This is a genomic window from Stenotrophomonas sp. 93052_Sma (genome assembly GCF_056481145.1).
This window is the reverse complement of the sequence record NZ_CM151134.1, coordinates 1,602,690-1,656,919: the sequence shown is the minus strand read 5'-3', so window position 1 is coordinate 1,656,919 and position 54,230 is coordinate 1,602,690. Positions and strand designations below refer to the sequence as shown.

Genomic DNA, 54,230 nt, shown 5'->3' with positions numbered 1-54,230 from the left:
CCGACCAGCCCGGCCAGATGCGGGCGCCGCTCGGTGCAGTCCAGGCATCCTCGGCAGTAGCGCGCAGGCTTGACCGTCACGGGAAGCCGCAGCAGCTCAGCCAGCGGCTGGCCGAGCTCCTGCAGGAACGCTGCGCCCTCCACACTCACCTGCCAATGCGCCTGGTGCGGGACCAGGTGCCCTGCCTGCAACAAGCGGTCGGTGATCGCCACCGCATGCACACCGGCCAGATGCCGGTAGCAGGAACGCGCCTGGCGCAACGCCGGCATGCTGCGTGATGCCTCAGCGGTGCAGGACGGCGTGCGGTCCGCAACGCGCAGGATGCCCTCCAGCATGTCGGCGACTTCGTCCGAGGCCAGCCGGTGATAGCGATGGCGCCCCTGCGCGACAGCGACCAGCAGGTCGCCCTCGACCAGCCTGCGCAGATGCGTGCTCGCCGTCTGCGGTGTTACCCCAGCCACGCGTGCCAGCTCCGTCGCGGTATACGCACGCCCATCCATCAACTGCAGCAGCATGGATGCGCGCGCCTGGTCGCCAACCAGGGCACCGACGCTGACAAGGGAACCGGAGGTGTGGACCATGCCCGCATTGTGGCACGCCGTTGCAGGCCGACAGTTCGATGCAGGCCGAAGCGTCGGCACCCGCTGCCACGGCACAGTGGCCACCCCGATAGTGCTAGGCCTGCCATGAATTCCGCTCCGATTCCCCGCCGCTGCATCACCCCTTCGGTCCTGTACCCGGGCACGCCTGTGTTGCTGATGACCACGCTGAACGACGACGGCAGCAGCAACATCAGTCCGTTGTCTTCGTTCTGGGCCCTGGGCAACCGGGTAGTGCTGGGCCTCGGCGTGCAGGGTCAGGGCTATCGCAACCTGCAGCTGCGCAGCGAGTGCGTACTGAACTTCCCATCCTCCGCGCAGGCCGCACAGGTCGAGGCCATCGCGCGCGCGACAGGCTGCGATCCGGTGCCCACTGCCAAACAGGCGATGGGCTACGTGCACGTCCGCGACAAGTTCGCGCTGGGGGGCTTCAGTGCGGTCGCCTCGACACACGTCGCACCAGAGGCGATTGCCGAGTGCCCGCTGCAGGTGGAAGTCAGCGTGATGGCGATGCACCCGCCCGCCGAAGATGACGGCCAGGGCTTCGTGATCGTCGAAGGACGGATCCGTTGCGTGCATGCGCACGAAGCGATCACCGTGGCTGGCACCCAGCACATCGATGTCGCCCACTGGAAACCGTTGATCTATCTGTTCCGCCACTACCTGAGCGTGGGTGAACCGGTTGGGCGCAACTTCCGCGCGCAGACGCCGGTCCACGATCCGGCGTAGAGCGGGTGATTCAAGGTGCCGGCGATGGTGGGTGGCTGGTCACTGAAATCCAGTACGACACCATGTCCACATAGCGGCCGTCGCGCTTCACCGCGCGCGGCTCGACGCCGGATTCGGTGAAACCCAGCGATTCATACAGCGCGCGCGCGGCGGCGTTGTCCGCCAGCACCGTGAGAGTGAGCGATTCAATGCCTTCCGCGCGCAGCCGCGAACGCGGCAAGAAGAAGTTGACGGGCGATACCCTGGCCACGATGGCCAGCACCCACATGGACACTGTGCACTTCCGCCGTATGCCGTCGCGCCAACCGCACCGGGCGTACGTAACGCAGGAAGCCCACCAGCATGCCGTCGACGAATGTGCCGAAGTAGCGCGTACCAGGATCGGCAAGCTGGGCGCGCATCACATCCGCCGAGTCATTCTGTGCCTCGGCCAGCGTGGACAGGAACGCAGCGGGCGACTCACGAAGCGCCTGCAACCGTGCCTGCCAGAGAATGTCGGCGTCGTCAGCACCGAGTTGCCGGATAAGCATGCGACACACCTGTGAGCTTGTTGATGCACAGGTGCCCAGCCTAGCGCGGGTCCACCTGATGCGGTGTGCATGCAAGAATGAAGTCAGCTCCTTCTTCATTCTCCGCCATGACTGAACTGCAGATTCCCCGCGTTGGATGCGGCGCCGTCGTCCGTGATGCCGACGGCCGCATCCTGCTGATCCAGCGCGGACGCGATCCGGAGCGCGGGCACTGGGGCCTGCCCGGCGGCAAAGTCGACTGGATGGAAACGGTGGAGGCTGCCGTGGTCCGCGAAACTCGCGAGGAGACGGCATTGGAAGTGACGCTGCTGCGCCTGCTGTGCGTGGCCGATCATTTCGAGCCGACACTTGCGCAGCACTGGGTCGCGCCGATCTTCGAGGCTCGGGCACCTGCCGGTGCCGAGGCCTCCATCCAGGAGCCGGGTGTGCAGACAGGGCTGGGCTGGTTCGCGCTGGATGCGCTGCCCCAGCCACTGACCCAGGCCACGGTGCAGGCGCTGGCCAGGCTGTAGCGGATATCGATCCGGACGCAGGTTAGCTGGCATCCAGACAAACAAAAAAGCCCTGACCGGAGTCAGGGCTTTTCAATTGGAGGCCTCAAGCGGAATCGAACCGCTGTAAACGGATTTGCAATCCGGTGCATAGCCACTCTGCCATGAGGCCAACGTACTGCACGCCAGGAACGGAGCCCTGACAAGACAAAACCCCATGATGGGGCCTGTCGGAACATGGAGCGGGAAACGAGACTCGAACTCGCGACCTCAACCTTGGCAAGGTTGCGCTCTACCAACTGAGCTATTCCCGCGTAAGCCGCCATGGTACCGGAAATCCGGAACACACACCAGCGATTTCACCTTTCTGACTGCGCGTAAAGCCTTGCGGCCCAACGTGCCCCGCCTTGCCGTGGCGGGAGAAAAACAAGGCCCCTACCGGGGCCCTGTAGAATCTGGAGCGGGAAACGAGACTCGAACTCGCGACCTCAACCTTGGCAAGGTTGCGCTCTACCAACTGAGCTATTCCCGCAGATTCCGTTCGACCTGCGTCGAAGGAGCGCTATTGTGTCCAAATTCCTTCACGCCGTCAACAGTCTTCACACGATGCGGTCATGGGCGTCCGCACTGGGGTACGCTGCCCCGCCCAGCCCCGTGCGCCCATGTTCCTTCGCGGCAAGCCCCTGTTGATCGCCCTGCTGCTGCATCTGCTGGTGGCCCTGCTGTACTGGGCACTGATTCCGCTGGGAATGAACTGGTATCGCGACCATTTCGGCTTCACCTCGCATCGCGACATCAGCTTGGGCATCGCGCAGTTCTACCTGTTCTGGATGTTCCTTGGCGCCCAGCCACTGATTGCGGTGCTGCGGCCGCTGTTCGCCAAGCTGTTGGTGCTGGCGGTTCCGCTGACGTTCGCGACCTGGACGCTGATGCACAACCACCCGCTGCGCCTGCTGTACTTCACTGTCGGACCTGGCCTGCTGGCGCTGGCCGCGATCGCCACATCGGTGTGCTATGCATCACGCAGCCGCCTGCCCGCTACCATGGACACCGCCGATGCCTAGACGTTACATCCGCCTGTTCTGGTTGCTGGTCGCGCTGACCTGGCTGGCGCTGATCGCCGCACTGGTCAATGCCGGCTTCACCCCGGACTACTGGTTGCTGCACCGCCTGGAAGGCGCCGAACTGCCCTACCCGACCAGCACTGTCATCGTGTTCGCGTTGCTGGGCACGGTAGAACTGGTCGTGGCCGCCTTGATCGTGCGGCCATGGAAACTGAAGCGACTGTGGCTGCGCCTGTTGATTGCCTTCGTTCTGCTGCTGGCGTGGTCGGTACCGTGGATGCTGTCGGCCATGCATCAGCCACCGGTGCACGGCATGCACCTGCTGTGGTTGCTGCTGCTGGACGTGGGACTGCTGCTGACGCTGTGCGTGGTGTCGCTGGTCAGCGTCCTGGGACGCATTTCCGGCAGGAAGAAGACCCCGACTGCGGTTCCTTAAGGCGCTGGATCCGAGGGCTTCACCGCTTCATTTTCGGATCTCTTGCATGGATTGCGGCAGGTCGATGCAGGAAGTTTAGGATCCGCCAGCGACGAACGCCTGCATCGTGCCCCTGCCCATCGCATTCCGTGCTCCCCCTTCCTTCTGGCTGCTGGCATCACTCATCTGGCTACTGCTAGTTGCCGCGCTCATCCATGCCGGCTTCAAGCCAGACTACTGGCAACTGCGTCACACCGAGTCCGGGACACTGCCCTATCCCATCGGCTCGGTGATCACGTTCGCGCTGATCGTCCTCGTGGAAATGACAGCGCTGGGCCTGGCTGTGCAGCCATGGCGGTTCCGCCGCCTGTGGCTGCGGATCCTGATCAGCCTCATTCCATGGCTGGGGTGGAACGTCCTATGGGGCTTGGCTGCCATGCATCAATCCCCCGTGCGCGACGTCCACTCGAACTGGCTGCTCGGCATGAGCGCCCTCCTGCTGCTTGCACTGCTCGTGGTTGTGCCGGCCTCGCTTTGGCCTAGCCTGCGACGTTGGCTCGGGAACTGAGGCCCGCGCCCTACTTCCGGAACTCCACCCGCACATGCTGGCCGAACCGCGCCTTGGCCGCGCCGTCGAACTCCAGCACGCACTCCACCACCTTGGCCACGCCACGCCCGGCGTCTTCAGGCAGGCGCGCCTGCGCGAACACCGGACTGATGCGCACCACGCGCGCGGGTGGCAGCGTGCCGGTGTTTTCGGCGCCATCGCTGTCCGGCACGACGGTGGCCTTCATGCCCACCTGCACGGCATCGGCATAGGCGGCGCTCAGTTCTGCACGCACCTGCAGCGGACGCGCCGGCAGCAGCGAGATCGCCGGCTTGCCAGCCTGCACGAAGGCGCCGAGGCCCGGCACCTGGCCGACCACGGTGCCGGCTTCCGGCGCGCTCAGCGACATCTGCTGCAATTTCAGTCTGGCGTGCTCCAGCTTGTGCTGGGCCATGTCGACCTGCGCACCGGCCACATCGACATCGGCGCGCACACCTGCCAGCTGCTGCTTGGCCGCATCGGCCTGCTGGTTGGACGACACGCCTTCGCTGGCGCCGGTGGACAGACGGGTGGCGTTGCGCTCCAGTTCGCGCAACTGCGCCTGGCTGCCCTTCAGGCGGTCGTTGGCCAGGGCCAGATCGGCGGTGGCCATCGCCACTTCCTGCTGCAGCAGGGCGCCATCCAGCGACAGCAGCAACTGTCCCTTCTTCACCGTGGCACCCTCCTTCACCGGCGCGGCGGTGATCGAGCCATCCACTGGCGGCGCCAGCGCGATCAGGCCACCCTCGACGTCGATGATGCCGCGCGCCACCGCGACCTTGCCGGCGGTGGCAGTGCCGGCTTTATCTGCAGGTGCTTGGGCAGGCGCGTCCTTGGAACAGGCGCCGAGCAGCAGCGCCGCGGACAGTACCAGGCTGAAGGGAAGCAGGTGCAACGTCTTGGTCATGGGGCGGACTCTACAGTTTCGTTCTGGCGGCGGTCATCACGGACCATGCCGTCTTCCATGGCGATCACCCGATCAGCATGCCGGATCAGGCGCGGATCGTGGCTCACGCACAACACGGTGGCGCCGTGCGCACGTGCGTAGCGATGCAGGATGTCGATCACGCGCTGGCCGTTCTCGGCGTCCAGCGCGCTGGTGGGTTCGTCGGCGAAGATCAGCGTCGGCGACTTGGCGGCAACTTGGCGAAGGCGCGCAACGGCCACGCGCTGCTTCTCACCTCCGGACAGCTGCGCCGGACGCATGTGGCTGCGGTGGCTGAGGCCCACCTCGTCCAATGCCTTGCGGGCCAGCGGTTCGCTTTCGCGATTGCTCATGCCGCGATAGCCCAGCGGCAGCTGCACCTGTTCCAGTGCGGTCAGTGCGGGGAACAGATTGAAACCCTGAAACACGAAGCCGACATGGTGCAGGCGGAAGCGCTCCACCTCGCTGCGCGTCATGTGGCCCACATCCTGCCCGAGCGCGTGCACGCGGCCGCCATCGGGCGCAGACAACCCAGACAGCAACGACAGCAGCGTGCTCTTGCCGCAACCGGATGGGCCCGATACCAGGGTCAGTTCACCGGGGTAGATGTCCAGCGACAGGCCGCGCAGCACCTGCACCTGCACATCGCCGGACATGAAACCCTTTTCCAGTGCGTCGGCCTGCAGGGTCGGGGCGACGGCGCGTATGGAAGTCATCGGCTGGTCCTCAACGCAGCAGCAACGATGGATCGGAGCGGACGACACTGCGTACCGCCATGATGCTCGACAGCATGGCCATCACCGCGACCAGCGCCACGCAACCGATGATCACCATCGGTGTCAGCTGTACCGGCACGCGCTGGGTCTGTGCGATCAACAACACCACGGTGCTGAACGCCGCCGCCAGCAACATGCCCACGCCGCCGATCAGCAGCGCCTGCTCGAACACCACCCGCGCCAGCGCATAGCGACCGGCACCGAGTGCGTTGAGCGTGGCGTACTCGCGCACCGAACCGGCCACCACCGAAGCAAACGACTGGTTGGTGATCACCGCGCCGACGAAGCAGACGATGACGGCCATGAACAGCACTGCGATGCCGGCACCGGTATCGAACAGCCAGTATTGCTGCGAGCGGCTGGCGAACTCCGGTGCCGTCCAGAACTCGACCGGCGTGGCCTGCCCCATCGACGTGGCCAGGCGGTCGCGCACACGGTCGGCCAGGTCCGGCGAACGCAGGCCCGCCACGAAATAGGTACTGCCCTCGTGCGGATCGGTACCCGCGATGGCGCGCGGTATCCAGCGACGCCAGCACGTTGACGCCACCAAGGCCACGCAGGCCCGGTTGTGCCGCGACCACGCGCACTGCCTTGCCATTGATCCACGCACGGTTGTTCTGCAGGTCCACGCCCAGCGTATCCAGATCGGCGCTATCGACGATCACCGCACCGGGTTCGCGCAGCTGCGCGGCGCAGGTCGGCGGGCAGGATGCGCGCGAACATCATCGCGTCGCCTTGGGTGGAGATGCCGGACAGATACACAGACACGTTACCGGTACCCTGCGCGCTGGAGCGCCATTCGCCATCGACCCACTCGTAGGGTTCGACGCGGGTGACATCCGGATCCATGCGCAGGTGGCTTTCCACATCCGCACTGATTGCATGGCCGTAGTTCACGCTCTGGGTGCCAGGGAAACCGGCCCAGATATCGGCGGAGGATGCCTTCACGTAGATCGCGGCGGTACCGAAGATACCCAGCACCAGCGCCGCCTGCACGATCAGCAGCACGCCAGCGAAGCACATCGCCAGCACTACCGGCAGAAACCGGCGCCACTCATAGGCCAGGGTCTTGCGGGCCAGCGCGATCATTGCTGTTCGCCCTCACCCTCAGCCGGCAGCGGTGCACCGCCAAGCGCGCGGTACAGCGAAGCAAACGCGAGCACGCGTGCGCCCTGCGCACCGATCAGATCAGCCTGCGAGGCGAGCGCGGCACGCTGCGTATCCAGGCCATCAAACTCACTGGACAGCCCCAGCTGCACCTGACGTGCCTGTCGCTTGACCTGCTGGCCGGCAACATCATTGGCCGCACGCAGCGACTGGATGCTGCTGTCCTGGCGCGCCAGGCTGCCCAGCGCGCCCTCCACTTCGCTCACGCCTTCCAGTACCGCCTTGCGGTAACCGAGCAGTGCAGCATCCAGCTGCTTTTCATCGGCATTGAAGCGCGCACGACGCTGGCCCCAATCCCACAGCGGGATATCGACGTACGGGCCGATCGAGGGACTGGAATCGGAGTTGGAGCGGGCGTTCTGGGTGAGGTTGTAGGCGTACAGGATCGAGCCACCAAGACTGACCCGCGGATACATCGCTGCACGTGCGGAGCCCTTGCTCGCCGCGGCCTGCATCACTTCAGATTCGGCCAGCAGAATCTGCGGGCGGTGGCGCAGCAGATCGGCCGGTACCTGCTGCAGCGAGAACGTGCCCAGCTTCGGCGGCGAGCGATAGGCGCGCCAAGCCGGATCCGGGCCATCACGGCCCAGCAACAATGCCAGCGCACGGGCGGCGTTGTCGGCGTTTTCCCGGGCTTGTGCGATGGCGGCGTGGGTGGCGGCCTGGCGTGCACGCAGGCGATCAAGTTCGCCAGGCTCATCCAGGCGCAGGCGCTGGCGGACCAGGGCCAGGTGCTCGCCGCGGTCATCCACCGATTGCTGGCGGCCCAGCAGGTCCTGCTGGGCCTGTGCAACGGTCAGGTCCAGATAGCTGCGCACCAAGTCGGCAATCACCGCCACCTGCGCGGCATTGCGCAGCGCCTCGGCATTGCCGGCCGAAGCCTGCGCGCTCAACTGCGCGCTCTCGGCGGCACCGAACAGGCCCAGGTCCCAGATCGCTTCGATGCCGGCATGGAAGTAGGTATCGACGGCGGCGGCGTCCTGCACCTGCTTGGCGCTGGCCGAGATTTCCGGCAGGAAACGCGAGTCGGAAGTGCCGGCGACGATCCGAACGGCCTGCAGGCGCAGCGTAGCCTGCTGCAGGTCCAGATTGCCGGCGATGGCCTGGTCGACCAGGCCATCCAGTGCCGGGTCGGACAGCACTTTCCACCACTGTCTGGCATCCACTGCCACGCCCTGGCCCTGCGGCACCTGGGTCCAGGTGCTGGGCGTGCGGTCAGGCAGGTCCGGAACAGGCACCGACATGCAACCGGCCAGGGCCAGGCTTGCCAACAACGCACCAGGGCGCAGCACTGCATGCAGGGAGAGTCGGTGCCCGGCCTTGGGCACTGCCACTGAAGTGATACGCCTGACCACCAGCCCGCCAACGTGTAGAAGGAGCATGAAGGCTACCGTGCGATTGTGGAGCGAACATGGAGAATTGGTCCGAAAAAGGTCACAGCACGCGTGCGGTTCAGGCAACGCCGACCCAGTCTTTCACTACGCTTTCAATGCGTTCCCGGCACGGAACACTGGACGACTTTCACAGCGCATTGCACATTGCGGCATTGTCTTGCTTCGATGCTGCCCGACCGTGAAACGCCCCCGCCGCTGGCTGCTGATTGGCTCGATCACGACAGCGACTGTCGGTGTGATCGTGCTCGTCCTGACCACCCCACTGGTCTCGAACGCCACGCTGCTACTGATGGAGCGCAGCAACTTCATTCCCGCCGAATCCTCGATCTTCACGTTCGAGCCGTATGCCATCAACCAGGGCTCGTCGAACTACTGGTTGTACGGGAAGGACCGGACCTACTACTACCACTTCACCTACGAAGATGACGCTCCCTACGTCTACATCCCGCAGGACAACCGCTGCCCCGGTTTCCACCGGCAGGATGCCCGGACCTGGTGCAGCGCCCTGCCCGGCAAGGCACGCTAGCGCGGCGGTGGTGCAACCGGTGTGACAAACGAAAAACGCCCCCTTGCGGGAGCGTTCTTCTTGAATCTGGAGCGGGAAACGAGACTCGAACTCGCGACCTCAACCTTGGCAAGGTTGCGCTCTACCAACTGAGCTATTCCCGCAGATTCCGTTCGACCTGCGTCGAAGGAGCGCTATTGTGTCGATATTGCTGCACGGCGTCAACAGGAATTTTCGCGTGCATTGTGGGGCGGCGTTCAGGCCCCCAGGACCGATACCTCAGGTTCGCAGGCCACGGCGATGGAAGTAGACCTGCTCGGCGATGCGCCGCGTGGTCGCCGTGTGCAGCAGTGCGTTGAGCGGCCAGTCGGCCTGCAGATGATCCATCGCCCAGCGCAGCAGGCGCTTGCCATGGAATGCCGGCGCCACCTGCCGCGCCACCCGTTCCGCTTCCGGCCCCTGGCCACGCAGATGACGGGCAATCGCCTCGCCGACCGCCCAGCCGTGCCGCCACGAGGAGTGGATGCCCCCGGCGGAGAGCGGCGAGACGATGCCCGCCGCGTCGCCGGTCAGGATCACGCGTTGGCCGGTGAACGGCCCATCCGGCCGGCCGCAGGGCACCAGCCCTGCGCGGGTGGCCGAGGGACGCGCCGAAGGCGGAATGCCGACCACATCGCGCACGTGCTCAAGAAAGCCATCGATATCAGGCGGCCGCACCTGGTTCGGGTCATGGCGCAGCGCCAATCCCACCTGCAGGCCGGTTGGATTCTGCGCGACCCAGCCGATGTAGCCCGGTGCAAAGCGCTTGCTGACGAAGCAATGGAGTGCGTCGCCCTGCGGCAACTGCAGACCGGCGAACTCACGTTCGACGCCGTAGAGGTTGTCAGGCACCTGGCCGAGCCCGGTGCGCTGGGCAACGCGTGAGCGTGCACCATCGGCACCGACCAGGTAGGCGCACCGCCCTGCCCCTTCCACCTGCCAGCCGTCACCACTGCGATGGGCGTCGGTGAAGGACTGCTGCAGGCGAAGGTCGACACCGTTCGCGCGCAGCTCGCTGGCTAGCCAGCGCATCAGGTTCGGCGTATCGGTAGTGAGGAAGTAATAGCCCGGCGCGGCCAACAACAGGCTGCGCAGGTTCGGCGCATACAGGCGCACATTGGCAACGCGTTGCACCAGGTGTTCGGGCATGCGCCCCAGCCAGGTCTGCTCCATCGCTTCCTTCACCACGATGCCGGTGGTGTGCAGGCGCTCGCCGGGATCTGCCTTGCGTTCGAGTACGCACACGCGCAGTCCATATTGGACAGCAGCCAACGCACAGGCGGCACCGGCGAAACTGGCGCCGACGATGACCACGTCGTGGTCGTAGGCGGAGGATTGATGAGGCATCGCGGCGTCACCCTTGGAACGAAGGATGCAGCATCCAACCTTCATGTGGTGGGGCGATGGGGCGACGGTGAAGTGGCAATGAAGCGCGTTGGACGCAAACGAAAAACGCCCCCTTGCGGGAGCGTTTTTCTTGAATCTGGAGCGGGAAACGAGACTCGAACTCGCGACCTCAACCTTGGCAAGGTTGCGCTCTACCAACTGAGCTATTCCCGCTTGGGAGGCGAAATTTTACCTATTCCAAGAATGGCGTCAAGCGCTTTTTCTCAGGGTCTGCGTGGCACCTTGCATTGCGTATCCACGCATGGCATGGATCTACTATGGCATCCCCGCAAACCGATGGATCCGCATCATCTGTGGATGCGGCATTTACAGTTGATCCACGCCATGCGTGGATAAACGCACCGATGGGGTCAGAGCCCATTCCTGAGGAAAGGGATCCGCCCCCAGGGCTCAGTTGCCCAGCTTCTTCTGCCGCGCACGCTCGCGCGCAGCGCGCTCGTCATCGCGCAGGCTCGGCCAGGCGGCGTGCAGGTATTGCAGGCCCGACCACAGGGTCAGCACGGCAGCAATGGCCAGGGTCCAGTCACCGATGTGGAACACCGGCCAGCCCATCCAGATGTCTTCCACCGGCACGTTCGGTGCCACCGAATACAGCAGGCAGAGCAGCGCGACCATCTGCGCCGTGGTCTTGACCTTGCCGATCATCGCCACGCGCACCTTGGCGCGCTGACCCAGCTCGGCCATCCATTCGCGCAGCGCCGACACCGCGATCTCACGACCAACGATCACCGCCGCCCAGAACGCCATCCACGGCGTCGGGTGACCCTGCACGATCAGGAACAGCGCCACCGCCACCATCAGCTTGTCCGCGACCGGGTCAAGGAAGGCGCCGAAGGCCGATTCCAGCTGGTAACGGCGTGCGATCCAGCCATCGAGCCAGTCGGTGATCGCGGCCAGGCCGAAGATCGCCGCCGAAGCGAAGTTGGTCCAGGTGTAGGGCAGGTAGAACACCAGCACCAGCACCGGGATCATCACGATCCGCAACAAGGTCAGCCAGGTGGGCAGGGTCAACTTCATGCTTGCGTGCTTCTCTCTCTACTCGGCCGGATCAGGCGTGGCCAACCCGTGCAGGTTAGCGTAGATACGTGCCGCGAGGGCGTCATTGATGCCTTCCACCTTGGCGATTTCCGCTTCACCAGCGGCTTTCAGGCCGACCAGGCCGCCGAAATGCTTGAGCAGGCTGGCGCGGCGGCGCGGCCCGATACCAGGGATGTCCTCCAGCTTGCTGGTCATCCGCGCCTTCTGGCGGCGGCCGCGGTGGCCGGTGATGGCGAAGCGGTGCGCCTCATCGCGCACCTGCTGGATGAACTGCAGCGCCGGATTGGCCGCGCCCGGGCGCAGCTCGCGGCCATCGGGCATCACCAGCGCTTCGTGGCCGGCGCGGCGTTCCACGCCCTTGGCCACGCCCACCAGCAACACGCCTTCCACGCCCAGGTCGGCCAGCGCGGCCTGGGCCTGGGCCAACTGGCCGGCGCCGCCGTCGATCAGCAGCACGTCCGGCAGCACGCCCTGCTCTTCCACCGCACGGCGGAAACGGCGGTCGATGGCCTGGCGCATGGCGGCATAGTCGTCGCCCGGCTCGATACCGCTGATGTTGAAGCGGCGGTACTGTGCGCGCACCGGACCGGCGGCGTCGAACACCACGCATGAGGCCACGGTGGCCTCACCCATGGTGTGGCTGATATCGAAACACTCAACACGCTTGACCGGCTCGGCCAGGCCCAGCATGTCGCGCAGTGCATCGCTGCGCGCGTGCTGCGCGTTGCGGCTGTTGAGTTCGGTCGCCAGGGTCAGCTGCGCGTTGCGGCTGGCCAGCTCCACGTAGCCGGCACGCTCGCCGCGCACGTTCCACTTCAGCTGTACCTTGCGCTCGGCCGAGGCCGACAGCGCGGCGACCAGCAGGTCGGCATCGGGAATCTCGCGGTCCAACAGGATCTCGCGCGGCGGCTCGAATTCGATGTAGTACTGCGAGACGAACGCGGCCAGCACTTCCTCCGGGCTCTCCTCGCCATTGGTACGCGGGAAGAACGGGCGGGTACCGAGGTTGCGGCCATCGCGGAAGGCCAGCAGCAGCACGCAGGCCTGCGAACCCTGCATGGCCACCGCCAGCACGTCCAGATCCGCAGCGCGCCCATCCACGTACTGGCGGGTCTGCATGCTGCGCAGTGAAGAAATCAGGTCGCGCAGGCGCGCGGCCTGCTCGAACTCCAGCGCCTCGCTGGCCGCCTGCATCTGCTCGCCCAGCTCGCGGGTCAGCTCGTCGCTCTTGCCTTCCAGGAACAATGCGGCGCGACGCACCGATTCGGCGTAGTCCGGCGCCGGCACCAGCTCCACACAGGGCGCGCTGCAGCGACCGATCTGGTACTGCAGGCACGGCCGCGAGCGGTTGCGGAACACGCTGTCCTCGCAGCTGCGCAGCTTGAACAGCTTGTGCATCAGGTTCAGCGTTTCGCGCACTGCGGTGACGCCGGGATACGGCCCGAAGTAGCGGCCGGGAATGGCGCGCGGGCCGCGATGCAGCGCGATGCGCGGCCAGTCCTCTCGGGTCAGCAGCACGTGCGGATAGGTCTTGTCGTCGCGCAACGAGACGTTGTAACGCGGCGACAGTGATTTGATCAGCTGGTTTTCCAGCAGCAGCGCCTCGGCTTCCGAGCGCGTCACGGTCACGTCCATGCGCGTGATCTGCGAGATCATCGACATGATCCGCGCGTTCTTCGGGCTGCCGTTGAAATAGCTGCCGACACGGTTGCGCAGCGCGCGCGCCTTGCCCACGTACAGCAACGTGTCGTCGGCGGCGTACATGCGGTACACGCCAGGGGCGGTACTGAGCTGGGCCGCGAAGGCCTTGCCGTCGAAGGCCGGGGCGGGAACGTCGGTCATTCGCTGATCGGGACTTCGCTGAGCACGCCGCTGTCCGGGTCGAATCGCAGCACGGCATGGGCGTCGGTCTCGGCGATCCACACCGCACCGGCGCCTACCGCCAACCCCGCCGGGCCATGCAGGCGTCGTGGCAACGGCTGGGTGGTCAGTTCGCCACCGCCCAGGCGCAGCGTGCGCAGGCGGCCGTTGCCGGTATCGGCAATCCACAACAGCGGCGCATCCGGACTCAGCGCGATGGCCTGTGGGAACTGCAGGCTGGCGTCCGAACGCGGACCGTCTTCGCAGCCGAAGCGCCACGGCCCCTGCCCGACCAAGGTCTGCACCAGATCGCCGCGCAACTGCAGCGCGCGGATCGAGGAACCCAGCGCATCGGCCACGTACAGCACCTGCTGCACCACGGCCAGCGCAGTCGGCTGGGCAAAGGCAGCCAGATGCCCGCTGCCATCACGCTCGTCGATGGAACCACTGCCCGCGCGCCATTGCAGGCTGCGCTGGCCCAGGTGGTAGCTCCAGATGCGGTTGTCGCCGGCCATGGCGATGTGCAGCTGGTTGTCGGCAATGGCCAGGCCGACAGGATGGTCCAGCGCAACCTGCCGCGCCTGCGCGACCGGGCCTTCCATCGGTGCACCGGGACGGCCGTTGCCGCACAGGGTATCGACGATCCCGGTCAGCAGGTTGATACGACGCACCGCGTGGTTGCCGGTGTCGGCGACGTACAGCGAATCGCGCTCCAGCACCAGCGCCTGCGGGCGGTGGAACGCGGCTTCGGCGAGGTTGCCGTCCATGAAATCGGCGGTGCCCAGCCCGAACTGGCGAAGGATGCGGCCACCATGGCTGCATTCGAGGATGCGGTGATGGCCGCTGTCGGCGATGTACAGGCGTTCGGTACTGACTGCCAGGCCCAGCGGGAAGCGCAGCGCCTGGCGGGGTTCCGGGTGCAGTTCGCTGCCGCCACGCGGCGGCGCCGACGGTGCGCCTTCGCACAGCGCGTTCAAGGCACGCTCCAGCTCACCGGGGGCGCCTTGCCCGACCAGCCGTTGCTGTTCGCGGCCCTGCGCATCCAGCAGCACCAGGGTCGGCCAGGCGGTGATGCCGAAGCGGCGCCAGCCATCCCAGTCGGCATCAAGCAGCACCGGCATCGTCAGGCCCTGGCGACGCAGCAGCTTCAATGCGGCGCCGGCCTCGCGTTCGAAATCGAAGCGCGGCACCTGCAGCACCAGTGGCTGCAGCTTGCCGGGGTGGCGCGACAGCCATTGGCCGAACTCGGCCAGGCGTTGCGCGCTCCAGGCGGAGGCGGCGTTGACAAACAACAGCGCCACCGGCCGACCGCGCAGTTCGGTCAGGGTGCAGGGGGTGGCATTGAGCCAGGTGGCGAACTCGGGCAGGTCCGGGACGGGCTGGACGTTCATGGCCCGATTATGCCGGAGTCGGCGTCATGCAACAGTCGTGCCACGGCACGTTTTGCAGCATCGTCGACCAATGTCCAGACCTGTTCGAAATGCTCACTGCCGCCGGTGTACGGGTCCGGGATCGCCCCCCTTCCCTGCCCGCCGGTCCACGGCAGGTACAACGCCAGGCGTTCGCGCTGGGCGGGTGTGACCAGGCGGCCCGCATCGCGCAGGTTGGCCTCATCGGCGCACAGGATCCAGTCGAAGCGGTCGAAATCCGCGACCTGCAGCTGGCGCGCGCAGGCCGCCGATGTCCACGCCATGCCCGGCCGCGCAGGCGATCGCTCGCCGGTCCGGTGGCTCGCCCACATGCCAGTCGCCGGTGCCGGCCGAATCGACCTGCACCCGACCAGCCAGCGGCGAGGCGTCCAGGCGCGCGCGCAGCGCACCTTCGGCCATCGGCGAACGGCAGATGTTGCCGAGGCAGACGACCAGCAGCTTCATCGGGCAGCCAGCGTCTGCAGCAATGCTTCGGCGCGTTCCAGGTCCTCGGGCGTGTCGATGCCCGGCGGGAACGGTTCGGGCGAGATCGCCACGCTGATCGGGAAACCCGCTTCCAGCACGCGCAGCTGTTCCAGCGATTCGATCTGCTCCAGCTGGCCCGGCGGCATCGCCGCGAACTGCTGCAGGAAACCGGCGCGATAGCCGTAGATGCCGATGTGGCGCAGCCAGTTGTGACCGGCCGGCAGCGTGTCACGGCTGCGTGCAAAGCCATCGCGGTGCCAGGCGATCGGGGCGCGGCTGAAGTACATCGCCTCGTTGCGCACGTTGCGCACCAGCTTCACCACGTTCGGGTCGAACAGGGTATGCGCGTCTTCGACGGTCGTGGCGAGGGTCGACATCGGCGCATTGCCTTCAACCAGTGCCTGGGCCACCGCGCGGATACCCGCCGCCGGCGCGAACGGCTCGTCGCCCTGCAGGTTGACCACGACGGTGTCATCGGCCCAGCCGGCGATGCGCGCGCACTCGGCCAGGCGGTCGGTACCGGAGGCATGCGAGGTGGCGGTCATCGCCACCTTCACTTCGGCCAGACCGGACAGTGCGTCGGCAATGCGTTGATCGTCGGTAGCGACCCAGACCTCGCCGGCACCGGCCTGCAGCGCGCGACGCGCCACCTGCAGCACCAGCGGCTCACCGCCCAGCGGGCGCAGCGGCTTGCCCGACAGCCGCGAGGCGGCATAGCGGGCCGGGATGGCGACGACGAATTCGGTCATGGGGCGGTACTCGGCAGGCTCGTTACAACGGGAATGCGGCCGGCGGCGCATGAATGCAAGCGCCGCCGCGCCACTCAGTTCGGTCGCAGCTTGTCCAGGCGGTCGGTCAGCGCCACCCAGAATGCGGCAGGCAGCTCGGCGCGCAGCGGGACCGCGTAGTGCCAGTCATTGCCGAACGCGCGGCATTTCACCGCGTCCTTTTCAGTCATCAGCACCGGCAGCTGGCTGCCAAAGGACAGGTCCTGCGACTGATAGGCCTGATGGTCAGCGAAGGCGTGCGGCACGACACCGATGCCACGCGCGCGCAGCATGTCGAAGAAGCGCTGCGGGTGGGCGATGCCGGCCACGGCGTGCACACGCTGGCCCTTGAAATACGACAGCGGACGGGCACGGCCACCGGCCAGCGGTTGTGCGCTGTCGATGTGCAGGGCCATCGGCCACTGGCCGAAGCCGCAGGCCTGTGCTGCAGTCTCCTCATCGGCCTGGCCGAGGTTGACCACGCGGAAATCGCACTCGCTGGCGCGGCTGACCGGCTCACGCAGTGGCCCGGCCGGAATCATCCGGCCATTGCCGTAGCGGCGCTGCGCATCGACCACCTCGATCTCGATGTCGCGTGCCAGCCGGTAGTGCTGCAGGCCGTCGTCGCAGACGATCACGTCGCAGCCGGCCTCGATCAGCGCCTTGCCGGCTGCAACACGATCACTGTCCACGCGCACCGGCACGCCGGTCTTCCAGGCAATCAGCACCGGCTCGTCGCCACCCTTGGCGGTCGGCGTATCGGCCTTTACCCACAGCGGCTTGTCGGCATCTTCGCGGCCGTAGCCACGACTGGCCACGCCCGGCTTCCAACCGGCGGCACGCAGGCGCTCCACCAGCGCGATGGTCAGCGGCGTCTTGCCGGTTCCACCGGCGGTGATGTTGCCAACCACGATGACCGGCACCGGCAGCGTGTAGCGCTTGCGCCAGCCACGCCGATAGGCGCGCCGGCGCAGCGCGGTGACGCCCGCATACAGCGGCGCCAGCAGGCGCATCGCCCACGGAACCGGGGTGCCGTCGTACCAGTACGGCGGGGTCTGGGTACCCTTGCCGGCCATCAGTCCTGCCTTTCGCGGAACTGCATGCTGTGCAGATGCTGGTACAGGCCACCCATGGTGAGCAGCTCTCTGTGGGTACCGCGCTCGACGATGCGACCGTGGTCCATCACCAGCACCTGGTCTGCATGCTCGATGGTCGACAGGCGATGCGCGATGACCAGCGTGGTGCGCTCGGGCATCAATCGCTGCAGCGCGTCCTGCACCAGGCGCTCCGACTCGTTGTCCAGCGCTGCGGTGGCTTCATCGAGGATCAGGATCGGCGCGTCGCGCAGGATCGCACGGGCGATCGCCAGGCGCTGGCGCTGGCCACCAGACAGCAGCGCGCCGTTCTCGCCCACCGGGGTCTGCAGCTGCTGCGGCATGCGTGCGATGAACTCCCAGGCATTCGCGGCTTCAGCTGCCGCTCGGATCTGTTCATCCGTCGCGTCCATGCCATAGGCGATGTTGGCGCCGATGGTGTCGTCGAACAACATGACCTTCTGCCCGACCATCGCCACCTGGCGACGCAGGTCGGCCAGCGGATAGTCGTCCAGTGCCACCCCGTCGAGGGTGATGCGCCCGCCGCTGGGTTCGTAGAAGCGCGGCACCAGCCGGATCAGGCTGGTCTTGCCGCTGCCGGATCGACCAACGATGGCGGTGACCGTACCCGGCTTGGCCACGAAGCTGATGTCGTCCAGGGCGATGCCACTGTCTTCGCGGTAACGCAGCATGACGTGCTCGAAGGCCAGTTCGCCACGCACGCGCTGCACCGTGTTGCGGCCTTCGTCGCGCTCGACCGGCATGTCGAGGATGTCAAACAGGCGCTCGGCGGCGGACACACCGCGGGAGATCGAGGACTGCACGCTGGTCAGGCGGCGCAGCGACGGGATGATCGCCGTCATCGAGATCATCAGGCCCATGAACTGGCCGGCATTGAGGCGCCCTGCCAGTGCTTCACGGGTCGACACCCAGACGATCACCGCCAGCGCCAGCGCGGCCAGGAACTGGACCACGCTGGAGGCACCGGCACGGGTGATTTCCACCTTCATGTTCAGCGCCAGCATGCGGTTGGCCAGGCGCGAGTAGCGCGACATCTCATGCTGCTGGGTGCCGTGCACCTTCACTTCCTGCTGGGCCGCCAGTGACTGCTCGGCGGTCTGCGCCATCGTGCCCATGCCGTCCTGGATACCGCGGCTGATGCGCCGGTAGCGCTTGCCCACGTAAGACACGATCACGCCGATCATCGGCACCACCACCAGCATGGCCACGGTCACCTTGACACTCATCTGCAGCATCACCGCCAGCATGGCGATGATGGTCAGGGTGTCGGCAACCACGGTCTTGAGCGCATCGGCGCTGGCCTGGGTGACCTGCTCGGTATCGAAGTTGAGGCGGCTGACCATCACCGGCGTCGATTCGGTATCGAAATGCGAGGACGGCAGGTGCAGGTACTTGGCCAGCACCTGTTCACGCAGGTCGCGCACCACGCTGCGACCGGTCTTGGCCAGCGCGTAGTCGCTCACCCAGGTGGCGGCGCTGCGCATCAGGAACAGGCCAAGGATGGTCAGCGGCAGGATCACCGCCATTTTCGGTTCGGGATTGACGAAGCCACGGTTGACCAGCGGCTCCATCAGCTTGGTGAAGTGGTAGCCGGCTACCGACTCCACCGCCATGGCGATGACGGCGGCGACCATCATGCCCCAGTAGGCACGGGTGTATCCCAGCAGACGTTTGTAGATCGGCCACACCGGCGCGTGTTTGGAACTCATGGACGCACCTCGGGTGCTGTTGCAATGGCAATACGGCGGAAGCCGAGCTGACCCAGCGCATCCTGCGCAGTCACCACGGCCTGATAGGGCGTGCGGGCATCGGCACGCAACAGCACCGGCTGGGTACGGTCGCTGCCGGCAACGGCCGCGATGGTCTGCTTGACCGACTCGACGTCGCTGCGCAGCACTTCCTGGTCATTGATGAAGTAGCGGCCTTCGGCGTTGATCAGCACGCTCAACGAGCGCGGCGGCTCATTGCTGGGCTGCTGGCTGGCCGTAGGCAGCTCCACCTGGAGTGTCGAGCGCGCATCGAAGGTGGTGGTGACCACGAAGAAGATGATCAGCACCAGGATGACGTCGATCAGCGGCACCAGGTCGATATGCGGCTCATCCTGGGATCGGTCGTTGCCGATACGCATCGATCAGGCCTTCGCCGTGGCCGCGCCGGCCGGGCGCGTGGCAGCGGCAGGGTTCATCACGCCGGGGCGGCCATCCAGCGTATCCAGCAGCGCGCTGGCTTCCTGCTCCATCTCTACCACATAACCGTGGATGCGGCCCTTGAAGTAGCGGTGGAACATCAGTGCTGGAATGGCGACGATCATGCCGGTGGCGGTGCACACCAGCGCCTTGCCGATACCACCGGCCAGCTGGTTCACATCACCCACACCATGGTCGAGGATGCCCAGGAACATCTGGATCATGCCGATCACCGTGCCCAGCAGGCCCAGCAGCGGCCCGGCCGATGCGATGGTGCCCAGCGCGTTGAGGAAACGCTCCATGCGGTGCACCAGGTGGCGGCCGGTGTCTTCGATGCGCTCGCGGATCTGGTCACGCGGACGGTTGCGTGCTTCCAGCGCGGCGGCCAGCAGCGCGCCCAGCGGCGAGTTCGCCCGCAGGGTCTGCAGGTGGGCCGGGTCGAGCTTGCCGCGTGCCGCCCAGTTGCGCACTTCCTGGCCGAGGCCGGGCGGCAGCACTTCAGTACGTCGCAGGGACCAGAAACGCTCCAGGATGATCGCCAAAGCCAGTACGCCCAACAGCAGCAGCGGCACCATCGGCCAGCCACCGGCCTTGACCAGTTCCCACACGTTTCAACCCTCCGGCCCAACGGCCGCTTGTTCGATCGGCGATAGGATAGCAGCCGACCGCGCCCGCCCAGCGGCATCCCACCACCGGGATGCGTGGATGCGCTGTTCACGCAGCTGCAGCCCTTGTGCGCCAAGCCATATGCGGATCGCCCCGGAATCGGCCGTGGCCAGCACCTCGGCCCCTTGCGCCTGCCAGCGCTGGACCACGTCCTGGCGGGGGTGCCCGAAGCGGTTGCGGTGCCCGGCCGAGACCACCGCCAGCCGTGGCGCCACGGCGGCCACCCACGGCGCGCTGGAGCTGCCGCCACTGCCATGGTGCGGCACCAGCACCACATCCGCCTTCAGCGCTGCCGGGTATGCCTTCAGCAGCGCCTGCTCGGCCGGGCGGCCGATATCGCCAGGCAGCAGGACCACGCCGTGACGGCTGGCGACGCGCAGCACGCAGCTGTCTTCATTCTCGGCCTGGCGGCTGCCCGGCGCCGGGTGCAGGACCTGGAAATCAACCCCGTCCCACTGCCAGCGCATCCCCTGCTGGCAGGGCGTGGCGCCAGCGATGGTGCTGCCCGGTGGCGCCAGCAGCTGCAGCCCGGGCAGCTGCCTTCGCAGGCTCGGCAGGCTGCCGGTGTGATCAAGATGGTCATGGCTGAGCATCGCCTGCTGGGGCGGCCCCTGTCCGAGCGCGCAGGGCCGGGACCAGAATGCGTTCGTTGCCGTCGCCGCCGGTCGGCGGCCCCACGTCGTACCAGAGTGCGTGCCGCGCCGTTCGCACCAGCACCGCGGTGCCCTGCCCTACGTCGTGCACCAGCAGCTCCAGTTCGCCTTCAGCCGGTGCATGCCGGGCGGGCCACAGCAGCGGCAGGCACAGCAGCAGGCCTGCCAAGGTATCGCCAGCGCCACGTGGCAGCAGCCACCAGAACACCCCCGCCACTGCCGCCGGCACCGCCCAGCGCGGCGCCTCAGCCAACCACCACATCGCCTGCGGGTGCAGCGCCAACGGCTGCAGGGCCTGCCAGCTGAGCTCGAACAGCCAGGCGGCGGCGCGCCATGCCCAGCGCCCGGCGCCATCATGCAACGCGTGCAGGCCGGTACCCAGCAGCGACAACGGCACCACCAGCAGGGTCCACCACGGAATGATCGGCAGATTGACCAGCGGCCCCAAGCGCGCGGTGCCGCCGAACAGGGCCACGCACAGCGGCAACAGGCCGAGGCTGGCCACGCCCTGGGCGGCCAGAAAGCCGCGCAGGCCCCCACCGACGCCGTCCGGCCCGGTTCGTGGAAGGCACCACAGCAGCCACAGCACTCCCCCAAAGCTGAGCCAGAAGCCGGCCGACAGCACCGACAGCGGCGCCGGCAGCAGCATCACCATCGCGGCCAGGGCCAGCCCCTGCCCCGCACCCACCGGACGACGTCCGGCACGGGCCAGTGCCACCAACCCGATCATCAGCGCCGCACGCACCGTTGGCAGCGCGCCGCCGGCGGCCACGGCATAGGCAGCTGCGGCCAGCGCCGCGCCCCATGCCGCTGCCTGCGGCCGTGGCCAGTACCGTCCCAGCACTGGGCACAGCCACCACGACACGCGGCACAGCAGCACGCCGAAACCCGCCACCACGCCCACGTGAAACCCGGAAATGGCGACCAGATGGGTCAGGCCCAGCGCGCGCAGGTGTTCCCAGTCGGCATCGGACAGGCCGCGGGTGTCGCCCAGGGCCAAGGCCTGCACGAATCGCGCGGCAGGATGTGCCACCTGCGTGGCGATGGCATCACTGCTGCGCTCGCGCCAGGCCGGCAGGCCCTGCGCAGGCGCGCTCACGCGCAGCGCCGGGGTCGCGCACCGTGCCATTGCCGGAAATACCGCGCAGCAATGCATGGCGTTCGCCGTCGAAGCCGCCAGGATTGATCCGCGAGCGTGGCGCGCACGCGCAACGACAACTGCCAATGTGATCCCGCACGAACCGCATGGCGCCCGCCCTCCGCCTGGTGCGCTGGCGATCCGCGCCACGGGTCGTTCCAGGTGACCTGCAGGCGCTTGCCACGCAGCACTGGCGGCGCATCGGCGTCATCCACGTGCAGCACGAAACGTGTGTAGCCGGCCCCTCTCTGTGGAAGATCGGCCACCCGCCCCCGCACCTGTACATCCTGCGGCGGCGCACCGGGTGGAAGCTGGCCGTGCAGGGCCCACTGCCCGTGCACTGTTGCCCATGCCAGGCCGAGCAGGACTGCAGCCCACGCGCGGCCGCGCCAGCGCAGCAGCCAGCCCGCGACGCCGGCAACGGCCATCGGCGCGCTCAGCCACAACGGCAGCAGTGCCGGCATCTGCACGCAGGCCAGCGCGCCCAGCACCAGGCCGGCGGCGCAGCCGGGGCCAAACAGTGCCGGAGCGGAACGTTCGGGAACCATTCCAGCAGCCTGCCGAGGGACGTAGCAGGTTGCCTATCGGGGATTTCCCCGCGTGGCTGTCAGCGCCGGACGCTACCGCGATGGAAGTTGACCCGGAAGCTGGCACCACCGCCAGCCGCCTCACCGACACTGACCGAACCGCCGTGATGCTGCACGATTTCCTTCACCAGATGCAGGCCCAGGCCACTGCCGCTACCCGCTGCGCGCAGACGATGGAACGGCTCGAAGATCGCTTCACGGTCGCCCACCGGAATGCCGGCGCCCTGGTCGCTGACCTCCAGCAGGCCACGTGCATCCAGGCGCACGCAAATGGTGCCGCGTCCGCCGCCGTGGACGATGGCGTTGTGCACCAGATTAGCGATCACCCGCCCCAGCGCCAGGCTGTCGCCATGGATCCACACTGGCATCTCGGGCGCATCCACTTCGAAGCCGTAACCGGCCCCCACCACCAGCGGCGCCAGATCGGCGGCCGCTTCGCGCACCAGCAACGCCAGATCCAGCCGCTGCAGTGCGCCGACATTACGATCAAGTCGCTGCAGGTCAAGCAGGTGCTCGGCAACGTTACCGAGCCGCGCAACGTCGGTCAGCAGCTGCGACTTCAGCTCGCCCTGCGGCAACTGCGACAGGCGCGCCTGCACCACTGCAATCGGCACCCGCAGTTCGTGCGCGGCATCAGCGAGGAACTTGTCACGCGCGGCATACCCCTGCTGCACCTTGTCGATCGCGTCGTTGAAGGCTTCCACCAGCGGTGCGACCTCGGTCGACACCAGCTGCGCATCCAGACGCGCCCCCGGCTGGCCGATATCCAGCTCCTTGGCCTGTTGTGCGGAGCGGCGCACGCCGCGCATCGCGCGGTGGATCACGGTCGGCATGACCAGCAGCGTGATCACGATCAGCGGCAGGAAAAACCACAGCCCGATCAGGCGCAGCACCATCAGCGCACCGTCCAGCAACCCGCCCTTCGGCGCCCCACCCACCATCACCGTGATGCGCCGCCCGTCCTCCTTGCGGATCATGACCCGCGCCACGTCCAGGTAAGGCGGCACCAGCGAGCCGAGTTCGGTGGCACCCAGCGTCGGCAGGCGCGCGAGCAGCGGGGCGTGGATCGCCGGAATCGTGCCGCGCTCCAGCCAGACACCCTTGTCGTCGACCGCCGCGAACCAGAGGTTGCCCCCGGCTTCGGCGTCGAGCTTGTTCCAGCGCGCCTGGTCCAGCACCAACCGCCCGCCTTCACTGTGCACGGCCTTGGCCACGGCTTCAGCCATGAACATGTCCATGCCCCAGGTGTCCTTGTCGCCCCAGGTCAGGATCAGCGCAACAACTGCGAACAGCACGGTGAAGGCCTGCGCCAGGAACAACCGCCAGGCCAACCCCAGCGTGATGGAACGGATCGGACGTGTCGGACGCGCCATCTCAGGCCTCCGCCAGCAGGTAGCCGACGCCCCGGATCACGTGGATTTCAACGCCCGCCCCGGCCTGCTGAAGCGCCTTGCGCAGCTTGGAAATGTGCGCATCGAGCGCATTGGACTGGATCTCATCGTCGAAGCCGTACACCGCGGCCTCCAGTGCCGTGCGGGTGACCGTGCGCCCCTGGCGCATCGCCAGTGCCTGCAGTACCAGCACCTGGCGCCGCGGCAGCGCCAGCGGTTGGCCCTCCACCTGTGCCTGCAGCGATTCGAAGTCGAATTCCAGCCGGCCCAGATGCAGGCTCGGTGTCACCATGGCAGAGGGCCGCCGCGAGACAGCACGGATCCGCGCCATCAGCTCCTCGATCGCCACCGGCTTCACCAGGTAGTCGTCGGCACCGACATCCAGGCCCTCGACCTTGTCCGACAACCTGCCCTTGGCCGTCAGCATGATCACCGCCAAGTTCGGGCGCAGCGCGCGTGCGGTGGCGACGAAAGCCACGCCATCGCCATCGGGCAGCTGACGGTCCAGCAGCATCAGCTGATGCACCGGCTCGCGCAGCGCAACCGCGGCTTCGGACAGGCTGCCGACCACGTCGGCGACCACGCCCTGCCGCTCCAGGCCCGACTGCAGGGCTCGGGACAGATCGGGATCGTCTTCGACCAGGAGAATGCGCATCAGGGGCTCGGCTACCGGAAACGGTGCCGATCATAGTGCCTGGCGCCAGGTTTGGGCGTCTTCGTGTGCCAGTTGCGAAGGCGCAATGTTCTGACAATGTTGTACCCGCACCATGCACAGCCATCCCCCGCAAAGTGGTTGATCGATGCCGTCGCTGTCCCCGACCCTGCTGCGCCCGTTGCTGTTCTCCGCTGCCATCGGCCTGCCGTTGATCACCCACGCCGCCGACCGGAACCCGGGCGTGCAGGCCGGTATCAGTGCCGGCGCGACCTCGGGGGCGTACGCCCACTACGACGTCAAGCCGCTGGTCGTACCGTCCATTGCCTGGCAGGGCGAGCGCTTCTTCGCCAGCCCGGGCTCGCTGGGCATGTACCTGTACAAGCGCGAGGGCCTGCGCCTGTCGGCGGCAGTCACGCCCTACACGCTGCGCTTCAAGACCGACGACGTGAACGATCCGCAGCTGCGTCGCCTGCACAGCCGGCAGATGTCGGCCATGGCCGGCATCAACGGTGAGTACAGCGCCGACTGGGGCATCGTCGAGGCCAGCGTGATGCGCGAGGTCACCGGGCACGGAGGTGGCATGGAGTCGCGCCTGCACTACAGCTATCCGATCCAGGCCGGTCGCTTCACCTGGGTGCCCAAGGTCGGCGTAGTGCACTCCAGTGCGCGCCTGCTCGACTACTACTACGGCATCACCGACGAAGAAGCGCTGCGCTCGGGACTTGCCGCCTACAACCCGGGCAGCGCGACATCACCGAGCCTGCAGATCGCAGTCAGCACGCCCTTGGGCACGAAGTGGCGCGCGACCGGCGTCGTCGCCAACCAGTGGTTCGGCGATGCAGTAAAGGACAGCCCGATGGCCCGTCGCGGTACGCAGACGTCGGCCTTCGTTTCCCTGATGCGCTCGTTCTGATCGAGCGCCCGCAACGGACAAGGACCCCCCCATGGCCTCCGTCTCCCCTGCTGCTGAAGCGCACGCGATCCTGCGTGCCCCCGACTTGGACAGCGCCGAGCGCGTCTACCTGGGGCTGCTGCCCGACCTGGAACACGTGAACGCGCTGACGCGCCGCGCACTGGGCCTTTCGCGTGCTGCCGATGCGGCACGCGGCTACGCGTTGTCGATGACGCTGGTGGGATTGCGCCTGCAGGAACTGGAGATGGGCGAAGCGACCGCAAAGGAACATCGCCAGGCCACGCTGCGCAGCCTGCGCCAGGCCTTCAGCGCCTGAGCGCAGGCCTGCGACGCCGCCGCTGCCGCAGGCAGCGGGAAGACTCAGCGGAACGTGGTCCACGCCAGCACTGCCGCCAGCAGGGCCACCCAGATCACCGCCTTGAAGGTACCCTCCAGCATGTTGCCGCCGAACAGCAGTTCGATGATGGGATTGGGCCGGGAAACCGGAACGTGATCACTCATGCGGCAGCTCCTTGCAGTGACGGCGCGATTGCGCGGTAGACCGGAGTCTACGCCTGCACGGCCCGGATTCATCGCCCCCCGGCCGTCTTTGGCGGTTCAATTCCGGCCTTCGTCGCAGGCCGGCTGCAGCACCCCACATGTCATGCCAGCCTGCGTGCACTTTCCCGCTGGAGCACCGTGCCATGCCGATGCTTGCCCTGATGCTGCTGCTCTCCAGCCTGTTCGGCGCTGGCAACGGGCCCACTGAAGAGGCCCTTCGCAGCCAGATCCTGCTTGCCGAAACCCAGCAGCCGGACGTCGTACGACAGGATTGCGGTTCGCCCTCCCTGCTGCTTTACCGGCTGCGCCAGGACCGGGTCCTGAGGCTGGCCAACCAGCCCCTGCAACACGAACCCGGCGTTGCCCAGCCCACGCGTGGTGCGACGGTTCGCGTCGCCCAGCTCTGGGAGCGCGTGGACGGTCACTGGAAGCTGCAGCGGATGATCAGCGTCGAAGACCTGGTCGTGCAACGCTGACCATGTGGAACCGTGATCGATGCCTGAAACGAGAAAAGCCGGCACAAGGCCGGCTTCCGTCGTGATCCACCGCTGCACCGGCAATGCCGGGAGCCAGGTGGTGGGCGGTACAGGGTTCGAACCTGTGACCCCTACCATGTCAAGGTAGTGCTCTACCGCTGAGCTAACCGCCCATCTTGTTCTTGCCGCCCGAAAGCTGGCCTTGCTACGTAAAAACCCGGCGCCAAGGCCGGGCTTTGCAGTTCACGACAGCCCCCTTCCAGAGACTTCGTGGTGGGCGGTACAGGGTTCGAACCTGTGACCCCTACCATGTCAAGGTAGTGCTCTACCGCTGAGCTAACCGCCCGTTTTTGCTTCTGAACGTCCGCGATTGCGTCGGTGCAGGCCGCGTATATTACGGATGCCGGCCGTGAAGCGCAACACTTTTGTGAAGAAGATGCTGCACTGCCGCGTTCAGCCCAGACTCGCTTCCTTCAGCTGCCGGATCTGGTCACGTACGCGCGCGGCATCCTCGAATTCCAGGTCCTTGGCGTGCTGGTACATCTGCTGCTCCAGCGCCTTGAGACGGGACGCCAGCTGGGCCGGGCTGAGCGATCGATAGTCACTCCCCTCCTCGGCAACGCCGGGCCTGCCCTTGCCCTTGCCCTTCTTTGCTTCCTTCTCGGCCGCATCGGGCCGCGCCTTCCAGCACGTCGGTGATCGGACGCGCCACCGAGCGCGGCACGATGCCGTGCTGCTCGTTGTATTCGACCTGCTTGGCGCGACGGCGGTCGGTCTCGTCGATCGCCGCCTGCATCGAGCGGGTGATCTTGTCCGCATACAGGATCGCCTTGCCACGCACGTTGCGGGCGGCACGGCCGATGGTCTGGATCAGCGAGCCGGTCGAGCGCAGGAAGCCCTCCTTATCGGCATCCAGGATCGCCACCAGAGACACCTCGGGCATGTCCAGACCCTCGCGCAGCAGGTTGATGCCCACCAGCACATCGAACTTGCCCAGGCGCAGGTCGCGGATGATCTCCACGCGCTCGACCGTGTCCACGTCCGAGTGCAGGTAACGCACGCGGATGCCGTGCTCGGTCAGGTATTCGGTGAGATTTTCGGCCATGCGCTTGGTCAGCGTCGTGACCAGCACCCGGTCACCGGCCTTGATGCGCGCGTTGGCCTCGCTCATCAGGTCGTCAACCTGGGTGCCGACCGGGCGGATCTCCACCACCGGGTCGATCAGCCCGGTGGGGCGTACGACCAGTTCGGTGATCTCGTCACCGGCCTCGCGGTACTCATAGGGGCCTGGCGTGGCCGACACATAGATGCTGCGCGGGCAGCGCTCTTCCCACTCCTCGAAGCGCAGCGGCCGGTTGTCCAGCGCCGAGGGCAGCCGGAACCCGAACTCGACCAGCGTCTCCTTGCGCGAACGGTCGCCCTTGAACATGGCACCGATCTGCGGAATGGTCACGTGCGATTCGTCGATCACCAGCAGCGCGTCGGCTGGCAGGTAGTCGAACAACGTCGGCGGCGGTTCGCCGGCGTTCTTGCCGGTCAGGTGCCGGGAGTAGTTCTCGATGCCGTTGCAGTAGCCGACCTCGGCCATCATTTCCAGATCGAACTGGGTACGCTGCGCCAGGCGCTGCGCCTCCACCAGCTTGTTCTGCGCGTACAGCTGCTCCAGGCGCTCCTTCAGCTCGACCTTGATCGTCTCGATCGCCGCCAGCACACGCTCGCGCGTGGTGGCGTAATGGGTCTTCGGGTAGACCGTGAAGCGCTGCATGTTGCGCAGCGTCTCGCCGGTGAGCGGATCGAACAACGTGATCTTCTCGACCTCGCCATCAAACAGCTCCAGGCGCAGCGCCTCGCTGTCCGACTCGGCCGGGAACACGTCGATGACTTCACCACGCACGCGGAAGGTACCGCGCTGCAGCTCGTATTCGTTGCGCGTGTACTGCAGCTGGGTGAGGTGGTTGATCAGGTCGCGCTGGTCGATGCGCTCGCCCTTGGACAGGATCAGGCGCAGCGACAGGTAGTCTTCCGGCGCGCCCAGGCCATAGATCGCGGACACCGTCGCCACCACGATCGCGTCCGGGCGCGACAGCAGGGTCTTGGTCGCCGCCAGCCGCATCTGCTCGATGTGCTCGTTGATCGAACTGTCCTTCTCGATGAAGGTGTCCGACGATGGCACGTAGGCTTCCGGTTGGTAGTAGTCGTAGTAGCTGACGAAGTACTCCACCGCGTTGTGCGGGAAGAACGCCTTGAACTCGCCATACAGCTGCGCCGCCAGCGTCTTGTTCGGCGCCATGATCAGCGTCGGCTTCTGCACGTTCTGGATGACGTTGGCGATGGTGTAGGTCTTGCCCGAGCCGGTCACGCCCAGCAGCGTCTGCTTGGCGATGCCCGCTTCGAAGTTGCTGGTCAGCTTCGCGATGGCATCAGGCTGGTCGCCCGCCGGCGAATACGGCGAGACGAGTTCAAAACGGTCGCTCATGGTGGTGCCAGTTCCCGGGAGTGGTGAGTATACGGGGCATGGAGTGACGGCCCGCTGAGGGGTTTCCGGGCAGGTGAGCGCGGCGTTGGCTGATGGTGAATGCCCCGGCGTACGTCGAGGCTGGAGGCATGTCCCATCGTCTTCGCCCTGCCCGGCTCCACCGCGGGCTCCATCTGATCGAGCTGCTGATCGCCGTCATGGTGCTGTCGGTCCTGCTGGCGTTGGCCTGGGGCCCTTGGCAACGCACGCTGCGGCACTTCCAGGCGGAAGCGCTGCGCGCCGAACTGGTCGCCAGCCTGTCGATGGCGCGCAGCGCCGCCATCACCGAACACCGCCGCGTGACGGTCTGCGGATCGTCGGACGGCATGATGTGTGACCAGGCATGGAGCCAGGGCTGGCGGGTGCAGGCCGAACCGGCCAACAGCGCGACCGCCGCCGCAAGGGAACTGCGCGTGCACAGGACACGCCAGCGTCATGTCGACCTGCGCACCAGCGATCATCGGCCCGACGTGCGGTTCCGGCCCGACGGCCGCAATGCCGGTACCAACCAGTCCATCGTGTTGTGCGTGGATGGACAGGAGCACAGCCGCGTCATCATCAGCGTCCCCGGACGGGTCAGGAGCCAGCGCCCGCGCAGGTCCACCCCCTGCTGAAACCTGCAATGCCATCGTGGAAACGAAAAAAGCCGCGGTTTCTCGCGGCTTTTTCGAATCTGGCGCCCGAAGTTGGACTCGAACCAACGACCCCCTGATTAACAGTCAAGTGCTCTAACCGGCTGAGCTATTCGGGCGGGGTGCGCATTTTAGCCAGCATTTGCAGGGGAGTGCAAGCCCTTTTTCCACGTGCGATGCCCAACCGTTACCAGCACTCCGCATTGGTCTTCTTGTCCGGCGTCTTGCGTCCGGCCTGATCCAGTGTCAGCGTGCCGCACACATCCTTGTCCTGGCCGGTTTCCGGCACCGCCTGCAGCGTGTAGGTGCTGGCCGTGGCCTTGCCGTTCAGGGACAGCGTGTAGCGCTTGTTGCCCTGTCGCGGTGACTGGTTGAACGGCAGCGAGAAACCGTCATAGCTGTTCTGCACCGTATGGTAGCGCTCGAGCAACTGTGCGATCTCGACCAGATCGGCCTTGGCCAGGGCCCGGTTCGTCTTCAGCACGTGCCGCTGATAGGACGGCAGGGCCACGGCCGCCAGGACGGCGATCACCGCCACGGTGATCATCAGCTCGATCAGGGTGAAACCAGCTGCAAAACGATGGGTTGAGGATGCGTGCATGGGCGATCTCATGTTCATGGTCATCAGCGGATCTGGCGCCAGGACTGGCGACCGCAGGCCCGCTGGCCGTATGCAGTATCCGCGCCCGGAGTGTTCAGCGCCACGATGCACCGGTCAATCGAACCATCGACCGAGCACTTCGGGTCGCTGGGATCGCAGCCCTTCAATGTCGTACTGTTGACGTTTGTGCCGAGTACGGGCGCCCCGGAAGCAACGTCACCACCACGGGTCAGCGCGCCGGCACCACAGTTCGCGCCGCACAGAGCATTGCCACCAACCTCATCGGTAAGGCCCCCCATCGCCGGCTGTCCTGTCAGCATGTTCAGTCGGTAGCGCCAGTTGACACCACCGCCCGTACCGCAGACCGCCTGCCCGGGCACGTAGGTTGTGAACATCACATTGCCGCCCTGCAGGGTCGGATAGCCGAAGAAGCGCTCACCTTCCACGCCTGTGCCGACCACCAGGTCCACATACCAGCCTCGCTTGGACGCGTAGTCCACGGCGTAGCCGGAGATGTCACGGAAGCCGGTTCCGTTGGCACTGATGGTTTGTCCGACCAGCACGTCGCGGCCGCTGATCGCACTGGAAAGATCGTCCCATATGCCGTACAGCGTCTGCACCGGCGAATTGCGGGTGACCGCGTTGTCGTCGGCAGTGAAGTAGCGGCCGGTACCAAAGAACAGGCTGACGCCACCGCCCGGGCCGGCCGACACTTCGATCGATCCGGTGATCGGCTGCGCGACGGCGCTGCGAACAGCGGTGAACAATGGTGTTCCACTGAGCGAGACATTCCAAGCGGCGGGATCGCCACCGGTCAGATCGAAGCGCCAGATGTTGCCCTGCATGTCACCACCATACACCGTGTCGGCCAGTCCACTGCTGTTGTGCAATGCCACGGCGGTGACGTGATTGAGGCCGTTGGCAATCGCGTACTTGGTGCCGGTCGGATAAAGCCGCTTGAGCACCTGGCCGTTCTGGATGTCGACCACGTACAGCACTGGCCGACCGGTACTGGAATTGACTCCATTGCCGAACAGGGCGACAAATCGCGGCGGGCCGTCCGGATCAGTGCCAGCGACAGGCACCACGACTGGTTTGCCGAAGGCAAAACCCATGTCCGATTCGGTCTTGCCGGATATCTCCCACAACACCTTGCTGGTATCGAAGCTGGTGGGCGTGCCGATATCAAGACCGAACACCGAACCATTGCCGACCGAGGTCGCCGAAGGGCCGCGCGAGGCACCACCGCCGCCGGTCGAACCAACCAGCACGGTATGCCATGCATCACCGTAGTAGACGTCAGACGAAGTTAGCCCGCCATCCACATAGTAGCGATGCCCATACGTGGGGTTGGCCAGTTCAGCCATGTGCTGCAGCGATGCCGACGGAATGAAGGCGAACTGCTCACTGCCAGCTGCCGTACCCGTACTGGCGTTGAAGCCATGTAGCATTCCGTCATTGGCGCCGACATAGACCATCGAAGGCATGCCTCCTGAGCCCGTCTTCGCGGTCAGATACGCGCGATAACGCGTACCCAGGGTGGTCTTCCAGCCCACTCCACCCTGCGCCTGCCACGCGGTGTAGCCGTAATCGTCCTTATTGGAGACGATCTCGACACCTGAGTTGACGATGTCACCGAGCAGTACGCTGCGGGGACGGAAACCGCTGACCGGGGACCCGCGCAGGTAGCTGACCAGGTCGGCCACTGTGTGCGAGCCGAACCAGTTGGGGATGGTGTTGAGCCCCAGGTTGCCCAGCTTCTCGGCGCGATCCCTCCCCGGCACGTTGTCAGCGGTGAAATCGGCTGCCGCAGCGGCCACCAACTGGTTGGATTTGTTCACGTAGGTCGGTGCGGTCGACATCACGATCGTCCGCCCGGAGGCGCTCATCTTGCTTGACGCGCGCCACAGCTCCGCGCCGATGCCACCCGTTGCGGTGACCTGACTTGCAATGAGGTCACCTGTCCAATCATTGGAGCCCGATGGCACGGTGTAGTGCGCGGCGACAGTGAAGGATCCCGCGTTCACTCGCGCGCCGGTCGCGCTGCCGCCCACCGGCGCCTCGCCTGCAGCAGCACTGTCGAAGATTGATTCCAGTGCCGACTTGAGCTTGGCCGGATTACGCGCCAGGAAATAATTGTCCGGCACGCCAGGCACCTTGCTGTCCCACTTCTTGCCAGCAGGCACGCCGTACTTGGCGGCGTACCACAACGGGCTTTCCAACTGATTGGCCTGGCCACTCCCCAGGCGGTAACGCAAGACAATGGCACCTGTCCATTCTGCCGGCGGAGCGGAACTGGTCGTCAGTACCGAACCGTTCTTATCGCCAGGCCGCAGCACCAGTCGCTGCACGTTGTCGGACGCATTCGAACCCACGATCGTGTAACCGGTCAGCATCGCGTTGCCGGCATAGGCGGAAAGATTCTCAATGCGGACCAGCACCTCATCGCTGCCCACGGTATTGCGTACGGCATTGTTGCTGCACTCTGCACTGCTGGAACGCCAGCAGATGTTGCGGAAGTTGGTGTTGTCGCCGTCGCTGCAGGTAGCGCCCACGCAGTAGCTGAGCATGGAGACCACGTCGTTGTCGTGGTCATTGCCCCACAACGAGTCCTCCCATACCAGCGAGAAACTGCCAGCCTTGCCGTCTGCACGGTAAGTACGTCCGTAGACGAAATTCGGCGAGACCGTCGACTGTTTGGTGCCGATGCCGACAGAACCGAGGAAGCAACTGCGCCAGCCATTGCTGGTGATTTTTGCCGAACCGGTGTTGTTGGCCTGGCACAGTGGGGCCAGGGTGATCTTGCCGTTGCCCACCGGAATCTCAAACTTGGGCAGGCTCTCAGCCATCGCCACGGTATAGGTGGTCGCCGTGAGCTTGTAGGTATCCGGCTTGTCCTGCACACGCGGACGCAGATCCGTCTCGGCAGCGGCCTTGGCCAGGCCGGCCATCAGGTAGCTGCCTTCCGTGGACGGGACATCCGGACAGATGCCGCGCACCAGCGACAGGCCCGTAACCTTGGCCGCACGGCAGATATCCTCGTGGGTATTGATCGAAGCATAGCGCTCGGTCAGGCCAACACGACCGGCCATGTAACTGCCGCCAGTGATGCCCTCAAGATTGCCGATCGCATCCGTTGCCGACGTCGCAGTCGCCAGGCCATTAATCGACCCGATGTTGTCGCTATCGAACGACGGCAGGCCTGAGGACATCACCAGGATGTTACAGGTGGCGCAGTATGAATTGCCGCCATCGTTCGGGGAACGGTAAGGGTCCTTCCAGGCAACCGAATTGGGCAGACCGCTCAGGTCTCCGGACGCACTGTAGATGCCCTTGGTTTCACCCTTGATGTAGCGCACAGCTTCGGCATACATCTCAGCCAGAGGATTGCCCCACGCACTGCATTTCTTCGAAGCATTGCCCGGATCGGTCAGATTGCCTCTGTCACCGAAGCCCTGTCGGTTGAGGATGCTGTAGTCGTTACAGTCATTCCAGTTATTGCTCCAGTTCCACTGGTCGATACGGAAGTTGGAGATGGTGTTGATGATGCCTTCCGCACCACCGGACAAGCTGTTGCAGAACTGACCGTTGGACAGGTTGATTTCGTCGCCGGCCGCACAGAAGCCGGTGCCGTTACCTGCGATCTTTCCGATGTTCCGCCGCACTACGCCACCATCGCGCGGATTGACATAGGTGCCCGTGACCAGACCGAAGCGAAGACGGCCGCTTTCGCCATACGACTGCAGCAGGCCAGCCGGTTTCAGGTAGTCCCTGGTGCCATCGTTGTACTTGCGGCAGAACGCCTCCGGGAAAGCTCCGCTGCCACTGGCGCAGACCTCAACCCGGACATTGAAGTTGGTGGCAGAGCCAGGTGAATCGGCCTTGCCTTCATCGCTTCGGCCAGTGATGCACTGGCGGCTGGCGGTGGCCGCCCACTCACCCCAGTTGCCCGACGCAGCGCGCATCAGCGGTGCACCACCGGATTCGATGGTAGCGTTGCAGAAGGACATGGTGGTCTTGTACGGGGTGAAACTGTTGATATCGCTACCGCTGTAAACCTTCACCCACGCGTGCAGATCATTGGGGATCTGCGCGCTCCAGCACGGTGCTGGCGGCGCTGTCGGTGATGCGATGACCGCCGTACAGCACGTAGCGCATCACGTCCAGGCGGCTCATCGTTGCCCAGTTCAGGAAATTGCCGGACCAGTTTCCACCGCAGCTGTGCTTCCAGGTGCCGCTGGCCTGTGCACTGGCCTTGAACTGGCCGCTGGCATAGGTGTAGCAGAGGTTGGAATCGAAGTAGCCGGAGTAATCGAACTTGTCCTGGTAAGTGGTGTCGAGGGTGCCATCCTCGTCCAGGTCGCTGTAATCGCTGTAAGCCTTGTTGAACAGCTGCTCGTCGCGCGACATCACCATCATCATCAGCGGTGGCTGGGTCTTCTTGCTATACAGCGGCTCCTGCGCGATGTCGTAGTCACCGAGCGCAGCAAACAGCGGGTAGACCAACGCACCCACGCCAGCCAGCACGGCAACAGCAGCGCCCGCGCGCAGCCAGGGAGTCGAGACGATGCGGGAGAAGCGGCGCGAAGTGTTCATGGAATGAAGATCGTGTCGATGACAGCGCTGGAAGAAGGATTGGCCGGATCATCACTGGCCAGGACGGTGATCTGGTAGATGTTCTCGGTCTCTTCGTTCTTGCGGCGCCCGAGCCCCAAAGGTCCGACCGGCACGCATTTATCCAGACGACGGGTGTTGATCGCCGTTGCCGCGGTCTTGCCATCGGCCCAGGTTGCCGGATCGAACACCGGGCTGCACTCCTCCTGGTTGGCCTCGAAGATCTTGCCGCTGTTGATGGCGGCCTGGATCGCCGCTTCCTGCACACGCACATCGGATTCGGCGTTCTGGAAGGCCTGATTGGAGCGCAGGTAGTTGGCCGCCATGCGCTCCTGCATGCTGGTGACCTGCATGCCTGCAATACCGATCAGCGCCAGCAGGATCAACATGATCAAGGCGACGTACAGCACGGCTCCGTGCTGGTGGCGGGACGATGCGAACGAAGGAATGCGTCGACGAGGATGCATGGTGGCCTCAGTTGCCAAAGAGGCGGTTGCGAAGGGCGATGGTGGTTTGATAGACGGCGCGCATGCGGCCGTCCGTGGGTGCGGTGTACGTCACACCCATCGACGTCAGAACGGCCTTCTGGTCAGCCTGAGGGGCCGCCGACGGGTCGGGACTCACCATCACCAGCCCCATCTGCACCGCCCCCACGCGACGCCAAGCGTTGGCGGCAGGATTGGCCGACGCCTCCACTGTTTCCGCGGTGCCTTGACGATCGATGAAACCGGTCGGATACACGCTGGTCAGTCCGCGATCCTGGCCATACAACAGCTGCATGTTCTCCACACCCTCGACCAGCGCCTCCGGCGCGCCAGCAACCAGTGCGCCGTTGGGGACCGCACTGAAGCGGACACGATACAACGAGGAGCGGGCGCTAGCCGCATCGTAGCCGACGTAGTAGAGCGCACTCTCGGCACGGTGCAGCATTGCCTGGCCAGCAGTGACCGGCCGGGTGAAGTTGCCGGTGTTGTTCGGCGCGGCTCCGAAGGTGATGGTGCCAGCAGCTTTGTCCACAGCGGCGCCTGGAAGATGGTGGCGCTCGCACAGTCGGCTGCACCGTACAGGCCCGGATCAGAGAGGCCGCTCTGCAGTACGGCCAGCCGCGCCTTGTCGAAGCTGAAGACCGGCTGCCCGGTGGTGCCTGCGCTGGCGGTGACCGGCACGCCATCCGGCATCAGGTAGCGCAACGCAACGATGTCGCTGCCATTGACACGATTGGTCATCGCCGCCGCGAATTCAGCGGGGAGTGCCGGTTTGTAGTCTGTACCCCCGGTTGCTGGTGTGGCGGTCAAGGTCAGCGCGTCACCCGGCGCAGTCGCAGTAGCCTCGTAGCCTTGGATGGATGTCTGGAAGTCCAGTGCCGGATGCGGTGCGGCGGCGAACGTGGTGAACAGAGAGGCGTTGTCGGGCGAGTTCCGCGCCTGATCGTTGACACAACCAAAATGTCCGGCCATGCGCAGTTCGCGTTGCAACATATCCATCGCGAAACGGCTGTTTTCCTGTACCCGCGCCAGCCCGTCGGACAACTGGTAGGCCGCACGTGACGCGGCAAACACCTGGACCACACCAAGCATGACGATCACGCCGATGGTCAGCGCGATCATCAGTTCGACCATGGACAAGCCGGCCATGTACCGGCCAGAAGACGGTGCGCGCATCAGAGGCCACTCCTGGCAGTGAACGTGGTGTCGCCAGCATCCGCATTCCAGCGCTCATCCCCCCAGCTCACACTGACCGAGTACTGGTTGCCGTTGCGCGCCACCTTGCCGGTAGCTCCCTCCCCGAGCGCCTTGCCGAGACGACAGCGCCAATCCAGGGTGAAGGCATCCCTGCTGATATCCTTGCCGGTAGGAGGAACGCAGTTCTTGGCCGCCGTCGTTGCTGTGTAGTCACCGACGTAAGCCGGAGCCATTGATCTGTTCACCCGCAGCTGATCCAGCATCTCGTAGGTCAGATTGGTCGCCTGGGTACGGTAGTTGGCACTCTGGACGAAGCGTACGTTCATGGTCTGCATCAGCGCGAAACCGAGCAGGCCAACGCCAAGCACGAGAATGGCGATCAGCACTTCGATCAGGCTGAAGCCCCCTTGCACGCCGCGCGGGGAACGGGATCGGGACGGCCTCACTTGCAATCCTCCTTCAACAGCCGGACCTGTCCGGTCGGCGAAATGCGCAACGTTCGTTGCAGCGGTTGCTTGCCGCAGGTGTCCGGGCGCAGGGTCAGGTCCAGCGATGCATTCGCCCGGTTGCGACCACGTGGGTCAAAACCCACGGACAGATCCGGCGTCCCAATCGTGGTCAGTCCGGGTCGGCCGGCGCTGTAGCGGAGCACGGTCTCCCCAGCGCTCAGCGCACCATCCCCATTGGTGTCCGCCCAGACCAGCCAGCCGTCGGCCCAGCTTTTGCCATCACATGTACTGCCCGCAGACGACGCACAGACACCCGCACCACGACGATTCTTCACCGCCTCGCTGCGAGCCAATGCCAGTGAAGCGATCAACTCGTTGCTCGCGGTAGCGATGCGATTGGATCGCAGGGTGCTCTGGAAACTGGGAAAAGCGATCGTGGCGAGCACGGCCAGGACCATGATCGTGACCATCAACTCAACCAGCGTAAAGCCGTTTTGCCGGCGCAAAGACATTGGACGCTCCCCAGCGTGTTGATGGCCACGATGGGCCATCGCCCTGCCACCGGCAAGCGGCGGCAGGATGAACGGTCATTCCGGGGCGACGGGCGTCAACGCCTTGACGGCCCGCCCTCCCCTGCCTGTCCCGGCGCGATCCCCATCGCGCCGGCGCAGGCTCAGGCCAGCACCTGGTAGCAGGGCTGGTATTCGCCGGAGATCTTCATCCGGCGCTGTTCGACGAAGGCGCGCAGCAGCGCGTCCAGGGCCTGCATCATGTCCGGATCACCATGGATCTGGAACGGCCCGAACTGCTCGATGCGGCGCATGCCGTCTTCCTTCACGTTGCCGGCAACGATGCCCGAGAACGCCCGGCGCAGGTCGGCCGCCAGCGCGTGCGGCGCGCCCGTGGTGCAGGTCCAGCGCGGCCATGGCCTCGTGGGTCGGCACGAACGGCTGTTGGTACTCCCACGGAATCTCGATGGACCAGTTGAAGAAGAACGAGTCCTTCTGTGCCAGGCGGTGCTCACGCACGCGCTTGATGCCGTTGGCCATCTTCCTTGCCACCGCCACCGGGTCGCCGATGACGATCTCGTAGCGCTCGGCGGCTGCATCGCCCAGGGTCAGGCGGATGAAGCGATCGATCTGCTCGAAGTACGGCGCTGCCACCGTCGGGCCGGTCAGGATCAGCGGGAACGGCAGGTCCTTGTTTTCCTCGCGCAGCAGGATGCCGAGCAGGTACAGGATCTCCTCGGCGGTGCCGACGCCACCGGCGAACACGATGATGCCGTGGCCGATGCGGACGAAGGCCTCCAGGCGCTTCTCGATGTCCGGCATGATCACCAGGTGGTTGACGATCGGGTTCGGCGACTCGGCCGCGATGATGCCCGGCTCAGTCAGGCCGATGTAGCGCGTCACGGTGCGGCGCTGCTTGGCGTGGGCAATGGTGGCGCCCTTCATCGGGCCCTTCATCGCGCCTGGACCGCAGCCGGTGCAGATATCCAGGCCGCGCAGGCCCAGCTCGTAGCCCACCTGCTTGGTGTACAGGTATTCGTCGCGCGAGATCGAATGGCCACCCCAGCACACGACCAGGTTCGGGTCGCCCGGGTTGAGGATGCGCGCATTGCGCAGCAGGCCGAACACCGCGTTGGTGATGCCCTCGGACGACTCCAGCTCGGCCGCGTAGGCCGGGCCCATCTCGATGGCCATGTAGGCCAGGTCACGCACCACGGCGAACAGCAGTTCGGCGACGCCGCGGATGATCTCGCCATCGACGAAGGCCATCGCCGGTGCATTGACCAGATCGATGCGCACGCCGCGATCCTGCTGCGCCACCTGGATGTCGAAATCAGGATACAGATCGCGCGCCGCGCGCGGATCGTCAGAGGCACTGCCGCTGGTCAGCACGGCCAGCGCGCAGCGGCGCAGCAGCTCGTGCATACCGCCGGCAGACGCATCGCGCAGGCGGGCCACTTCGGCCCGCGACAGCACATCCAGCCCACCGCGCGGGTAGATCCGCGCGTCCTGCACCGGCAATGCACGGGCTGATTTTTCGTTCGTGGTCATGTCCAATTTTTCGCTTCCTTCAAGGTTTCCGACTGTACTGCCGCCCCCTTAAAAAGCAAAACGGCCGGGAAGCCCGACCGTTGGATGTGTGCTTCCCGCGTTCGCCTTTCCGGGACCGCATCGGCGGCGTTGGCACCGCGCACATTTCCCGATGCTACGCCGATGCCAGGTGACCTGCAAGGGCTTTCGCATGAACGGAAAACGGCCGGGTTTCCCCGGCCGTTTTCACTTACTGCTTCAGGCTCTGATGGATCAGAACTTGTACTTCACGGTCAGCTGCATCGACCAGCGCGACACGGCGGTGTTGCCCTTGTCGTTGTTGTTTTCCTGGATCGACGAGTTGTCGGTACGGCCGGTGAAGTTGTACAGGTACTTGCCGGTAGCCGGGTCGATACCCGAGTAGTTGGCAACGCGACGGGTGGCGTAGAAGCCGTAATCGTCGATCAGACCCCACTTCTTGTTGAGCAGATTGCCGACATTCATGATGTCCAGCGCGATCTCGCCCTTGTGGGTCTTCGCAAAGCCCGGGAACTCCTGGCTGATGCGGACATCGAAGCTGTTGACCCACTTGGCGCGGTGCGCATTGGCCGGGACCACGCTGCCACGGTAGGCATCAAGCTCCGGATTCTGCGCCAGCCATTCGAAGAACTTCTTCTCCATGTCGGCGCCGCCGGTGAAGATCACGTCACCCGGGCCCTTCGGCACGTAGAACAGATCGTTGGTGCCTGCGCCGTCGCCGTTCACGTCGTTATAGAACACGTAGCTGTACGGACGACCCGAACGGCCTTCATAGAACAGGCCGACGCGGGTGGCATTGTCACCGAAGAAGTTGTGCTTCCACTCCAGGGTACCGGTGATGCGGTCCTTGATCGCATAGCGCGAGTTGTACGCAACGTTGTCGTTGGCGTTCAGGCTCAGCGTGTTGTTCCAATTCGAGGTGTTCTGCGAGCTGGACAGCGGGCTCACTTCCTTCGCCTGAGTGTAGGTATAACCCAGCGACCAGCCCCAGTTCTCGGTCAGCGGCTTGGCCAGCGAGAACGTAGCCTGGGAACCACGACCCTTGTCGGTGTTGCGCAGCAGGATCACGTCGCCGATATCGCTCGGACGGTTGACACGGTCACTCGGGCAGGTCTGATCGGTGGCCGAGCAGGCACGACCGTTCTTCTGGCCAGCCTGCATGCCGTTCGAGCCAGCATTGGCACCGTTCATGCCGTAGTCGTTCCAGTACAGCGCACGACCGTCCTGACCAACCGAGCGGTTGGCATTCGGGGTCATGACGTCCAGACGATCAAAGTACAGACCATCCTTGACCTTGGTGACCAGCAGCTCGGCCGACGCCACGATGCCGTACCACGGCAGTTCGTGATCGAAGGCCAGGTTGGCCTTCCAGACCGACGGCAGGCGGGTACCGGGAGCGATCAGGTCGACGTTCTGACGTGCCGAAGCAAGCGACGGGTCCGGGATGAACGGATTGTCAGCATCGAAGCTGAAACCACCCGGATTGCGGGTCAGGTTGTACTCGGCGTAGTTCAGGCCGGTGTTCTGGTAGGCACCCGCCAGCCACACGTTCGGGGCAGCACCGCCGAACAGGCCCACGCCACCGCGCAGCTGGGTCGGACGGTCGCTATCGAAGGTGTAGTTGAAGCCGACGCGCGGCTGGAACAGCTTCTTGTCGACCAGCTTGGTGTTGTTGAAGCCGTACAGCTGCTCGATGCGCGGGTTGTACAGGCGCTGGGTGCTGAAGTCCGGCATGTCAACGCGGACACCGAACATCAGGCTCAGGTTGTAGTTGATCGCCCAGGTATCCTGGATGAACAGACCCGTGTTCTTCAGGTGGAACTTCGCCGGAATGTCATCCAGGCTGCCACCAGCACGCGGCACGCGCACCTGGTACGCGGACGGGGTGCCGGCTTCAAACGCAGCCAGGTTGGCGAACTCATACGCGCCGTACAGGTTGCGACCGTAGAAGTTCATCAGGTCGTTGTCGGTGTAGTCAAAGCCGAACTTGACGGTGTGGTCACCGACATACCAGGTACCGGCACCGAAGGCGCTCAGTTCCTTCGACTCCACCAGGTTGGTGTGGGTGTTCTGCTCGGTACCCAGGTACAGCGAATTATTGTTGTCGAAGCGGACGCGGATCTGCGGCAGGTGCGAAGCGGCAACGCGGTTGGACGAGTAGTCCTTGTGCGAGACCTTGAACTCGGTCGAGAAGTTCTCGGACCAGTCACTGAACAGTTCACCCATCCAGGTCTCATACTCGGTCGGCTGGGTGTACCAGAAGTCACTCAGCGAAATTTCGCTGTTGCTGACCTTCGGGAAACGCACCACGTCCTGCTTCATCTTGTTGTAGCGCAGGGCCGCACGGTGGTTCTCGTTGATGTTCCAGTCCAGCTTGACCGCGTACTCTTCGATCTCGGTCTTGTTGTTCAGCGCACCGACGCCGCCGACCTGATAGCCAAGATCGGACATGCGCTTCTGGACGCGGGCGATATCAGCATCGCTGATGCCGCCAGCCTTGTTGTAGGGGCTTTCGCCAAGGCTGACGCCGCCACCGCTACGCTCGTACTTTTCGTAGTTGGTGAAGAAGAACAGCTTGTCCTTGACGATCGGGCCGCCGAAGGTCATGCCGTAGGTCTTCTCGTCCTTGAAGCCGTTAAAGTCCTGCTTGTCACCTTCCAGGCGCGAACGGACCATGTCCTTGTCGCGGTACGAACCGTACACGGTGCCGTGGAATTCATTGGTACCCGACTTGGTCACGGCGTTGATCACCGCACCGGTACCACCAGCGATGGTGGTGTCGTAGTTGGCCAGGTCGATGTTGATTTCCTGGATGGCGTCCATCGACACCGGCTGACGCTCGGTCGGCAGGTTGTTGGAGCCCAGGCCGAACGGATCGGAGGCGCTGATGCCGTCGATGCGGATGGCGTTGTAACGGGTGTTCTGGCCACCGGCCGAGATCGCGCCGTCAGCCTTGCTGACCTGCGAGATGCGCGGGTCCAGGCGGATGTAGTCCTGGATGTTGCGGTTGGCCGACGGCAGCGCGTCCATCGTTTCGCGCGTCACGTTGGTGCCGCTGCCCATCTTGGTGGCGCTGAACAGGTCCAGGCCGCCGGCGGTGGCGACAACGTTCACGGCGTCCAGGTTGGTGGCGGCCAGATCGCCGCCGAGGCTGGCGTTGACCGTGTTGACCTGGTTCAGGTTCAGGTAGACACCTTCTTCGGTCTTGGTGCCTTCACCGGACTTGGTGATGGTGATGGTGTACGGGCCACCCACGCGCAGGCCGCGCGCGTTGTAACGACCCGACGCGTCGGTGGTGGCACGCGAAACGGTGCCCGACTCGGTGTGGGTGATGGTGACTTCAGCGCCAGCGACAGGCTGGCCTGCAGAGGACATCACCTGGCCGCCGACACCGGCAGAGGTGCTCTGGGCGAAGGCGGGAGCGGTGGCGAGCGCAGCCACGAGACCAAGGGTGAGCTTGGACATCCGGAGTGGGTGGGTCATTTTTCGGTAGCCTCGATGCGAGTTGGCGATGGCGGAAAAAAAGCGCATCCAAACAGCCCTGCGGGTGGCTGGTCGGACATTTATCTGGGGTTCCCTACCGCTTGGCTGAAGGAAGCCACAACGGTTAACACTAGATTAACACGCTACGCCATCAATGTGACGGTTGTGCGACAAACGGCACCCGATCGCAACGCAATCGTGACGGGTTCTTCACTCCGCCTTTCCCCGGCACTCACTCGGCCGGGGACGCCCCGCTGGCATCGAGAATCCGGCCGCGCCAGGTGGCGCCAGCACCGGACAACAGGGTCACGGCCGCAGCTGCGGCGGCCTCCGGGCCTTGGGCGGCCGGGTCCTGGTCTACGGAATACGCCCGGGCGCGCAGCGCCGTGCGCAGCGGGCCGGGGTACAGGCCACTGACCCGTACCGGGCTGCGGCCAAGCTCGTCATGCAGGCTGGTGATCAGGCCGCGCAGGCCATGCTGGGCCACGCCATACCCCCCCCAATAGGCCTGTCCGACCCGCTCGGGCGCATCCACTGCAAACACCATCGCCGCATCCTCGCGCTGCCGCAGCAGCGGCAGGCAGGCCTGGGCCAGCCAGGCCGGCGCGGTCAGGGTGACGTGCACCGCGCGGGCGAAACTGGACGGATCGGCCAGTTCAAACGGAGTCAGGCCCGGGAAATGGGCGGCACAGACCAGCAGGCCGTCCAGCCGCCCCAGCTCGCGCTGCAGGGCCTGGGCCAGTTCGGCGTAGTCATCCGGGCCAGAGCCTTCCAGATCCAGCGGATACAGCAGCGGCTCCGGGCCAACGGCCTGGACCTGGGCGTAGACACGGTCGAGGCGGCGCGGCTTGCGGCCCAGCAGGACCACGGTGGCACCGGCCGCTGCGGCCGCAACGGCCGCCGCACTACCCAAGCCACCGCCGGCGCCGGCAACCAGCACCACGCGATCCTGCAACGGGCGGCCATCGAGCGCCCCGTCGGTCGGTGACGTCGATGGCCAGGCACTCATCCCTGGGTCGCCTCTTCGACGATGCGCTTGAGCTCGCCGGCTTCGAACAGCTCCAGGACGATGTCGCAGCCGCCGATCAACTCACCGTTGATGAACAGCTGCGGGAACGTCGGCAGGTTGGAGAATCGCGGCAGGTTGGCGCGGATCTCGGGTTCTTCCAGCACGTTGACGGTGCGCAGGGTGACAGCGCCGGCCGCCATCAACGCCTGTACGGCGCGGCTTGAGAAGCCGCACATCGGGTATTGCGGGGTGCCCTTCATGAACAGCACGAGCGGGTAACGATCGACCTCGGCCTGGATTTGCTGCATTACCGCCACAACCACACTCCTTGCTTCGCCGGACAAACCGACCGTGATGGTCGGCTAGACTGCCCACGGTAGCCGCCATTGTAAGCGGATGGAACCGGCTGCCGCCGCCCCCTGGCCACGAACCTGTCCATGCCTGTCGAATTGCCTGCCCTGCCCTACCTCTCCGGCTCCCTGCAGCCGCACCTGTCCGCACAGACCGTGGAACTGCATCACGGCCGCCACCATCGCGCCTATGTCGATGCCGTCAACGCCGGCATCCTCGGCACCGAGTGGGAGGAAGCGTCACTGGAAGAGATCGTCCGCCACGCCCAGGGCACGCTGTTCGATGTCGCCGCCCAGGCCTGGAACCATGGCTTCTACTGGCAGTGCCTGCGCCCGCGCGGCGGCGGTGAGCCGCAGGGGCGGCTGGGCGAGCTGGTCAAGCGCCAGTTCGGCGACGTGCAGCGCCTGCGCGAGGAATTCAACCGCACCGCACTGGGCCTGTTCGGCTCGGGCTGGGTGTGGCTGGTGCAGCATCCGGGCGGGCAGCTGGGCCTGCAGGCCACCCGCAACGCCGGCACGCCATTGACCGGCGAAAGCACCCCGCTGCTGTGCTGCGACGTCTGGGAGCACGCTTACTACACCGACTACCAGAATGATCGCGCGCGCTATCTGGACGCGTTCTGGCAGATGGTCAACTGGGAATTCGCCGAAAGCCAGCTGCGCTGAGGCAGCGGCTCCGCCACGGGGTAGTGCCGGCCGCTGGCCGGCATCCCCATACGCGCACGAACATACCCGATCTGCCGGCCAGCGGCCGGCACTACCGGGAAACAGTACGGAGCTTCACGCGCTCTCGTGCGCGGCCACCGCGTCCATCACCCGTGCCGAGTACACCAACGCGGCGCCTGCATTGAGCGACACTGCCACGCCCAGCGCCTCGGCGATTTCCTCGCGGCTGGCGCCGTGCTTCAGCGCTGCATCCACATGCACGGTGATGCAGCCGTCGCAGCGGGTGGTCACTGCCACGGCCAGCGCGATCAGCTCGCGGGTCTTGGCATCCAGGTGGTTGGTCTGCGCGCCGGCATTGGCCAGGGTGGCATAGCCCTTGACCGTATCCGGCGAGAGCTTGCCGATCTCGCCGATGCGGCCCTTCAGTTCCTTGCGGTAGGCATTCCAGTCGAGCATGGTCGTGACTCCTGTGAAAGGAGCTCCACGCTACCACCGGGAATGTTGCGCCGATGCCTGCACCGGCGCGCCACATCGTTGCATTGCCGGCCAGCGGCCGGCACTACCGGGTTCAGCGGTTGCGCAGCGCGTGTACCGCCGGCGCCACCTGGGCCTGGCGACCCAGCTCCAGACCCACCTGGTCCAGTGCATCGGCCAGTGCATCAGCAGCATCATCGCGCAGCGTGGCATGACCAACCTTGCGGCCCTCACGCGGCTCCTTGCCGTAGTCGTGCCAGTGGCCGCTGGCCTGGGCCAGCACCGGCGCGGGGTCCGGCATCGCGCCCAGCCAGTTCAGCATGCAGGCATGACCGAGCATACGGGTGCTGCCCAGCGGCAGGCCCAGCACAGCGCGCAGGTGATTCTCGAACTGCGAGGTCTCGCTGCCTTCGATGGTCCAGTGGCCGGAGTTGTGCACGCGCGGCGCCATCTCGTTGGCCAACAGCTCGCCATCGCGGCAGAACAGCTCCAGCGCGAACACGCCGACATACTGCAGGTGCTCGGCGACGCGACGGGCATAGCCGATCGCGGCCTCGTGCTCGGCGGCCGACAACACGGCCGGCGCCACGCTGGCCGACAGCACGCCGTCGACGTGCCAGTTCCCGGTGACCGGCCAGGCCTCGAAGCTGCCATCGCGGCCACGCACGGCAACCACGCTGACCTCGCGCTGGAAGGCCACGAAGCCTTCCAGGATCAGACCAGTACGCTCGACCTGCGCACCCAGCGCATCCCATGCGGCATCGATGTCGGCCTCGCTGCGCAGGCGGAACTGACCCTTGCCGTCGTAACCGAGGCGGCGGGTCTTGAGGATGCACGGCAGACCGAACTCGGCAGCCTTCGCGGCCAACTCGTCACGGCTGCGGATGTCAGCGAAGGCCGGCAGCGGAATGCCCAGCTGCTGGAACAGGGTCTTCTCGCTCAACCGGTCCTGGGCCACGGCCAGTGCGGCCGGCGGCGGGTAGACCGGCACGCGGTCGGCCAGGAACTGCGCGCTGTCGGCCGGCACGTTCTCGAAATCGAAGGTGACCACATCGACCTTGGCGGCGAAGTCCGCCAGCGCCTGGCGGTCATCGAAGGCACCGACGGTGAGCGGCGCCAGCGGGCCGCTGCAGGCGTCGGCGGCCGGGTCGTACAGCTCGAAGCGCAGTCCCAGCGGCGCACCGGCCAGTACCATCATGCGGGCGAGCTGGCCGCCGCCCAGGATGCCGACGGTCAGGCTCATTGGCGCGGATCGTCGTGGGCCATCACGTCTTCGGTCTGGCGTGCGCGGAACGCGTCGAGCGCCTGGCCGATCGCCGGCTGGTCACTGGCCAGCATTGCGGCGGCGAACAGCGCGGCGTTGGAGGCGCCGGCATTGCCGATGGCGAAGGTGGCGACCGGGATGCCGGCTGGCATCTGCACGATCGACAGCAGCGAATCCATGCCGTTGAGGGCCTTGGACTGCACCGGCACGCCCAGCACCGGCACGGCGGTCTTGGCGGCGATCATGCCCGGCAGGTGCGCGGCCCCGCCGGCACCGGCGATGATCGCGCGCAGGCCACGCGGGCCCGCCTGCTCGGCGTAACTGAACAACACATCCGGCGTCCGATGCGCGGACACTACCTTCACTTCGAACGGAACACCCAGAGCTTCAAGCTTCTGGGCGGCGTGCTGCATGGTTTCCCAGTCGGAACGGGAACCCATGACGATGCCGACAAGCGGCGCGATCGGGTTGGGGGTCATTGGCCGTCACCTGCCTTAAAGACGTATTCTAGCCATCTTCCACGCAAGACGAAGAACCATGGATCGCAAGCTGCTCGACCTGCTGGTGTCGCCGGACACCCGCCAGCCCCTGTCCCTGCTGGATGGCAAGGGCTTGGAAGCCCTCAACAAGGCCATTTCCACCGGCGCGGTGAACAAGGCCGATGGCAACCCGCTGGCGCAGCCGCTGCGCGAAGCGCTGGTCACCCGCGATCGCAAGCAGGTGTTCCGCGTTGACGACGGCATCCCGGTGCTGCTGGCCGAGGAAGCCATCCCGACCGCCCAGATCGCCGACTTCCCGGCCGCATGAGCGCGCTGCCGACGCCGGATGCGGCCGTTGTCGCCGCCGATGTCGCGCGTGCGCTGGCCGAGGACCTGGGCAGCGGCGACGTCACCGCCGCCCTGCTGCCCGACCAGGCCGACAGCGCCTACCTGCTGTGCAAGCAGGACGGGGTGATCGCCGGCCGCCCCTGGTTCGACGCCACCCACCGCGCACTCGATCCGGACGTGCGCATCGAATGGCATGTCTCCGAGGGCGACACGGTCACCGCCGGCACCGTGCTGGCCCTGCTGCACGGCCGAAGCCGCAGCCTGGTCAGCGCCGAACGCACCTCGCTGAACTTCCTGCAGACGCTGTCCGGCACCGCCACGACCACCGCACGCTACGTGGCGGCCGTGGCCGGTACCGGCACACGCATCCTCGACACCCGCAAGACCCTGCCCGGCCTGCGCTTGGCGCAGAAGTACGCAGTGCGCTGCGGCGGTGGCGAGAACCATCGTTTCGGCCTGTACGACACGGTGATGCTGAAGGAAAACCACATCCGCGCTGCCGGTTCACTGGCCGCAGCCGTGGCCGCCGCGCGCCGGCAATGGCCCGCGCTGCCGCTCGTGGTCGAGGTGGAAGACCTGGCACAGCTGCGCCAGGCGCTGGAAGCCGGTTGCGAACGCATCCTGCTGGATGACTTCAGCCCGGACCTGCGGCGCGAGGCCGTGCGCATCACGGCAGGCCGCATTCCGCTGGAAGTATCCGGCAGCGTGGGCCTGGGCGGCCTGCGTTCGATCGCCGAGGACGGCGTGGACTGCATCTCCATTGGCGGCCTGACAAAGCACGTGCAGGCGATTGATCTGTCGCTGAAGCTGGGCCCGCCGCCGGGCTGAGGCCTGACCCGGTTCTCACACCCGGCGTTCACGACAGCGCTGCGACGCTGCGGTCATCCCCCACAGGAGCCGCGCATGCGCCGGATGCTCTTGCCTGCCTGCCTGCTGCTGGCCGCAGCCCCCTTGTCCGCCGCGGCCGCCGAAGCCTGCGATGTGCCGCCCCGCTTCGGCCTGAGCCCGTTGGCGGTGGCCATCCGCAATACCGCCTGCAACGAGCACCGGCTGTGGTTCCGGCCCTTCATTGATCGCGATGGCCGCGCCGCCAGCCTCAGTGTCACCGAGGCCGAAAGCGATCACCTGGCCGACAACGGCCTGATCGCCTGGCAGCGCGTGGCCGGCTACTGGCGCAACAGCGGCACGCTCAACGCAATGGGCAGCATCGCCGGCGCCAACAGCTGCCTGGCACCGCTGGGTACGCGCTACACCGACAGCGACTGCCGCGCCTTCCTGGTCGACAACCCGTGGTCAGCCGCGTTCATTTCCTGGGTGATGGTGCAGTCCGGCGTTCCCGGCTTCAACACCTCGCCACGCCACATCGACTACATCCGTGCCGCGTACCAGGGCGGCCCCTCGGGCGTGCCGTACCGGTTGGTCGATCCCGCGACCGCAAAGCCCGCACCGGGCGACCTGCTGTGCTTCCTGCGCGACCGCAGCACTACGCTCAGCTACAGCGGGCTGGTGCAGGCACTGGGCAATGGCTCGGTGGGCCACTGGAAATCACATTGCGAAGTGGTGGTAGCGGCCAATCTTGGCGGCGACCAGACCCTGTACCTGGTCGGCGGCAACGTGATGAACACCGTGGCGATGCGGTTGCTGCCTCTGGACCGCACCGGACTGATCAAGCTGCCGCCCGCGCGCGAACGCAACAGCACCGGCATCGACCCCAGCTGCACGCCGGGCCGCGAGGACGAATGCAGCTTCAACCGGCAGGACTGGGCGGCGCTGCTGCAGTTGACCGCCACATCACCGCTGGTGATGCCCTCGCCCACTGCGACGCCGATGCAGCCCGCCCCGACACCGCAACCGGTCATCGTGCCCGCGCAACCGGTATCCGGCGAACCGCAGCCGCGGCGGTGAATCCAGCGCTTGATCCAGCGCTCGTTCGCCGCCATCTTTGCGGAATCGACCTCTGACGGCTGACGCCATGCCCACCCTGCTGCTGTTGCTGATTGCCGGCGGAATCATCTACTTCTTCTGGAATGCCGCACGCTCGGCCGCCGAGCGCGCGGTCGAGCTGGGCCGCAATGCCTGCCGCGCCGCCGATGTGCAGTGGCTGGACCAGGCGGTGCACGCCACCGGCCTGCGACTGTCGCGTGGCGAGGATGGACGGCTCGGTTTCGAGCGCACCTTCAAGTTCGAGTATTCCTACGATGGCATCGATCGCCACGTGGGCCGCATGGTGCTGCGTGGCGACCAGCTGATCTCGTTCACCGGCCCCGGTGCCGCGCGGATCAGCCAGATCCGGCCGGATGCGGAGGATGCCGAGGATGTCTAAGGGCTTTGAGTGCCGACCAACGGTCGGCACCCACCGGTAAATCCTGTAAAGGAAAACGCCGCCCATCGGGGCGGCGTCGGAAGGATTACTTGACCACGCGCAGGTTCGGGCGCCCCTTCGGCGGCGGACTGGCCGGCGGCGTATCGTCCGGCGGCGTGCCTTCCTCGTGCAGCAGTTCCTCGCTGGTCGGTGCGGTCTCATTGCCCGGAATGTCATCCGGCAGCGCCATGCCCTGCCCGGTCTCGCGGGCATAGACAGCCAGCACGGCGCTGATCGGCACCTGCACCGGGTAGCTGGTGCCGGAGAAGCGGGCCGAGAAGCTCACCATTTCGTTGTCGATCATCAGCCGCACGACGGCACGTTCGGCGATGTTGAGCACAACCCGGCCATCCTTGACCGCCGAAGGCGGGACCTGCACGCCGGGGACGCCGGCGTCGACCAGGATGTGCGGGGTCAGCTGGTTGTCGTTGATCCATTCCACCAGCGCCCGCAGCAGGTACGGGCGGTGGCTGGTCATGTGGAAGAAGTCTTCGGTCATGCGTGAAGTGTACGCGCCCGGCGCCCCGCCGGGGCGGATCGCCTGCACGCCGGTCGGCGTGCAGACGGGTAATGCGGGGCCGGATCAGACCGGCAGATCGCGCAGTTTCTTTTCCTGATCGGTCAGGCTGCGGACGAAACCGGGATGGCGGAAGATGCGGTTGCCGTAGTCCTCGATCGCCTTGCCGTCCTTCGGCAGCGGCACGTCCAGCGACTGCAGGCGCCAGATGATCGGCGCCATCGCGCAGTCGGCCAGGCTCATTTCCGGGTTGAGGAAGAACTTGCTGGCCTTGAACAGCGGCAGCGAGGCGGTCAGCAACTCCTTCAGGCGCTTGCGGCCGGCCTCGGCCTGGGTCTTGTTGCCCAGCTGGATGGCCTGCACCTGCGGTACCCAGTCGTGCTCGATGCGCAGCATGGCCAGGCGGATGCGCGCACGCGACAGCGGATCGACCGGCATCAGTGGCGGATGCGGATAGCGCTCGTCCAGGTATTCGCTGACCACCGACGCCGCGTACAGCACCAGCTCGCGCTCGACCAGGGTCGGCACCGAGTGGTACGGATTGAGATCGATCAGGTCTTCAGGCGGGTTCTGCGGATCGACCGGAACGAAGTCGAACGTGACCCCTTTCGCCGCCAGCACCAGACGTACACGGTGGCACAGCACATCGTCGTTCGAGGAAAACAGCGTCAGTGTATTGCGCATGCGTACGCTCGCCGCCATCAAAGGCTCTCCCACGACAGGAGACCGCCTGCCGCATCGGCGCCGCCGGCACCGTGCCAGCGGTCGACTCCTCCCCGAGTGTGCAACCGACCATCACAAAAGCCAATAGGCCCATGCAATGGTCGGCGGCAGAATCAGTGAACGTCCTTCCAGTATTCCTTCTTCAGCAGGTACAGCAGGAAGGTCAGCAGCGCCAGGAACAGGATCACCCACACGCCCAGCTGCTGGCGCTTGAGCGCGGCCGGTTCACCGGCGTATTCGAGGAAGTTGGTGATGTCCCGCACGGCCTGGTCGTACTGGCCGGCATCCACCGAACCGGGCGTTTCGATGCGCAGGCCGGTCACCGGCGGGTCCATGCCGGGGGCCTCGGGCTTGCCATGCACGGCATGCTGCAGGCCCTGCATTTCCCACAGCGGGTTGGGCATGGAGGCGTTCGCGAACAACGCGTTGTTCCAGCCCAGCGGCCGGCTGGTATCAAGGTAGAACGACTTGAGATAGGTGTAGACCCAGTCACTGCCACGCACGCGCGAAATCAGGCTGAGGTCCGGCGGCATCTTGCCGAACCACTTCTCGGCGTTCTCCTTGGGCATCGCCACCGGGATCGGGTCGCCGATCGCCGAGCCGGTGAAGTTGAGGTTGTTCATCACCTCTTCCTCGGTCAGGCCCAGGTCCTGCGCCATCCGCGAATAGCGCAGGTACTTCAGCGCATGGCAGCCGGAGCAGTAGTTCATGTACAGCTGTGCGCCGCGCTGCAGCGAGGCGCGGTCACCGAGGTCGTTGCCGGCCTGCAGCAGCTTGGCGCCGCCCTCGGCGGCGGAGGCCAGGAAACTGCCCAGCATCAAGGTGGCCGCCAGGGCCAGTCGGACCATCCAGCGCTCAGTCATGCGTGGTCACCCTCTCCGGTACCGGCTTGGTCCTGTCCAACCTTGTCCATAGCGGCATGGTGATGAAGAACGCGAAGTACAGGAAGGTCAGCACCCGCCCGATGTAGGTCTCGTGCACGTCGGTACCCGGGCCGGAGCCGATCACGCCCAGCCAGACGAAGCACACCGCCAGTACACCCAGCATCACCTTCGAGATCCAGCCGCGGTAACGCACCGACTTCACCCGCGCCTTGTCCAGCCATGGCACCAGGAACAGGATCGCGATGGCCGAGAACATCACCAGCACGCCGCCCAGCTTGTTCGGTACCACGCGCAACATCGCGTAGTACGGCGTGTAGTACCAGACCGGCTTGATGTGCTCCGGGGTCACCAGGCGGTTGGCCTCGGTGAAATTGTCGTGCTCCAGGAACAGGCCGCCGAAACCGGGCGCGAAGAAGATGATGAAGGCGGCGATGATCAGCAGGAAGCCGGCGCCGACGCCATCCTTGAGCGTGTAGTACGGGTGGAACGGAATGCCGTCGGCCGGCGCGTTCGGCGACCAGCGGTTGCCCTTCGGCCCCTTCTTGATCTCCACGCCGTCCGGGTTGTTCGACCCCACTTCGTGCAGCGCGCCCAGGTGCAGTACCACCAGCAGCAACAGCACCAGCGGCAGGGCGATGACATGCAGCGCGAAGAAGCGGTTGAGCGTGGCGTCACTGGGCAGGTAGTCGCCCATGATCCACTCGGTCAGGCCGTTGCCGATCACCGGTATCGCGCCGAACAGCGAGATGATCACCTTGGCGCCCCAGAACGACATCTGGCCCCACGGCAGCACGTAGCCCATGAAGGCTTCGGCCATCAGCACCAGGTAGATCAGCATGCCGAGGATCCACACCAGCTCGCGCGGCTTCTGGTAACTGCCGTACAGCAGGCCGCGGAACATGTGCAGGTAGACCACGATGAAGAACAGCGAGGCGCCCGTCGAATGCATGTAGCGGATCAGCCAGCCCCACTCCACATCACGCATGATGTATTCGATGGAGCCGAACGCCTCGGCGGCGTTGGTCTTGTAGTGCATCGTCAGGAAGATGCCGGTGACGATCTGGTTGACCAGCACCAGCAGCGCCAGCGAACCGAAGTAGTACCAGATGTTGAAGTTCTTCGGCGCGTAATACTCGGTGACGTGCTTGCGGTAGACCGGCATCAGGCCCGGCGCGCGGGCATTGACCCAGTCGGCGACGCCGCTGGCGGTACGGCTGAGGATATTGGCCATCAGGCAGCCCCCTGCGGATCAACACCGATGATGATGGTGTTGTCGTCCTGGTAGTGGTGCGCGGGCACCTTCAGGTTGATCGGCGCCGGCACGTCCTTGAAGACGCGGCCGGACATGTCGAAACGCGACTTGTGGCACGGGCAGAAGTAACCGCCCTTCCACTGCGGATCGTAGGGCTCGGGCCGGATCTCGGCGACCATTTCCGGCGAGCAGCCCAGGTGCGTGCACAGCCCGACCAGCACGGAGATCTCCGGCTTGATCGAGCGCAGCTCGGGGTTCTGCTTCAGCACGTACTCCGGCTGCTGGTCCTTCTCGCCGGACTCGGGGTCCTTGAGACGGCCGTCCAGCCCGTGCAGCGCATCGAGGATCGCCTTGGACCGTTTGACGATCCAGATCGGCTGGCCACGCCATTCCACGATCAGGCGTTGGCCTTCCTGCAGGGCGCTGATGTCGGCCACCACCGGTGCGCCGGCAAGCTTGGCGCGGGCACTGGGATTCCAGGATTTGATGAAAGGAACTGCGGTGAATCCGACGCCGACGGCGCCCACCACGGCTGTGGTGGCAGAAAGAAAACGCCGACGTCCGGTGTTGACTGGATCGTGTACCCCATCGTTGGCCATCCGGCACTCCGATATTGATTAGGTAGCTTTAAGGCTGCCAGCGGATCCGGTGGGGGCCAGAGCCGCATTGAATCATGGGCGAGTGTAGCGGAACCGTCGCGCGCCACACAACGCATTGCAACAACTCTTTCAGATGCGTGCCGCCTGACAGTCGGCGCCTACCTGTTCAAGGAGTGCCGACCAACGGTCGGCACCTACTGGTGACTCAGGGCGGTGCGGTAACGCTCGGCCAGCTGCCCGACCCGGCGCACGTAGTACTGCGTCTCGCTGTAGGGTGGCACGCCACCGTGGCGGTCGACCGCGCCTTCGCCGGCGTTGTAGCCGGCGGCAGCCAGGGTCAGGTCGCCGTTGAAGCGCTTCAGCAACCACGCAAGATACTGCACGCCACCGCGGATGTTCTGCCCGGCATCGTAGGAGTCACTGACCCCGAAACGGGCCGCGGTCGGCGGCATCAGCTGCATCAGGCCCTGCGCACCCGCGCGGCTGAGCGCGGTCGGGTTGTAGGCCGACTCGGCGTGGATGATCGCGCGCACCACAGCCTCTTCCACGCCGAACTCGCGCGCGGCCGAGGTGATCTCGGCCTGGAAGGCCGAGGTGTTCAGGCGCACGGTGCCGAAGTCCACGCGTGGATTGACCCCGCACGCGTAGCAGCGCTCCATGAAGCTGTAGCGGATGGTCCGCACCGGGCCGAGATTGGCGACCTGGGTCGGGCGCGCACTGGTGTAGTGGCGCACGCCGTCCT

The 54,230-nt window shown here is 65.8% G+C and carries 53 protein-coding genes, 8 tRNA genes and 5 pseudogenes (2 of these 66 cut by a window edge); 15 read left to right on the top strand and 51 right to left on the bottom strand.

Annotated elements, in window-relative coordinates; genetic code table 11:
• Positions 1 to 581 carry the 5' portion of an ArsR/SmtB family transcription factor gene (locus ACZK2V_RS07795; protein ID WP_293792559.1) on the bottom strand. The gene continues 124 nt to the left of window position 1, outside the view, so 581 of the gene's 705 nt are visible here — the first part of the coding sequence; the start codon lies at positions 579 to 581; the stop codon falls past the left edge of the window.
• A gap of 105 nt (positions 582 to 686) precedes the next feature.
• On the opposite strand from ACZK2V_RS07795, the gene ACZK2V_RS07790 reads away from it, so the two are divergent.
• Positions 687 to 1,328 (top strand): flavin reductase, encoded by a 642-nt coding sequence (locus tag ACZK2V_RS07790; RefSeq protein WP_121503776.1) that lies wholly within the window; start codon positions 687 to 689, stop codon positions 1,326 to 1,328.
• Positions 1,329 to 1,338: 10 nt separating this feature from the next.
• Here ACZK2V_RS07790 and ACZK2V_RS07785 read toward each other — a convergent pair whose 3' ends face one another.
• Together ACZK2V_RS07785 and ACZK2V_RS07780 are read right to left on the bottom strand one after the other, a co-directional pair.
• Positions 1,339 to 1,548 carry an N-acetyltransferase family protein gene (locus ACZK2V_RS07785; protein WP_486323083.1) on the bottom strand — a complete coding sequence of 70 codons (210 nt, stop codon included), beginning with the start codon at positions 1,546 to 1,548 and terminating at the stop codon, positions 1,339 to 1,341.
• Positions 1,514 to 1,858, bottom strand: coding sequence for an N-acetyltransferase family protein (locus ACZK2V_RS07780; protein WP_486323082.1), 345 nt, complete (start codon positions 1,856 to 1,858; stop codon positions 1,514 to 1,516). The genes ACZK2V_RS07785 and ACZK2V_RS07780 overlap by 35 nt, the downstream gene beginning before the upstream one ends.
• Before the next feature lie 107 nt (positions 1,859 to 1,965).
• Between ACZK2V_RS07780 and ACZK2V_RS07775 the strand changes: the two genes are divergently transcribed.
• Positions 1,966 to 2,370, top strand: coding sequence for an NUDIX hydrolase (locus ACZK2V_RS07775; RefSeq protein WP_032128919.1), 405 nt, complete (start codon positions 1,966 to 1,968; stop codon positions 2,368 to 2,370).
• 77 nt (positions 2,371 to 2,447) lie between these two features.
• On the opposite strand, the gene ACZK2V_RS07770 is transcribed toward ACZK2V_RS07775, so the two are convergent.
• From ACZK2V_RS07770 to ACZK2V_RS07760, 3 genes are all read right to left on the bottom strand, one after another.
• Positions 2,448 to 2,521 (bottom strand) — tRNA-Cys (locus ACZK2V_RS07770).
• 66 nt (positions 2,522 to 2,587) lie between these two features.
• Positions 2,588 to 2,663, bottom strand: a tRNA-Gly gene (locus ACZK2V_RS07765).
• Between the two features lie 142 nt (positions 2,664 to 2,805).
• Positions 2,806 to 2,881 (bottom strand) — tRNA-Gly (locus ACZK2V_RS07760).
• 130 nt (positions 2,882 to 3,011) lie between these two features.
• Here ACZK2V_RS07760 and ACZK2V_RS07755 point away from each other — a divergent pair.
• The 3 genes from ACZK2V_RS07755 to ACZK2V_RS07745 all read left to right on the top strand — a co-directional run bounded on the left by ACZK2V_RS07755 (position 3,012) and on the right by ACZK2V_RS07745 (position 4,396).
• Complete coding sequence (locus tag ACZK2V_RS07755; protein ID WP_032128918.1) at positions 3,012 to 3,413, top strand: hypothetical protein; 402 nt, start codon at positions 3,012 to 3,014, stop codon at positions 3,411 to 3,413.
• Positions 3,406 to 3,849, top strand: a complete 444-nt coding sequence (locus tag ACZK2V_RS07750) for a hypothetical protein (RefSeq protein WP_486323081.1) — start codon at positions 3,406 to 3,408, stop codon at positions 3,847 to 3,849. The genes ACZK2V_RS07755 and ACZK2V_RS07750 overlap by 8 nt, the downstream gene beginning before the upstream one ends.
• A gap of 106 nt (positions 3,850 to 3,955) precedes the next feature.
• A complete protein-coding gene (locus tag ACZK2V_RS07745; RefSeq protein ID WP_236494412.1) occupies positions 3,956 to 4,396 on the top strand; it encodes a hypothetical protein in 441 nt (146 codons plus the stop codon).
• Between the two features lie 10 nt (positions 4,397 to 4,406).
• On the opposite strand, the gene ACZK2V_RS07740 is transcribed toward ACZK2V_RS07745, so the two are convergent.
• The 4 genes and pseudogenes from ACZK2V_RS07740 to ACZK2V_RS07725 all read right to left on the bottom strand — a co-directional run bounded on the left by ACZK2V_RS07740 (position 4,407) and on the right by ACZK2V_RS07725 (position 8,664).
• Positions 4,407 to 5,321 carry an HlyD family secretion protein gene (locus ACZK2V_RS07740; protein ID WP_201118676.1) on the bottom strand — a complete coding sequence of 305 codons (915 nt, stop codon included), beginning with the start codon at positions 5,319 to 5,321 and terminating at the stop codon, positions 4,407 to 4,409.
• Positions 5,318 to 6,055 carry an ABC transporter ATP-binding protein gene (locus ACZK2V_RS07735; RefSeq protein ID WP_486323080.1) on the bottom strand — a complete coding sequence of 246 codons (738 nt, stop codon included), beginning with the start codon at positions 6,053 to 6,055 and terminating at the stop codon, positions 5,318 to 5,320. The genes ACZK2V_RS07740 and ACZK2V_RS07735 overlap by 4 nt, the downstream gene beginning before the upstream one ends.
• A gap of 10 nt (positions 6,056 to 6,065) precedes the next feature.
• Positions 6,066 to 7,204: pseudogene (locus tag ACZK2V_RS07730) on the bottom strand (ABC transporter permease).
• Positions 7,201 to 8,664, bottom strand: a complete 1,464-nt coding sequence (locus ACZK2V_RS07725) for an efflux transporter outer membrane subunit (protein ID WP_486323079.1) — start codon at positions 8,662 to 8,664, stop codon at positions 7,201 to 7,203. The pseudogene ACZK2V_RS07730 and the gene ACZK2V_RS07725 overlap by 4 nt, the downstream one beginning before the upstream one ends.
• A 190-nt stretch (positions 8,665 to 8,854) precedes the next feature.
• Between ACZK2V_RS07725 and ACZK2V_RS07720 the strand changes: the two genes are divergently transcribed.
• Positions 8,855 to 9,202, top strand: a complete 348-nt coding sequence (locus ACZK2V_RS07720; RefSeq protein ID WP_050509834.1) for a hypothetical protein — start codon at positions 8,855 to 8,857, stop codon at positions 9,200 to 9,202.
• Positions 9,203 to 9,269: 67 nt separating this feature from the next.
• Here ACZK2V_RS07720 and ACZK2V_RS07715 read toward each other — a convergent pair.
• The 15 genes and pseudogenes from ACZK2V_RS07715 to ACZK2V_RS07645 form a co-directional block, all read right to left on the bottom strand.
• A tRNA-Gly gene (locus ACZK2V_RS07715) sits at positions 9,270 to 9,345 on the bottom strand.
• Positions 9,346 to 9,460: 115 nt separating this feature from the next.
• Positions 9,461 to 10,567 (bottom strand): NAD(P)/FAD-dependent oxidoreductase, encoded by a 1,107-nt coding sequence (locus ACZK2V_RS07710; protein WP_486323078.1) that lies wholly within the window; start codon positions 10,565 to 10,567, stop codon positions 9,461 to 9,463.
• Between the two features lie 137 nt (positions 10,568 to 10,704).
• A tRNA-Gly gene (locus tag ACZK2V_RS07705) sits at positions 10,705 to 10,780 on the bottom strand.
• A gap of 237 nt (positions 10,781 to 11,017) precedes the next feature.
• On the bottom strand, positions 11,018 to 11,644 hold the full coding sequence (gene pgsA / locus ACZK2V_RS07700) for a CDP-diacylglycerol--glycerol-3-phosphate 3-phosphatidyltransferase (protein WP_012510614.1): 627 nt from the start codon (positions 11,642 to 11,644) through the stop codon (positions 11,018 to 11,020).
• Positions 11,645 to 11,662: 18 nt separating this feature from the next.
• Positions 11,663 to 13,507, bottom strand: coding sequence for an excinuclease ABC subunit UvrC (uvrC, locus tag ACZK2V_RS07695; RefSeq protein WP_486323077.1), 1,845 nt, complete (start codon positions 13,505 to 13,507; stop codon positions 11,663 to 11,665).
• Positions 13,504 to 14,916, bottom strand: coding sequence for a hypothetical protein (locus ACZK2V_RS07690; RefSeq protein ID WP_197655532.1), 1,413 nt, complete (start codon positions 14,914 to 14,916; stop codon positions 13,504 to 13,506). The genes uvrC and ACZK2V_RS07690 overlap by 4 nt, the downstream gene beginning before the upstream one ends.
• Before the next feature lie 110 nt (positions 14,917 to 15,026).
• Positions 15,027 to 15,354: pseudogene (locus tag ACZK2V_RS07685) on the bottom strand (arsenate reductase/protein-tyrosine-phosphatase family protein); the annotation flags it as partial.
• A gap of 41 nt (positions 15,355 to 15,395) precedes the next feature.
• Complete coding sequence (kdsB, locus tag ACZK2V_RS07680; RefSeq protein WP_486323076.1) at positions 15,396 to 16,169, bottom strand: 3-deoxy-manno-octulosonate cytidylyltransferase; 774 nt, start codon at positions 16,167 to 16,169, stop codon at positions 15,396 to 15,398.
• Between the two features lie 74 nt (positions 16,170 to 16,243).
• Entirely contained in the window at positions 16,244 to 17,263 is a 1,020-nt protein-coding gene (lpxK, locus tag ACZK2V_RS07675) for a tetraacyldisaccharide 4'-kinase (RefSeq protein WP_189719753.1), read from the bottom strand.
• Positions 17,263 to 19,011 carry a lipid A export permease/ATP-binding protein MsbA gene (gene msbA, locus ACZK2V_RS07670; RefSeq protein WP_049423229.1) on the bottom strand — a complete coding sequence of 583 codons (1,749 nt, stop codon included), beginning with the start codon at positions 19,009 to 19,011 and terminating at the stop codon, positions 17,263 to 17,265. Before msbA ends, lpxK begins: the two co-directional genes overlap by 1 nt.
• The gene (locus ACZK2V_RS07665) at positions 19,008 to 19,430 is read right to left on the bottom strand and encodes an ExbD/TolR family protein (protein WP_032128903.1); all 423 of its coding nucleotides are present in this window, start codon (positions 19,428 to 19,430) and stop codon (positions 19,008 to 19,010) included. Before ACZK2V_RS07665 ends, msbA begins: the two co-directional genes overlap by 4 nt.
• 3 nt (positions 19,431 to 19,433) lie before the next feature.
• Positions 19,434 to 20,096: a MotA/TolQ/ExbB proton channel family protein gene (locus ACZK2V_RS07660; protein WP_019337175.1), complete on the bottom strand. Its 663-nt coding sequence runs from the start codon at positions 20,094 to 20,096 to the stop codon at positions 19,434 to 19,436.
• A gap of 3 nt (positions 20,097 to 20,099) precedes the next feature.
• Positions 20,100 to 22,493 (bottom strand): annotated as a pseudogene (locus ACZK2V_RS07655) (DNA internalization-related competence protein ComEC/Rec2).
• A gap of 59 nt (positions 22,494 to 22,552) precedes the next feature.
• Positions 22,553 to 23,905, bottom strand: a complete 1,353-nt coding sequence (locus tag ACZK2V_RS07650; protein ID WP_049462677.1) for a sensor histidine kinase — start codon at positions 23,903 to 23,905, stop codon at positions 22,553 to 22,555.
• A gap of 1 nt (position 23,906) precedes the next feature.
• A complete protein-coding gene (locus ACZK2V_RS07645; RefSeq protein ID WP_486323075.1) occupies positions 23,907 to 24,578 on the bottom strand; it encodes a response regulator transcription factor in 672 nt (223 codons plus the stop codon).
• Positions 24,579 to 24,723: 145 nt separating this feature from the next.
• Here ACZK2V_RS07645 and ACZK2V_RS07640 point away from each other — a divergent pair, with 145 nt between their 5' ends.
• Both ACZK2V_RS07640 and ACZK2V_RS07635 read left to right on the top strand, forming a co-directional pair.
• A complete protein-coding gene (locus ACZK2V_RS07640) occupies positions 24,724 to 25,491 on the top strand; it encodes a MipA/OmpV family protein (protein ID WP_049412592.1) in 768 nt (255 codons plus the stop codon).
• Positions 25,492 to 25,522: 31 nt separating this feature from the next.
• Positions 25,523 to 25,807, top strand: coding sequence for a hypothetical protein (locus ACZK2V_RS07635; protein WP_032128898.1), 285 nt, complete (start codon positions 25,523 to 25,525; stop codon positions 25,805 to 25,807).
• Between the two features lie 44 nt (positions 25,808 to 25,851).
• Here ACZK2V_RS07635 and ACZK2V_RS07630 read toward each other — a convergent pair whose 3' ends face one another.
• Positions 25,852 to 25,992, bottom strand: a complete 141-nt coding sequence (locus ACZK2V_RS07630) for a hypothetical protein (RefSeq protein WP_165929929.1) — start codon at positions 25,990 to 25,992, stop codon at positions 25,852 to 25,854.
• Positions 25,993 to 26,174: 182 nt separating this feature from the next.
• Here ACZK2V_RS07630 and ACZK2V_RS07625 point away from each other — a divergent pair, with 182 nt between their 5' ends.
• Positions 26,175 to 26,507 carry a hypothetical protein gene (locus ACZK2V_RS07625; RefSeq protein WP_125893534.1) on the top strand — a complete coding sequence of 111 codons (333 nt, stop codon included), beginning with the start codon at positions 26,175 to 26,177 and terminating at the stop codon, positions 26,505 to 26,507.
• A gap of 98 nt (positions 26,508 to 26,605) precedes the next feature.
• Here ACZK2V_RS07625 and ACZK2V_RS07620 read toward each other — a convergent pair.
• The 3 genes and pseudogenes from ACZK2V_RS07620 to uvrB all read right to left on the bottom strand — a co-directional run bounded on the left by ACZK2V_RS07620 (position 26,606) and on the right by uvrB (position 28,983).
• Positions 26,606 to 26,680 (bottom strand) — tRNA-Val (locus ACZK2V_RS07620).
• Positions 26,681 to 26,778: 98 nt separating this feature from the next.
• Positions 26,779 to 26,853: transfer RNA gene (locus ACZK2V_RS07615), tRNA-Val, on the bottom strand.
• A 107-nt stretch (positions 26,854 to 26,960) separates the two neighbouring features.
• Positions 26,961 to 28,983, bottom strand: a pseudogene (uvrB, locus tag ACZK2V_RS07610) (excinuclease ABC subunit UvrB).
• A 92-nt stretch (positions 28,984 to 29,075) separates the two neighbouring features.
• Between uvrB and ACZK2V_RS07605 the strand changes: the two are divergent.
• Positions 29,076 to 29,636, top strand: a complete 561-nt coding sequence (locus tag ACZK2V_RS07605) for a GspH/FimT family pseudopilin (protein WP_486323074.1) — start codon at positions 29,076 to 29,078, stop codon at positions 29,634 to 29,636.
• A gap of 60 nt (positions 29,637 to 29,696) precedes the next feature.
• Here the strand turns inward: ACZK2V_RS07605 and ACZK2V_RS07600 are convergent.
• The 13 genes and pseudogenes from ACZK2V_RS07600 to grxD form a co-directional block, all read right to left on the bottom strand.
• A tRNA-Asn gene (locus tag ACZK2V_RS07600) sits at positions 29,697 to 29,773 on the bottom strand.
• A gap of 68 nt (positions 29,774 to 29,841) precedes the next feature.
• Entirely contained in the window at positions 29,842 to 30,255 is a 414-nt protein-coding gene (locus ACZK2V_RS07595) for a type IV pilin protein (RefSeq protein ID WP_201118637.1), read from the bottom strand.
• 23 nt (positions 30,256 to 30,278) lie between these two features.
• Complete coding sequence (locus tag ACZK2V_RS07590) at positions 30,279 to 34,319, bottom strand: pilus assembly protein (protein ID WP_486323073.1); 4,041 nt, start codon at positions 34,317 to 34,319, stop codon at positions 30,279 to 30,281.
• 13 nt (positions 34,320 to 34,332) lie between these two features.
• Complete coding sequence (locus ACZK2V_RS07585; RefSeq protein WP_486323072.1) at positions 34,333 to 34,851, bottom strand: hypothetical protein; 519 nt, start codon at positions 34,849 to 34,851, stop codon at positions 34,333 to 34,335.
• Positions 34,848 to 35,279 carry a pilus assembly PilX family protein gene (locus ACZK2V_RS07580; protein ID WP_486323071.1) on the bottom strand — a complete coding sequence of 144 codons (432 nt, stop codon included), beginning with the start codon at positions 35,277 to 35,279 and terminating at the stop codon, positions 34,848 to 34,850. The genes ACZK2V_RS07585 and ACZK2V_RS07580 overlap by 4 nt, the downstream gene beginning before the upstream one ends.
• 64 nt (positions 35,280 to 35,343) lie before the next feature.
• Positions 35,344 to 35,733: a PilW family protein gene (locus ACZK2V_RS07575; protein ID WP_486323070.1), complete on the bottom strand. Its 390-nt coding sequence runs from the start codon at positions 35,731 to 35,733 to the stop codon at positions 35,344 to 35,346.
• On the bottom strand, positions 35,616 to 36,530 hold the full coding sequence (locus ACZK2V_RS07570; RefSeq protein ID WP_486323069.1) for a PilW family protein: 915 nt from the start codon (positions 36,528 to 36,530) through the stop codon (positions 35,616 to 35,618). The genes ACZK2V_RS07575 and ACZK2V_RS07570 overlap by 118 nt, the downstream gene beginning before the upstream one ends.
• Complete coding sequence (pilV, locus tag ACZK2V_RS07565) at positions 36,530 to 36,997, bottom strand: type IV pilus modification protein PilV (RefSeq protein WP_201118633.1); 468 nt, start codon at positions 36,995 to 36,997, stop codon at positions 36,530 to 36,532. The genes ACZK2V_RS07570 and pilV overlap by 1 nt, the downstream gene beginning before the upstream one ends.
• Positions 36,994 to 37,512: a GspH/FimT family pseudopilin gene (locus tag ACZK2V_RS07560; RefSeq protein ID WP_197617145.1), complete on the bottom strand. Its 519-nt coding sequence runs from the start codon at positions 37,510 to 37,512 to the stop codon at positions 36,994 to 36,996. Before ACZK2V_RS07560 ends, pilV begins: the two co-directional genes overlap by 4 nt.
• Positions 37,513 to 37,673: 161 nt before the next feature.
• Positions 37,674 to 39,060: pseudogene (ppnN, locus tag ACZK2V_RS07555) on the bottom strand (nucleotide 5'-monophosphate nucleosidase PpnN).
• A gap of 252 nt (positions 39,061 to 39,312) precedes the next feature.
• A complete protein-coding gene (locus tag ACZK2V_RS07550) occupies positions 39,313 to 42,561 on the bottom strand; it encodes a TonB-dependent receptor (RefSeq protein WP_132809750.1) in 3,249 nt (1,082 codons plus the stop codon).
• A 232-nt stretch (positions 42,562 to 42,793) separates the two neighbouring features.
• Positions 42,794 to 43,570 (bottom strand): SDR family NAD(P)-dependent oxidoreductase, encoded by a 777-nt coding sequence (locus ACZK2V_RS07545; protein WP_486323068.1) that lies wholly within the window; start codon positions 43,568 to 43,570, stop codon positions 42,794 to 42,796.
• Entirely contained in the window at positions 43,567 to 43,887 is a 321-nt protein-coding gene (grxD, locus tag ACZK2V_RS07540) for a Grx4 family monothiol glutaredoxin (protein ID WP_005408852.1), read from the bottom strand. The genes ACZK2V_RS07545 and grxD overlap by 4 nt, the downstream gene beginning before the upstream one ends.
• Before the next feature lie 120 nt (positions 43,888 to 44,007).
• Between grxD and ACZK2V_RS07535 the strand changes: the two genes are divergently transcribed.
• Positions 44,008 to 44,586, top strand: coding sequence for a superoxide dismutase (locus ACZK2V_RS07535; RefSeq protein WP_071228391.1), 579 nt, complete (start codon positions 44,008 to 44,010; stop codon positions 44,584 to 44,586).
• A gap of 114 nt (positions 44,587 to 44,700) precedes the next feature.
• Here the strand turns inward: ACZK2V_RS07535 and ACZK2V_RS07530 are convergent, their stop codons facing one another.
• From ACZK2V_RS07530 to purE, 3 genes are all read right to left on the bottom strand, one after another.
• Complete coding sequence (locus tag ACZK2V_RS07530) at positions 44,701 to 45,042, bottom strand: carboxymuconolactone decarboxylase family protein (protein WP_004152082.1); 342 nt, start codon at positions 45,040 to 45,042, stop codon at positions 44,701 to 44,703.
• A 112-nt stretch (positions 45,043 to 45,154) separates the two neighbouring features.
• The gene (locus tag ACZK2V_RS07525) at positions 45,155 to 46,303 is read right to left on the bottom strand and encodes a 5-(carboxyamino)imidazole ribonucleotide synthase (RefSeq protein ID WP_032128885.1); all 1,149 of its coding nucleotides are present in this window, start codon (positions 46,301 to 46,303) and stop codon (positions 45,155 to 45,157) included.
• Positions 46,300 to 46,803: a 5-(carboxyamino)imidazole ribonucleotide mutase gene (gene purE / locus ACZK2V_RS07520; protein WP_005412808.1), complete on the bottom strand. Its 504-nt coding sequence runs from the start codon at positions 46,801 to 46,803 to the stop codon at positions 46,300 to 46,302. Before purE ends, ACZK2V_RS07525 begins: the two co-directional genes overlap by 4 nt.
• A 58-nt stretch (positions 46,804 to 46,861) precedes the next feature.
• Here purE and ACZK2V_RS07515 point away from each other — a divergent pair, with 58 nt between their 5' ends.
• From ACZK2V_RS07515 to ACZK2V_RS07500, 4 genes are all read left to right on the top strand, one after another.
• Positions 46,862 to 47,131: a Trm112 family protein gene (locus tag ACZK2V_RS07515; RefSeq protein WP_032128883.1), complete on the top strand. Its 270-nt coding sequence runs from the start codon at positions 46,862 to 46,864 to the stop codon at positions 47,129 to 47,131.
• Complete coding sequence (gene nadC, locus ACZK2V_RS07510; protein ID WP_049423252.1) at positions 47,128 to 47,979, top strand: carboxylating nicotinate-nucleotide diphosphorylase; 852 nt, start codon at positions 47,128 to 47,130, stop codon at positions 47,977 to 47,979. Before ACZK2V_RS07515 ends, nadC begins: the two co-directional genes overlap by 4 nt.
• Positions 47,980 to 48,054: 75 nt before the next feature.
• Positions 48,055 to 49,056: a DUF2272 domain-containing protein gene (locus tag ACZK2V_RS07505; RefSeq protein WP_071228394.1), complete on the top strand. Its 1,002-nt coding sequence runs from the start codon at positions 48,055 to 48,057 to the stop codon at positions 49,054 to 49,056.
• Between the two features lie 67 nt (positions 49,057 to 49,123).
• The gene (locus tag ACZK2V_RS07500; RefSeq protein WP_049423257.1) at positions 49,124 to 49,474 is read left to right on the top strand and encodes a DUF3301 domain-containing protein; all 351 of its coding nucleotides are present in this window, start codon (positions 49,124 to 49,126) and stop codon (positions 49,472 to 49,474) included.
• 85 nt (positions 49,475 to 49,559) lie between these two features.
• On the opposite strand, the gene ACZK2V_RS07495 is transcribed toward ACZK2V_RS07500, so the two are convergent.
• The 6 genes from ACZK2V_RS07495 to ACZK2V_RS07470 form a co-directional block, all read right to left on the bottom strand.
• Positions 49,560 to 50,012, bottom strand: a complete 453-nt coding sequence (locus ACZK2V_RS07495; RefSeq protein WP_100471832.1) for a ClpXP protease specificity-enhancing factor — start codon at positions 50,010 to 50,012, stop codon at positions 49,560 to 49,562.
• Between the two features lie 84 nt (positions 50,013 to 50,096).
• Positions 50,097 to 50,732 carry a glutathione S-transferase N-terminal domain-containing protein gene (locus tag ACZK2V_RS07490; RefSeq protein WP_005408842.1) on the bottom strand — a complete coding sequence of 212 codons (636 nt, stop codon included), beginning with the start codon at positions 50,730 to 50,732 and terminating at the stop codon, positions 50,097 to 50,099.
• 134 nt (positions 50,733 to 50,866) lie between these two features.
• Positions 50,867 to 51,616, bottom strand: coding sequence for a cytochrome c1 (locus tag ACZK2V_RS07485; RefSeq protein WP_049423258.1), 750 nt, complete (start codon positions 51,614 to 51,616; stop codon positions 50,867 to 50,869).
• A complete protein-coding gene (locus tag ACZK2V_RS07480; protein ID WP_049423260.1) occupies positions 51,609 to 52,868 on the bottom strand; it encodes a cytochrome b in 1,260 nt (419 codons plus the stop codon). The genes ACZK2V_RS07485 and ACZK2V_RS07480 overlap by 8 nt, the downstream gene beginning before the upstream one ends.
• Entirely contained in the window at positions 52,868 to 53,488 is a 621-nt protein-coding gene (gene petA, locus ACZK2V_RS07475; RefSeq protein ID WP_049423262.1) for a ubiquinol-cytochrome c reductase iron-sulfur subunit, read from the bottom strand. The genes ACZK2V_RS07480 and petA overlap by 1 nt, the downstream gene beginning before the upstream one ends.
• Before the next feature lie 194 nt (positions 53,489 to 53,682).
• Positions 53,683 to 54,230, bottom strand: partial view of a lytic transglycosylase domain-containing protein gene (locus ACZK2V_RS07470; RefSeq protein WP_486323067.1) — the 3' portion only. It continues 379 nt past the right edge of the window; the window shows 548 of its 927 coding nt (coding positions 380-927); its start codon lies off the right edge, out of view; its stop codon occupies positions 53,683 to 53,685.

Excerpts from the sequence above, each read along its gene's own strand:
- kdsB (WP_486323076.1), bottom strand. The coding sequence starts at position 16,169 with ATGACCGAATTCGTCGTCGCCATCCCGGCCCGCTATGCCGCCTCGCGG.
- ACZK2V_RS07570 (WP_486323069.1), bottom strand. The coding sequence starts at position 36,530 with ATGCGCGCACCGTCTTCTGGCCGGTACATGGCCGGCTTGTCCATGGTC.
- ACZK2V_RS07635 (WP_032128898.1), top strand. The coding sequence starts at position 25,523 with ATGGCCTCCGTCTCCCCTGCTGCTGAAGCGCACGCGATCCTGCGTGCC.
- ACZK2V_RS07545 (WP_486323068.1), bottom strand. The coding sequence starts at position 43,570 with ATGAGTGCCTGGCCATCGACGTCACCGACCGACGGGGCGCTCGATGGC.
- ACZK2V_RS07595 (WP_201118637.1), bottom strand. The coding sequence starts at position 30,255 with ATGCACGCATCCTCAACCCATCGTTTTGCAGCTGGTTTCACCCTGATC.
- ACZK2V_RS07645 (WP_486323075.1), bottom strand. The coding sequence starts at position 24,578 with ATGCGCATTCTCCTGGTCGAAGACGATCCCGATCTGTCCCGAGCCCTG.
- ACZK2V_RS07495 (WP_100471832.1), bottom strand. The coding sequence starts at position 50,012 with ATGACCGAAGACTTCTTCCACATGACCAGCCACCGCCCGTACCTGCTG.
- msbA (WP_049423229.1), bottom strand. The coding sequence starts at position 19,011 with ATGAGTTCCAAACACGCGCCGGTGTGGCCGATCTACAAACGTCTGCTG.
- ACZK2V_RS07665 (WP_032128903.1), bottom strand. The coding sequence starts at position 19,430 with ATGCGTATCGGCAACGACCGATCCCAGGATGAGCCGCATATCGACCTG.
- ACZK2V_RS07490 (WP_005408842.1), bottom strand. The coding sequence starts at position 50,732 with ATGGCGGCGAGCGTACGCATGCGCAATACACTGACGCTGTTTTCCTCG.
- ACZK2V_RS07535 (WP_071228391.1), top strand. The coding sequence starts at position 44,008 with ATGCCTGTCGAATTGCCTGCCCTGCCCTACCTCTCCGGCTCCCTGCAG.
- nadC (WP_049423252.1), top strand. The coding sequence starts at position 47,128 with ATGAGCGCGCTGCCGACGCCGGATGCGGCCGTTGTCGCCGCCGATGTC.
- ACZK2V_RS07585 (WP_486323072.1), bottom strand. The coding sequence starts at position 34,851 with ATGAACACTTCGCGCCGCTTCTCCCGCATCGTCTCGACTCCCTGGCTG.
- uvrC (WP_486323077.1), bottom strand. The coding sequence starts at position 13,507 with ATGACCGACGTTCCCGCCCCGGCCTTCGACGGCAAGGCCTTCGCGGCC.
- ACZK2V_RS07480 (WP_049423260.1), bottom strand. The coding sequence starts at position 52,868 with ATGGCCAATATCCTCAGCCGTACCGCCAGCGGCGTCGCCGACTGGGTC.
- ACZK2V_RS07755 (WP_032128918.1), top strand. The coding sequence starts at position 3,012 with ATGTTCCTTCGCGGCAAGCCCCTGTTGATCGCCCTGCTGCTGCATCTG.
- ACZK2V_RS07690 (WP_197655532.1), bottom strand. The coding sequence starts at position 14,916 with ATGAACGTCCAGCCCGTCCCGGACCTGCCCGAGTTCGCCACCTGGCTC.
- ACZK2V_RS07525 (WP_032128885.1), bottom strand. The coding sequence starts at position 46,303 with ATGAGCCTGACCGTCGGCATCCTGGGCGGCGGCCAGCTCGCCCGCATG.
- ACZK2V_RS07625 (WP_125893534.1), top strand. The coding sequence starts at position 26,175 with ATGCCGATGCTTGCCCTGATGCTGCTGCTCTCCAGCCTGTTCGGCGCT.
- ACZK2V_RS07550 (WP_132809750.1), bottom strand. The coding sequence starts at position 42,561 with ATGACCCACCCACTCCGGATGTCCAAGCTCACCCTTGGTCTCGTGGCT.
- ACZK2V_RS07775 (WP_032128919.1), top strand. The coding sequence starts at position 1,966 with ATGACTGAACTGCAGATTCCCCGCGTTGGATGCGGCGCCGTCGTCCGT.
- ACZK2V_RS07515 (WP_032128883.1), top strand. The coding sequence starts at position 46,862 with ATGGATCGCAAGCTGCTCGACCTGCTGGTGTCGCCGGACACCCGCCAG.
- pgsA (WP_012510614.1), bottom strand. The coding sequence starts at position 11,644 with ATGAAGTTGACCCTGCCCACCTGGCTGACCTTGTTGCGGATCGTGATG.
- ACZK2V_RS07650 (WP_049462677.1), bottom strand. The coding sequence starts at position 23,905 with ATGGCGCGTCCGACACGTCCGATCCGTTCCATCACGCTGGGGTTGGCC.
- ACZK2V_RS07530 (WP_004152082.1), bottom strand. The coding sequence starts at position 45,042 with ATGCTCGACTGGAATGCCTACCGCAAGGAACTGAAGGGCCGCATCGGC.
- purE (WP_005412808.1), bottom strand. The coding sequence starts at position 46,803 with ATGACCCCCAACCCGATCGCGCCGCTTGTCGGCATCGTCATGGGTTCC.
- lpxK (WP_189719753.1), bottom strand. The coding sequence starts at position 17,263 with ATGGCCGGCAAGGGTACCCAGACCCCGCCGTACTGGTACGACGGCACC.
- ACZK2V_RS07735 (WP_486323080.1), bottom strand. The coding sequence starts at position 6,055 with ATGACTTCCATACGCGCCGTCGCCCCGACCCTGCAGGCCGACGCACTG.
- ACZK2V_RS07710 (WP_486323078.1), bottom strand. The coding sequence starts at position 10,567 with ATGCCTCATCAATCCTCCGCCTACGACCACGACGTGGTCATCGTCGGC.
- ACZK2V_RS07500 (WP_049423257.1), top strand. The coding sequence starts at position 49,124 with ATGCCCACCCTGCTGCTGTTGCTGATTGCCGGCGGAATCATCTACTTC.
- ACZK2V_RS07740 (WP_201118676.1), bottom strand. The coding sequence starts at position 5,321 with ATGACCAAGACGTTGCACCTGCTTCCCTTCAGCCTGGTACTGTCCGCG.
- ACZK2V_RS07640 (WP_049412592.1), top strand. The coding sequence starts at position 24,724 with ATGCCGTCGCTGTCCCCGACCCTGCTGCGCCCGTTGCTGTTCTCCGCT.
- ACZK2V_RS07725 (WP_486323079.1), bottom strand. The coding sequence starts at position 8,664 with ATGCTCCTTCTACACGTTGGCGGGCTGGTGGTCAGGCGTATCACTTCA.
- petA (WP_049423262.1), bottom strand. The coding sequence starts at position 53,488 with ATGGCCAACGATGGGGTACACGATCCAGTCAACACCGGACGTCGGCGT.
- ACZK2V_RS07505 (WP_071228394.1), top strand. The coding sequence starts at position 48,055 with ATGCGCCGGATGCTCTTGCCTGCCTGCCTGCTGCTGGCCGCAGCCCCC.
- ACZK2V_RS07790 (WP_121503776.1), top strand. The coding sequence starts at position 687 with ATGAATTCCGCTCCGATTCCCCGCCGCTGCATCACCCCTTCGGTCCTG.
- ACZK2V_RS07485 (WP_049423258.1), bottom strand. The coding sequence starts at position 51,616 with ATGACTGAGCGCTGGATGGTCCGACTGGCCCTGGCGGCCACCTTGATG.
- ACZK2V_RS07630 (WP_165929929.1), bottom strand. The coding sequence starts at position 25,992 with ATGAGTGATCACGTTCCGGTTTCCCGGCCCAATCCCATCATCGAACTG.
- ACZK2V_RS07605 (WP_486323074.1), top strand. The coding sequence starts at position 29,076 with ATGGTGAATGCCCCGGCGTACGTCGAGGCTGGAGGCATGTCCCATCGT.
- ACZK2V_RS07780 (WP_486323082.1), bottom strand. The coding sequence starts at position 1,858 with ATGCTTATCCGGCAACTCGGTGCTGACGACGCCGACATTCTCTGGCAG.
- ACZK2V_RS07560 (WP_197617145.1), bottom strand. The coding sequence starts at position 37,512 with ATGTCTTTGCGCCGGCAAAACGGCTTTACGCTGGTTGAGTTGATGGTC.
- ACZK2V_RS07750 (WP_486323081.1), top strand. The coding sequence starts at position 3,406 with ATGCCTAGACGTTACATCCGCCTGTTCTGGTTGCTGGTCGCGCTGACC.